General features: G+C 67.2%; 53 protein-coding genes and 1 other RNA gene (1 of these 54 running past the window's edge). 26 read left to right on the forward strand and 28 right to left on the reverse strand.

Going from position 1 to position 55,676, the window contains the following annotated elements; all coding sequences use genetic code 11:
* Positions 1–215: 215 nt before the first annotated feature.
* The 4 genes from BUB20358_RS14485 to BUB20358_RS14500 all read left to right on the forward strand — a co-directional run bounded on the left by BUB20358_RS14485 (position 216) and on the right by BUB20358_RS14500 (position 3,251).
* Positions 216–1,514 (forward strand): THUMP domain-containing class I SAM-dependent RNA methyltransferase, encoded by a 1,299-nt coding sequence (locus BUB20358_RS14485; protein WP_006765139.1) that lies wholly within the window; start codon positions 216–218, stop codon positions 1,512–1,514.
* Positions 1,515–1,812: 298 nt separating this feature from the next.
* Positions 1,813–2,217, forward strand: coding sequence for a VOC family protein (locus tag BUB20358_RS14490; RefSeq protein WP_006765140.1), 405 nt, complete (start codon positions 1,813–1,815; stop codon positions 2,215–2,217).
* Positions 2,218–2,290: 73 nt separating this feature from the next.
* On the forward strand, positions 2,291–3,016 hold the full coding sequence (locus tag BUB20358_RS14495) for a helix-turn-helix transcriptional regulator (RefSeq protein ID WP_006765141.1): 726 nt from the start codon (positions 2,291–2,293) through the stop codon (positions 3,014–3,016).
* Positions 3,017–3,089: 73 nt separating this feature from the next.
* Positions 3,090–3,251, forward strand: a complete 162-nt coding sequence (locus BUB20358_RS14500; RefSeq protein WP_158380484.1) for a hypothetical protein — start codon at positions 3,090–3,092, stop codon at positions 3,249–3,251.
* A 73-nt stretch (positions 3,252–3,324) separates the two neighbouring features.
* Here the strand turns inward: BUB20358_RS14500 and BUB20358_RS14505 are convergent, their stop codons facing one another.
* From BUB20358_RS14505 to BUB20358_RS14515, 3 genes are read right to left on the reverse strand one after another with little or no spacing between them, the layout of a single operon-like run.
* Entirely contained in the window at positions 3,325–4,779 is a 1,455-nt protein-coding gene (locus BUB20358_RS14505) for an NAD(P)(+) transhydrogenase (Re/Si-specific) subunit beta (protein WP_035973030.1), read from the reverse strand.
* Positions 4,776–5,102: an NAD(P) transhydrogenase subunit alpha part 2 gene (locus tag BUB20358_RS14510; protein ID WP_035973031.1), complete on the reverse strand. Its 327-nt coding sequence runs from the start codon at positions 5,100–5,102 to the stop codon at positions 4,776–4,778. The genes BUB20358_RS14505 and BUB20358_RS14510 overlap by 4 nt, the downstream gene beginning before the upstream one ends.
* Positions 5,103–5,114: 12 nt before the next feature.
* Positions 5,115–6,254 carry a Re/Si-specific NAD(P)(+) transhydrogenase subunit alpha gene (locus BUB20358_RS14515; protein WP_006765143.1) on the reverse strand — a complete coding sequence of 380 codons (1,140 nt, stop codon included), beginning with the start codon at positions 6,252–6,254 and terminating at the stop codon, positions 5,115–5,117.
* 285 nt (positions 6,255–6,539) lie between these two features.
* Between BUB20358_RS14515 and BUB20358_RS14520 the strand changes: the two genes are divergently transcribed.
* The 3 genes from BUB20358_RS14520 to BUB20358_RS14530 all read left to right on the forward strand — a co-directional run bounded on the left by BUB20358_RS14520 (position 6,540) and on the right by BUB20358_RS14530 (position 9,929).
* Positions 6,540–7,049, forward strand: a complete 510-nt coding sequence (locus BUB20358_RS14520) for an NUDIX hydrolase (RefSeq protein WP_035973034.1) — start codon at positions 6,540–6,542, stop codon at positions 7,047–7,049.
* A complete protein-coding gene (mnmA, locus tag BUB20358_RS14525) occupies positions 7,046–8,194 on the forward strand; it encodes a tRNA 2-thiouridine(34) synthase MnmA (RefSeq protein ID WP_006765145.1) in 1,149 nt (382 codons plus the stop codon). The genes BUB20358_RS14520 and mnmA overlap by 4 nt, the downstream gene beginning before the upstream one ends.
* 115 nt (positions 8,195–8,309) lie before the next feature.
* Positions 8,310–9,929 (forward strand): FMN-binding glutamate synthase family protein, encoded by a 1,620-nt coding sequence (locus BUB20358_RS14530; RefSeq protein WP_035973038.1) that lies wholly within the window; start codon positions 8,310–8,312, stop codon positions 9,927–9,929.
* Between the two features lie 100 nt (positions 9,930–10,029).
* On the opposite strand, the gene BUB20358_RS14535 is transcribed toward BUB20358_RS14530, so the two are convergent.
* Positions 10,030–10,641: a glutathione S-transferase family protein gene (locus BUB20358_RS14535; RefSeq protein WP_035973422.1), complete on the reverse strand. Its 612-nt coding sequence runs from the start codon at positions 10,639–10,641 to the stop codon at positions 10,030–10,032.
* A gap of 186 nt (positions 10,642–10,827) precedes the next feature.
* Between BUB20358_RS14535 and BUB20358_RS14540 the strand changes: the two genes are divergently transcribed.
* The 9 genes from BUB20358_RS14540 to BUB20358_RS14580 all read left to right on the forward strand — a co-directional run bounded on the left by BUB20358_RS14540 (position 10,828) and on the right by BUB20358_RS14580 (position 20,053).
* Positions 10,828–12,225 (forward strand): aminopeptidase P N-terminal domain-containing protein, encoded by a 1,398-nt coding sequence (locus tag BUB20358_RS14540; RefSeq protein WP_035973040.1) that lies wholly within the window; start codon positions 10,828–10,830, stop codon positions 12,223–12,225.
* Positions 12,226–12,272: 47 nt separating this feature from the next.
* Positions 12,273–13,460: a UbiH/UbiF/VisC/COQ6 family ubiquinone biosynthesis hydroxylase gene (locus BUB20358_RS14545; RefSeq protein ID WP_035973041.1), complete on the forward strand. Its 1,188-nt coding sequence runs from the start codon at positions 12,273–12,275 to the stop codon at positions 13,458–13,460.
* Between the two features lie 141 nt (positions 13,461–13,601).
* Complete coding sequence (dusB, locus tag BUB20358_RS14550; protein ID WP_006765150.1) at positions 13,602–14,669, forward strand: tRNA dihydrouridine synthase DusB; 1,068 nt, start codon at positions 13,602–13,604, stop codon at positions 14,667–14,669.
* Complete coding sequence (locus BUB20358_RS14555) at positions 14,666–14,899, forward strand: Fis family transcriptional regulator (protein WP_006401675.1); 234 nt, start codon at positions 14,666–14,668, stop codon at positions 14,897–14,899. The genes dusB and BUB20358_RS14555 overlap by 4 nt, the downstream gene beginning before the upstream one ends.
* A gap of 44 nt (positions 14,900–14,943) precedes the next feature.
* The gene (purH, locus tag BUB20358_RS14560) at positions 14,944–16,509 is read left to right on the forward strand and encodes a bifunctional phosphoribosylaminoimidazolecarboxamide formyltransferase/IMP cyclohydrolase (protein WP_006765151.1); all 1,566 of its coding nucleotides are present in this window, start codon (positions 14,944–14,946) and stop codon (positions 16,507–16,509) included.
* Between the two features lie 151 nt (positions 16,510–16,660).
* Positions 16,661–17,203 carry a crossover junction endodeoxyribonuclease RuvC gene (ruvC, locus tag BUB20358_RS14565; protein ID WP_006765152.1) on the forward strand — a complete coding sequence of 181 codons (543 nt, stop codon included), beginning with the start codon at positions 16,661–16,663 and terminating at the stop codon, positions 17,201–17,203.
* Positions 17,204–17,321: 118 nt separating this feature from the next.
* On the forward strand, positions 17,322–17,903 hold the full coding sequence (gene ruvA / locus BUB20358_RS14570; protein WP_035973042.1) for a Holliday junction branch migration protein RuvA: 582 nt from the start codon (positions 17,322–17,324) through the stop codon (positions 17,901–17,903).
* A gap of 107 nt (positions 17,904–18,010) precedes the next feature.
* Positions 18,011–19,078: a Holliday junction branch migration DNA helicase RuvB gene (ruvB, locus tag BUB20358_RS14575; RefSeq protein WP_006765154.1), complete on the forward strand. Its 1,068-nt coding sequence runs from the start codon at positions 18,011–18,013 to the stop codon at positions 19,076–19,078.
* Positions 19,079–19,102: 24 nt separating this feature from the next.
* Entirely contained in the window at positions 19,103–20,053 is a 951-nt protein-coding gene (locus BUB20358_RS14580; RefSeq protein WP_006765155.1) for an oxygenase MpaB family protein, read from the forward strand.
* Positions 20,054–20,254: 201 nt separating this feature from the next.
* Here the strand turns inward: BUB20358_RS14580 and BUB20358_RS14585 are convergent, their stop codons facing one another.
* From BUB20358_RS14585 to tyrS, 3 genes are read right to left on the reverse strand one after another with little or no spacing between them, the layout of a single operon-like run.
* A complete protein-coding gene (locus tag BUB20358_RS14585; protein ID WP_006765156.1) occupies positions 20,255–20,917 on the reverse strand; it encodes a histidine phosphatase family protein in 663 nt (220 codons plus the stop codon).
* A gap of 21 nt (positions 20,918–20,938) precedes the next feature.
* Positions 20,939–21,397, reverse strand: coding sequence for a D-aminoacyl-tRNA deacylase (dtd, locus tag BUB20358_RS14590; protein ID WP_006765157.1), 459 nt, complete (start codon positions 21,395–21,397; stop codon positions 20,939–20,941).
* A complete protein-coding gene (tyrS, locus tag BUB20358_RS14595; RefSeq protein ID WP_035973045.1) occupies positions 21,394–22,635 on the reverse strand; it encodes a tyrosine--tRNA ligase in 1,242 nt (413 codons plus the stop codon). Before tyrS ends, dtd begins: the two co-directional genes overlap by 4 nt.
* A 141-nt stretch (positions 22,636–22,776) precedes the next feature.
* On the opposite strand from tyrS, the gene BUB20358_RS14600 reads away from it, so the two are divergent.
* The gene (locus tag BUB20358_RS14600; RefSeq protein ID WP_006765159.1) at positions 22,777–23,925 is read left to right on the forward strand and encodes an anhydro-N-acetylmuramic acid kinase; all 1,149 of its coding nucleotides are present in this window, start codon (positions 22,777–22,779) and stop codon (positions 23,923–23,925) included.
* Between the two features lie 91 nt (positions 23,926–24,016).
* Here the strand turns inward: BUB20358_RS14600 and erpA are convergent, their stop codons facing one another.
* The 3 genes from erpA to rplM all read right to left on the reverse strand — a co-directional run bounded on the left by erpA (position 24,017) and on the right by rplM (position 25,423).
* Positions 24,017–24,388: an iron-sulfur cluster insertion protein ErpA gene (erpA, locus tag BUB20358_RS14605; protein ID WP_006765160.1), complete on the reverse strand. Its 372-nt coding sequence runs from the start codon at positions 24,386–24,388 to the stop codon at positions 24,017–24,019.
* Between the two features lie 202 nt (positions 24,389–24,590).
* On the reverse strand, positions 24,591–24,983 hold the full coding sequence (gene rpsI, locus BUB20358_RS14610) for a 30S ribosomal protein S9 (protein WP_006765161.1): 393 nt from the start codon (positions 24,981–24,983) through the stop codon (positions 24,591–24,593).
* An 11-nt stretch (positions 24,984–24,994) separates the two neighbouring features.
* Positions 24,995–25,423 (reverse strand): 50S ribosomal protein L13, encoded by a 429-nt coding sequence (gene rplM / locus BUB20358_RS14615; RefSeq protein WP_004522094.1) that lies wholly within the window; start codon positions 25,421–25,423, stop codon positions 24,995–24,997.
* Positions 25,424–25,731: 308 nt separating this feature from the next.
* Here rplM and BUB20358_RS14620 point away from each other — a divergent pair, with 308 nt between their 5' ends.
* Together BUB20358_RS14620 and BUB20358_RS14625 are read left to right on the forward strand one after the other, a co-directional pair.
* Positions 25,732–26,028: a DUF1090 family protein gene (locus tag BUB20358_RS14620; protein ID WP_035973047.1), complete on the forward strand. Its 297-nt coding sequence runs from the start codon at positions 25,732–25,734 to the stop codon at positions 26,026–26,028.
* A 419-nt stretch (positions 26,029–26,447) separates the two neighbouring features.
* Positions 26,448–26,912, forward strand: a complete 465-nt coding sequence (locus BUB20358_RS14625; protein WP_081293719.1) for an OsmC family protein — start codon at positions 26,448–26,450, stop codon at positions 26,910–26,912.
* A gap of 67 nt (positions 26,913–26,979) precedes the next feature.
* Here BUB20358_RS14625 and rnpB read toward each other — a convergent pair.
* The 3 genes from rnpB to pyrC all read right to left on the reverse strand — a co-directional run bounded on the left by rnpB (position 26,980) and on the right by pyrC (position 29,343).
* Positions 26,980–27,391: RNase P RNA component class A (gene rnpB, locus BUB20358_RS14630), an RNA gene on the reverse strand.
* A gap of 12 nt (positions 27,392–27,403) precedes the next feature.
* On the reverse strand, positions 27,404–28,282 hold the full coding sequence (locus tag BUB20358_RS14635) for a DUF3025 domain-containing protein (RefSeq protein WP_035973049.1): 879 nt from the start codon (positions 28,280–28,282) through the stop codon (positions 27,404–27,406).
* The gene (pyrC, locus tag BUB20358_RS14640) at positions 28,279–29,343 is read right to left on the reverse strand and encodes a dihydroorotase (RefSeq protein ID WP_006765164.1); all 1,065 of its coding nucleotides are present in this window, start codon (positions 29,341–29,343) and stop codon (positions 28,279–28,281) included. The genes BUB20358_RS14635 and pyrC overlap by 4 nt, the downstream gene beginning before the upstream one ends.
* Positions 29,344–29,545: 202 nt before the next feature.
* Between pyrC and BUB20358_RS14645 the strand changes: the two genes are divergently transcribed.
* A complete protein-coding gene (locus tag BUB20358_RS14645; RefSeq protein ID WP_006765165.1) occupies positions 29,546–30,466 on the forward strand; it encodes a class II glutamine amidotransferase in 921 nt (306 codons plus the stop codon).
* Between the two features lie 328 nt (positions 30,467–30,794).
* Here BUB20358_RS14645 and BUB20358_RS14650 read toward each other — a convergent pair whose 3' ends face one another.
* On the reverse strand, positions 30,795–31,121 hold the full coding sequence (locus BUB20358_RS14650; protein ID WP_123806798.1) for a hypothetical protein: 327 nt from the start codon (positions 31,119–31,121) through the stop codon (positions 30,795–30,797).
* On the opposite strand from BUB20358_RS14650, the gene BUB20358_RS14655 reads away from it, so the two are divergent.
* Positions 31,113–36,368, forward strand: a complete 5,256-nt coding sequence (locus tag BUB20358_RS14655; protein WP_035973050.1) for an autotransporter outer membrane beta-barrel domain-containing protein — start codon at positions 31,113–31,115, stop codon at positions 36,366–36,368. The two genes, BUB20358_RS14650 and BUB20358_RS14655, sit on opposite strands and share 9 nt — an antisense overlap.
* Before the next feature lie 159 nt (positions 36,369–36,527).
* Here BUB20358_RS14655 and BUB20358_RS14660 read toward each other — a convergent pair whose 3' ends face one another.
* The 6 genes from BUB20358_RS14660 to BUB20358_RS14685 all read right to left on the reverse strand — a co-directional run bounded on the left by BUB20358_RS14660 (position 36,528) and on the right by BUB20358_RS14685 (position 42,379).
* Positions 36,528–37,253, reverse strand: coding sequence for an amino acid ABC transporter ATP-binding protein (locus BUB20358_RS14660; protein ID WP_035973051.1), 726 nt, complete (start codon positions 37,251–37,253; stop codon positions 36,528–36,530).
* A complete protein-coding gene (gltK, locus tag BUB20358_RS14665; protein ID WP_035973053.1) occupies positions 37,250–37,927 on the reverse strand; it encodes a glutamate/aspartate ABC transporter permease GltK in 678 nt (225 codons plus the stop codon). The genes BUB20358_RS14660 and gltK overlap by 4 nt, the downstream gene beginning before the upstream one ends.
* Positions 37,927–38,667 carry an amino acid ABC transporter permease gene (locus BUB20358_RS14670; RefSeq protein ID WP_006765167.1) on the reverse strand — a complete coding sequence of 247 codons (741 nt, stop codon included), beginning with the start codon at positions 38,665–38,667 and terminating at the stop codon, positions 37,927–37,929. The genes gltK and BUB20358_RS14670 overlap by 1 nt, the downstream gene beginning before the upstream one ends.
* A gap of 85 nt (positions 38,668–38,752) precedes the next feature.
* Entirely contained in the window at positions 38,753–39,646 is an 894-nt protein-coding gene (locus BUB20358_RS14675) for a glutamate/aspartate ABC transporter substrate-binding protein (protein ID WP_035973424.1), read from the reverse strand.
* A gap of 231 nt (positions 39,647–39,877) precedes the next feature.
* Entirely contained in the window at positions 39,878–41,164 is a 1,287-nt protein-coding gene (locus BUB20358_RS14680; RefSeq protein ID WP_035973054.1) for a Glu/Leu/Phe/Val family dehydrogenase, read from the reverse strand.
* Between the two features lie 261 nt (positions 41,165–41,425).
* A complete protein-coding gene (locus tag BUB20358_RS14685; RefSeq protein WP_006765170.1) occupies positions 41,426–42,379 on the reverse strand; it encodes a LysR substrate-binding domain-containing protein in 954 nt (317 codons plus the stop codon).
* A gap of 212 nt (positions 42,380–42,591) precedes the next feature.
* Between BUB20358_RS14685 and purB the strand changes: the two genes are divergently transcribed.
* A complete protein-coding gene (gene purB / locus BUB20358_RS14690; RefSeq protein WP_006765171.1) occupies positions 42,592–43,980 on the forward strand; it encodes an adenylosuccinate lyase in 1,389 nt (462 codons plus the stop codon).
* A gap of 91 nt (positions 43,981–44,071) precedes the next feature.
* On the opposite strand, the gene BUB20358_RS14695 is transcribed toward purB, so the two are convergent.
* Positions 44,072–45,493: an NAD(P)/FAD-dependent oxidoreductase gene (locus tag BUB20358_RS14695; RefSeq protein ID WP_006765172.1), complete on the reverse strand. Its 1,422-nt coding sequence runs from the start codon at positions 45,491–45,493 to the stop codon at positions 44,072–44,074.
* A 266-nt stretch (positions 45,494–45,759) separates the two neighbouring features.
* Between BUB20358_RS14695 and BUB20358_RS14700 the strand changes: the two genes are divergently transcribed.
* Complete coding sequence (locus BUB20358_RS14700; protein ID WP_006765173.1) at positions 45,760–46,410, forward strand: TetR/AcrR family transcriptional regulator; 651 nt, start codon at positions 45,760–45,762, stop codon at positions 46,408–46,410.
* A gap of 76 nt (positions 46,411–46,486) precedes the next feature.
* Here the strand turns inward: BUB20358_RS14700 and BUB20358_RS14705 are convergent, their stop codons facing one another.
* Together BUB20358_RS14705 and BUB20358_RS14710 are read right to left on the reverse strand one after the other, a co-directional pair.
* Positions 46,487–46,990 (reverse strand): gluconokinase, encoded by a 504-nt coding sequence (locus BUB20358_RS14705; protein ID WP_006765174.1) that lies wholly within the window; start codon positions 46,988–46,990, stop codon positions 46,487–46,489.
* A gap of 13 nt (positions 46,991–47,003) precedes the next feature.
* Positions 47,004–48,368: a GntT/GntP/DsdX family permease gene (locus BUB20358_RS14710; protein WP_006765175.1), complete on the reverse strand. Its 1,365-nt coding sequence runs from the start codon at positions 48,366–48,368 to the stop codon at positions 47,004–47,006.
* A 385-nt stretch (positions 48,369–48,753) separates the two neighbouring features.
* Between BUB20358_RS14710 and BUB20358_RS14715 the strand changes: the two genes are divergently transcribed.
* Together BUB20358_RS14715 and BUB20358_RS14720 are read left to right on the forward strand one after the other, a co-directional pair.
* On the forward strand, positions 48,754–49,209 hold the full coding sequence (locus BUB20358_RS14715) for a DUF2778 domain-containing protein (protein WP_006765176.1): 456 nt from the start codon (positions 48,754–48,756) through the stop codon (positions 49,207–49,209).
* Positions 49,206–49,469, forward strand: coding sequence for a hypothetical protein (locus tag BUB20358_RS14720; protein WP_045552486.1), 264 nt, complete (start codon positions 49,206–49,208; stop codon positions 49,467–49,469). The genes BUB20358_RS14715 and BUB20358_RS14720 overlap by 4 nt, the downstream gene beginning before the upstream one ends.
* An 84-nt stretch (positions 49,470–49,553) precedes the next feature.
* Here BUB20358_RS14720 and eda read toward each other — a convergent pair whose 3' ends face one another.
* Positions 49,554–50,180, reverse strand: a complete 627-nt coding sequence (eda, locus tag BUB20358_RS14725; RefSeq protein ID WP_035973055.1) for a bifunctional 4-hydroxy-2-oxoglutarate aldolase/2-dehydro-3-deoxy-phosphogluconate aldolase — start codon at positions 50,178–50,180, stop codon at positions 49,554–49,556.
* 25 nt (positions 50,181–50,205) lie between these two features.
* Positions 50,206–52,062, reverse strand: a complete 1,857-nt coding sequence (gene edd, locus BUB20358_RS14730; protein WP_006765178.1) for a phosphogluconate dehydratase — start codon at positions 52,060–52,062, stop codon at positions 50,206–50,208.
* Positions 52,063–52,355: 293 nt separating this feature from the next.
* Between edd and BUB20358_RS14735 the strand changes: the two genes are divergently transcribed.
* The gene (locus tag BUB20358_RS14735; protein ID WP_006765179.1) at positions 52,356–53,201 is read left to right on the forward strand and encodes a MurR/RpiR family transcriptional regulator; all 846 of its coding nucleotides are present in this window, start codon (positions 52,356–52,358) and stop codon (positions 53,199–53,201) included.
* A 105-nt stretch (positions 53,202–53,306) separates the two neighbouring features.
* On the opposite strand, the gene BUB20358_RS14740 is transcribed toward BUB20358_RS14735, so the two are convergent.
* The 3 genes from BUB20358_RS14740 to holA form a co-directional block, all read right to left on the reverse strand.
* Positions 53,307–53,729: a CopD family protein gene (locus BUB20358_RS14740; protein WP_006765180.1), complete on the reverse strand. Its 423-nt coding sequence runs from the start codon at positions 53,727–53,729 to the stop codon at positions 53,307–53,309.
* Between the two features lie 17 nt (positions 53,730–53,746).
* Positions 53,747–55,018: a glutamate-5-semialdehyde dehydrogenase gene (locus BUB20358_RS14745; RefSeq protein ID WP_035973057.1), complete on the reverse strand. Its 1,272-nt coding sequence runs from the start codon at positions 55,016–55,018 to the stop codon at positions 53,747–53,749.
* A 139-nt stretch (positions 55,019–55,157) separates the two neighbouring features.
* Positions 55,158–55,676 carry the end of a DNA polymerase III subunit delta gene (gene holA, locus BUB20358_RS14750; RefSeq protein WP_006765182.1) on the reverse strand. 576 nt of this gene lie beyond the right edge of the window, so only the last 519 of its 1,095 coding nucleotides appear in the window; the start codon falls outside the window, past its right edge; it ends in the stop codon at positions 55,158–55,160.

Raw genomic sequence — 55,676 nt, forward strand, 5'->3', positions numbered from 1 at the left:
TTTTTTTAATGATACGGCGACCACCGAGATCTACACCTGCGCACACACTCTTTCCCTACACGACGCTCTTCCGATCTCGGCACACCATCCGCGGCGCCGGCCCGCCCGCAAGCGCTCCCTGCGCCGGCGCCGCGCCGCGCAAACGGCCGCATCGCCGGCCGAGGCCGGCCGCGCCGCGTACAATACTGGACTTTTGTACGCCCTCCCCCCGCCTTATGTCCTCGCCCACCCTGTACGACTTCTTCGCTCCCTGCCCGCGCGGCCTCGAAGCGGCGCTCGCCGCCGAACTGGCCGAGATCGCCAGCAGCCATCTGGACGGCGCGCCGTTCGCCGCGGGCGCGCAGGTGCCGGGCGGTGTCCATTTCCGCGGCGGCTGGGCCGCCGGCATGGCCGCGAACCTCCATTCGCGGATCGCGAGCCGGATTCTGCTGAAGATCGCGCACCGCCCGTATCGCAACGAGCAGGACGTCTACGCGCTCGCGCTCGAGCAGCCGTGGGAGCGCTGGTTCGCCGCGACGCAGACGCTGCGCGTCGACATCACCGCGATCAAGTCGCCGCTGAAGAGCCTCGAATTCGCGACATTGCGCGTGAAGGACGCGATCTGCGACCGGATGCGCGACAAGACCGGCGCGCGTCCGAGCATCGATACCGGCGCGCCCGACGTGCGCGTGTTCGCGTTCCTGACCGCCAACGAATGCACGCTGTACCTCGACACGTCCGGCGAGCCGCTGTTCAAGCGCGGCTGGCGTCTCGACAAGGGCGCGGCGCCGCTGCGCGAGAACCTCGCGGCCGGCATCCTGCGCCTGACCGGCTGGACGCCCGGCACGCCGCTGTACGACCCGATGTGCGGCAGCGGCACGTTCCTCGCGGAAGCCGCGCAGATCGCGCTCGGCGTCGCGCCGGGCGTCGAGCGCCGGTTCGGCTTCGAGAAGCTCAAGCAGTACGACATCACCGCATGGCAGGGTCTGAAGGTCGCCGCGCTGGATGCGAAGCGCGCGGCGCGCGGCAAGCGCGACGCGCTCGGCGTGTACGGCAGCGACATCTCCGGCGACATGCTCGAGAAGGCGCGCGCGAATCTCGAGCGCGCGGGCGTGCCGTCGATATGGCTGAAGCAGGTCGACGCGCGCGGAATGACGCCGCCGTGCGACGGCCCGGGCATTCTGCTCGCGAACCCGCCGTACGGCGAACGGATCGAGGTGCGAGGTCGCGGCCCGCGCGGCGACGTGCGCGAGACCGGTCGCAGCCGCGGCAACGACGACGCGTTCCGCCGCACGCATACCGACACGCCGGACAGCGAGTTCTTCAATGCGCTCGGCGATGCGCTGAAACAGCGCTTCGCCGGCTGGCAGGCGTTCCTGCTCACGTCGGACCGCTCGCTGCCCGGCCAGCTGCGACTGCGCGAGTCCGCGAAGACGCCGCTGTTCAACGGCGCGCTCGAATGCCGGCTGTTCCGCTTCGACCTGATCGCGGGTAGCGTGAAGGCGCGCCCCGCCGCACCCGAAGGCGACGCATAAACCGCGGGCCGCACGCACGGCGGCCCGCTGCTGTCGCCCGTCTCCTGCCACGCCCGGCGCGTGCCGGGTCTCTCCTCGATCGTTCAAGCTTCGCTGCGCCGACGCGACGCGGCGGCCCCCACCGCCCGCGCGCGCGTCCGAGCGCCGCGTCCGCCGCGGCCGCACGGCGGCTCCGCCCCTTTTGTCAGCACCGCGACGACTACTGACAGCACGCTGTCAGCAGACCCGCGCGACACTGCAATCCCGGCGCAATGCAAGGCTGGTTTCCAGATAAAACCGAACGAAAAAGGAGCTCGTCATGACGTCCGCAACTGCAACCGCAACCGTCGACCGTGCGATCGCGTGGTTCGACATTCCGTCCCTCGATTTCGACCGCGCGATCCGCTTCTACGAGACCGTGCTGCAGACCACGCTGCAGCGCGAAGTGATCGGCGGCGTGCCGATGGCCGTGTTCGATCACGAGGCGTCGAGCACCGGCGGCAGCATCGTGTTCGATCCGCAGCAGATGAAGCCGAGCGCGAACGGCGTGCTCGTGTACCTGAACGCCGGCGAGTCGGTCGTCGCGGCGCTCGAGCGCGCGAAGCGCGCGGGCGGGATCGTGCAGGGCTCGGTCATCGAGTTGCCGAACAACTACGGCTACATCGGCTACCTGATCGATACCGAAGGCAACCGCGTCGGCCTGCACGCGCCGAAATGCCACTGACCGCACCGTTCGCGCGGCCGCCGCGGCGCTATCATCGCGAAGTTCCCGTTGCCGTTGGAGTCGAGGTGCTGCCATGACGCGCCGTGCCGACCGTCTGTTCCAGATTGCCGAGCTGCTGCGCGGCCGGCGTCTGACGACCGCGCAGCAGCTCGCCGACTGGCTGTCGGTCTCGCCGCGCACCGTCTATCGCGACGTGCGCGACCTGCAGCTGTCGGGCGTGCCGATCGAAGGCGAAGCCGGGATCGGCTACCGGCTGAATCGCAACGCGAGCCTGCCGCCGCTCACGTTCACGGCCGAGGAACTCGCGGCGCTCGCCGCCGGCGCGCGGATGCTCGAAACGTGGGGCGGCGCGCGCTTCGCGGGCGGTGCGCGATCGGCGCTCGCGAAGATCGCGTCCGCGATGCCGGCCGACAAGCGCACCGCGCTCGATCGCCTGCCGGTGTTCGCGCCGTCGTTCCATATCGACGAAGCGTTTTTCGGGAAGGTCGATGCGATCCACCAGGCCGTCGACACGCGTCACATCGTCAGCTTCGCGTACCGCGACCGGCTCGGCGCGCACACGCAACGCCGCGTGTGGCCGCTCGGGCTCGTTTACTGGGGCGGACGCTGGACGATCGGCGCGTGGTGCGAGCTGCGCGGCGACTTCCGCACGTTCGACATCGCGCGGATGGGCGACATCACCGTGCACGAGCAGTTTCCGGACATGGAGGGCCGGCGCATCGCCGATTACATGCGGATCGCCGAGACGCCGATGCGGGATCCGTCGTGTCGGCGCGAGATGAAAACCGGCGCCGGGTAGGTCGGCGCCGTCGTTTTCGGATCCGTCCCATTTGATTCGGGGCATCGCATTCACGCTGATGACGAACGGACCGGTGGACGATGTCGTCCTGAATCACCTGCATGTCAGCGGCGACGGCGAACACGCGATGAACAACTTCTACTCGATGAAGATGGCGATCAAGTTCATCGCTGCCGCTGTCGTTTCGTACGCGATACTCGGCACGGCGAACGTGGTCTCGACGACAAAAAGATAATCTCGCAGCGCTCGAGAACACGCCGGGCGACGCACCCGCCGTGTTCCCCCTGCCCGGCCGCTGCGCCGCCGCGCTACTCGACCGCCTTCACCATATCCTCGATCACCTTCTTCGCGTCGCCGAACACCATCATCGTCTTGTCCATGTAGAAGAGATCGTTGTCGAGGCCCGCGTAACCGGCCGCCATCGACCGCTTGTTGACGATCACCGTGCGCGCCTTGTACGCCTCGATGATCGGCATCCCCGCGATCGGCGACTTCGGATCGTTCTTCGCGGCCGGATTCACGACGTCGTTCGCGCCGAGCACGAGCACTACATCGACCTGGCCGAACTCGCCGTTGATGTCCTCCATCTCGTGCACGATCTCGTACGGCACCTCCGCTTCCGCGAGCAGCACGTTCATGTGCCCGGGCATCCGCCCCGCGACCGGATGAATCGCATATTTCACGTCGATTCCCTTGTCGGTCAGCTTGTCGGTCAGCTCCTTCAGCGCGTGCTGCGCGCGGGCCACCGCGAGCCCGTAGCCCGGCACGATCACGACCGATTCCGCGTTGCCGAGCATGAACGCCGCGTCGTCGGCCGAACCGGACTTCACCGGCCGCTGCTCCTTCGCGCCCGCCGCACCGCCGGCCGCCGCGTCGCCGCCGAAGCCGCCGAGAATCACGTTGAAGAACGAGCGGTTCATCGCGTGGCACATGATGTACGACAGGATCGCGCCCGACGAGCCGACGAGCGAGCCGGCGATGATCAGCATCGCGTTGTTCAGCGAGAAGCCGATGCCAGCCGCCGCCCAGCCCGAGTACGAGTTCAGCATCGACACGACCACCGGCATGTCCGCGCCGCCGATCGGGATGATGATCAGCACGCCGAGCACGAACGCGATCGCCGTCATGATGATGAACGGCAGCCACGCCTGCGTGATGAAGAACAGGATCCCGAAGCCGAGCATCGCGATCGCGAGCATCAGGTTGATCAGGTGCTGCCCCGCATACACGACCGGCGCGCCCTGGAACAGCCGGAACTTGTACTTGCCCGACAGCTTGCCGAACGCGATCACCGACCCGGAGAACGTGATCGCGCCGACGAACGTGCCGATGAACAGCTCGACGCGATTGCCGTACGGGATGAAATTCGCCGACACCGCATCCTGCGGCACGAGCCCGAACGCCTCCGGCTCCGACACGACCGCATACGCGATGCACACGGCTGCGAGACCGATCAGCGAGTGCATCGCGGCGACGAGCTCCGGCATCTTGGTCATCTCGACGCGCGCGGCGACGAACGCGCCGACCGCGCCGCCGACGACGAGCGCGCCGAGCACGAGCGCGATGCCGAGCGGCAGGTTCGCGCCGAGCCACGCGGCCTGCTTGACGATCAGCGCGATCGTCGTGAGGATCGCGATGGCCATCCCGACCATCCCGAACAGGTTGCCGCGCCGCGCGCTCTTCGGGTTCGACAGCCCCTTCAGCGCCTGGATGAAGCACACCGATGCGACGAGGTACAGCAGCGTGACGACGTTCATGCTCATCGCGCGCCCTCCTTGCCGCCTTCGACGCGCTTCGGCTCCTTCTTGCGGAACATCTCGAGCATGCGTCTCGTCACGAGAAAGCCGCCGAACACGTTCACCGCCGCGAGCGCGACCGCGAGCGTGCCGAACAGCTTGCCGGTCGGGCCGACGGTCAGCGCGGCGGCCAGCATCGCGCCGACGATCACGATCGCCGAAATCGCGTTGGTCACGGCCATCAGCGGCGTATGCAGCGCGGGCGTGACGTTCCACACGACGTGGTAGCCGACGTACACCGCGAGCACGAAGATGATCACGTTGATCACCGTGTGATTGATGACTTCCATGGTCTCCTCCGTTTATTGGCGCGTGAGCTCGCCGTCGCGGCACAACAGCGTCGCGGCGACGATGTCGTCGGTCAGGTCGATGTTCAGCGCGCCTTCCTTCGTGACGATCAGCTTCATGAAGTCGAGCAGGTTGCGCGCATACAGCGCGGATGCATCCGACGCGACCATCGACGCGAGATTCGTGTGGCCGGCGATCGTCACGCCGTTGTGCACGATCACCTGATCGGCGACGGTCAGCGGGCAGTTGCCGCCTTTCCTGCCGTCGATCTCCGGGCCGCGGCCCGCCGCGAGATCGACGAGCACCGAGCCGGGCTTCATCGACTGCACGGTGTCGGCCGAAATCAGTGTCGGCGCGGGGCGCCCCGGAATCAGCGCGGTCGTGATCACGATGTCGGCCTGCTTCGCGCGCTCGTGCACGAGCGCGGCCTGCCGCGTGAGCCACGACGGCGGCATCGGCCGCGCATAGCCGCCGACGCCCTGCGCGGCTTCGCGCTCTTCGTCGGTTTCGAACGGGACGTCGAGGAATTTCGCGCCGAGCGATTCGATCTGCTCCTTCACCGCCGGCCGCACGTCGGACGCCTCGATCACCGCGCCGAGCCGCTTCGCGGTCGCGATCGCCTGCAGCCCGGCCACGCCCGCGCCGAGCACCAGCACGCGCGCGGCCTTCACGGTGCCCGCGGCGGTCATCAGCATCGGCAGGAAGCGCGGATACAGCGACGCGGCGACGAGCACCGCCTTGTAGCCGGCGATGTTCGCCTGCGACGACAGCACGTCGAGACTCTGCGCGCGCGTCGTGCGCGGCGCCGCTTCCAGCGCGAAACCGGTCACGCCGGCCGCCGCGAGCTTCGCCGCCTGCTCGGCGTTGAACGGCTCGAGCATCCCGATCAGCACCGCGCCGCGCTTGAGCTGCGGCAACTCGGCATCGGTGGGCGCCTGGACCTTCAGCACGATGTCGGCACCGAGAGCGGCCGACTGGTCGGTCAATTCGGCGCCGGCCGCCGCATACGCGTCGTCGGGATAGCTCGCCGCGGTGCCGGCGCCTGTCGCAACGCTGACGCGGTGGCCGGCGGCCGCGTATTTCTTCACGGTTTCCGGCGTCGCGGCCACGCGCGCCTCGTTCGCCCGCGTTTCAGCAGGCACTCCAATATGCATCGTCGGTTCCTCCGGTCATTGTCAGTATTTCTTTTCTTGCGGTTCTTACTGCACAACGAGCCGGACAGGCTGACGTACCGGCTCACGAGCAACGGCGTTCACGCTGCACTTTAACCGAAAGCGGTCGTCGCGCGAGCAATTCGCGTACGACCGTGCGGTCGCCGCCGCGACGCGCCGCCGGCCCGCGGAGCGGCGCGGCAGCCGACGTTCGAGGGTCGGATTCGTCCGACGAAGCGGCGGGCAACGGCCGGCAGCGTCCGGATGCAACCGGTAAAATGCCGATCCATGAAACCCGAACTCTGGACCCCGCATGTGACCGTCGCGGCGCTGATCGAGCGCGCCGGCCGCTTTCTCGTGATCGAGGAAGAAACGTCGACGGGCCTGCGCATCAACCAGCCTGCCGGCCATCTCGAAGCCGGCGAAACGCTCGCCGACGCCGTGATCCGCGAAACGCTCGAGGAAACCGCGCACCCGTTCGTGCCGAACGCGCTCGTCGGCGTCTATCTCGCGCACTACAAGCGTCCGGGCACCGCCGGCGCGACTTATCTGCGCTTCACGTTCTGCGGCACCGCGGGCGAGCCGCTCGCGGGCCACCGGCTCGACGACGGCATCGTGCGCACGCTGTGGATGAGCGCCGACGAACTGCGCGCGTGCACCGAGCGCCATCGTTCGCCGGCGGTGATGCGCTGCGTCGACGACTATCTCGCCGGGCGGCGCGTGCCGCTCGATTTCGTGCATACGCATTCGGTCGCGCCGCGTCCGGACGCATTCGACCGTCAGGCGGTGAACAAATGAGCAAGCGCCGTGTAGTGGTGGGCATGTCGGGCGGCGTCGATTCGTCGGTGACCGCATGGCTGCTGAAGGAACAGGGCTACGACGTGGTCGGCCTGTTCATGAAGAACTGGGAAGACGACGACGACGGCGAATACTGCTCGACGCGCCAGGACTGGATCGACGTCGTGTCGGTGGCCGATCTGATCGGCATCGACGTCGAAGCCGTGAACTTCGCGGCCGAATACAAGGACCGCGTGTTCGCGGAATTCCTGCGCGAATATTCGGCCGGCCGCACGCCGAACCCGGACGTGCTGTGCAATGCCGAGATCAAGTTCAAGGCGTTCCTCGATCATGCGATGTCGCTCGGCGCGGAAACGATCGCGACCGGTCACTACGCGCGCGTGCGCGAGCGCGACGGGCGCTTCGAGCTGCTGAAGGCGTTCGATCATACGAAAGACCAGTCGTACTTCCTGCACCGGCTGAACCAGGCGCAGCTGTCGAAGACGATGTTCCCGCTCGGCGAGATCCCGAAGACAAAGGTGCGCGAGATCGCCGCGCAGATCGGGCTGCCGAACGCGAAGAAGAAGGATTCGACCGGCATCTGCTTCATCGGCGAGCGGCCGTTCCGCGACTTCCTGAACCGTTATCTGCCGACGAAGCCCGGCCCGATGAAGACGCCGGACGGCAAGCTCGTCGGCGAGCACATCGGACTCGCGTTCTATACGTTCGGCCAGCGCAAGGGCATCGGCCTCGGCGGCAGCAAGGACGGCAGCGGCGAGCCGTGGTTCGTCGCCGCGAAGGACATCGCGTCGAACACGCTGTACGTCGTGCAGGGCCACGATCATCCGTGGCTGCTGTCGCGGCAGCTCGTCGCCGGCAACGTAAGCTGGGTCGCCGGCGAACCGCCGGCCGAAGGTCACGCATGCGGCGCGAAAACGCGCTACCGGCAGGCCGACGCCGCGTGCACGTTCGCGGGCGCCGGCGGCGAGCGCTTCTCGCTCGCGTTCGACGACGCGCAATGGGCGGTCACGCCCGGGCAGTCGGCGGTGCTGTACGACGGCGACGTCTGTCTCGGCGGCGGCATCATCGAATTCGCGGCAACCGGCCAGCCCGGCCACGCCGCGATCGCGCAGGGCCGCACGGCGGCGCTCGCCGAAGCACGCTGACATCGCTTCGGTTTAGACTTGCGGCACGCCGCGCCCGGCGGAACACGATTCCGCCGCGGCCGGCGCGCCGCCGCGCAGCGTACGCATGGCGGCACTTCATTCCTGTGGAGTCCCCATGCTTTCAAGACGCTATCTCGCGATGTGGTGCGCCGCGCTGCTGCTCGCCGCGACCGCCGCGCTCGCGGCGATCCACGTGCTGTCGTGGCCGTGGATCGTCGTCCCCGTCGCGCTCGTCGCACTCGGCCTGTACGATCTGAACCAGGATCGCCACGCGATCCTGCGCAACTATCCGCTGTGGGGGCACTTCCGCTTCCTGTTCGAATTCATCCGCCCCGAGATCCGTCAGTACTTCGTCGAGGACGATACCGAAGAGAAGCCGTTCTCGCGCGCGCAACGCAGCCTCGTCTACCAGCGCGCGAAGAACGTCGCCGACAATCGGCCGTACGGCACCGAGCTCAACGTGAAGGCCGTCGCGCACGAATGGATCAGCCATTCGCTCGCGCCGACGCGGCTGCCGAACCACGATTTCCGGATCCGCGTCGGCGCGAATCGCGCGCAGCCGTACGACATCTCGATCTTCAACATCTCGGCGATGAGCTTCGGCTCGCTGTCCGCGAATGCGATCCGCGCGCTGAACCTCGGCGCGAAGAAAGGCGGCTTCGCGCACGACACCGGCGAAGGCTCGCTGTCGAAGTATCACCGCGAGCACGGCGGCGACATCATCTGGGAAATCGCGTCCGGCTACTTCGGCTGCCGCAACGACGACGGCACGTTCAGCGCCGACAAGTTCGCGAAGCAGGCCGCCGAGCCGCAGGTGAAGATGATCGAGATCAAGCTGTCGCAGGGCGCGAAGCCCGGCCACGGCGGCGTGCTGCCGGCCGCGAAGATCACGCCCGAGATCGCCGAGACGCGCGGCGTGCCGATGGGCAAGGATTGCGTGTCGCCGGCCACGCACTCGGAATTCTCGACGCCGCGCGGGCTGCTCGAATTCGTCGAGCGGCTGCGCACGCTGTCGGGCGGCAAGCCGACCGGCTTCAAGCTGTGCGTCGGCCATCCGTGGGAATTCTTCGGGATCGCGAAGGCGATGGTCGAGACGGGTATCCTGCCGGACTTCATCGTCGTCGACGGCGCGGAAGGCGGCACCGGCGCGGCGCCGCTCGAATTCACCGATCACGTCGGCGTGCCGCTGCAGGAAGGGCTGCTGCTCGTGCACAACACGCTCGTCGGCATCGGCGTGCGCGACCGCGTGAAGATCGGCGCGAGCGGCAAGATCATCAGCGCGTTCGACGTCGCGCGCACGCTCGCGATCGGCGCGGACTGGGTGAACTCCGCGCGCGGCTTCATGTTCGCGGTCGGCTGCATCCAGGCGCAGACCTGCCATACCGGACGCTGCCCGACCGGCGTCGCGACGCAGGATCCGGTGCGTCAGCGCGCGCTCGTCGTGCCCGACAAGGCCGAGCGCGTGTACAACTTCCACCGCAATACGCTGCGCGCGCTGCAGGAGCTCGTGCAGGCGGCCGGACTGTCGCATCCGTCGGAGCTGCGCGCACATCACATCGTGCAGCGCGTGTCGCCGCACGAAGTGCGGTTGATGTCGCAACTGCTGAAATACCTGAAGCCCGGCGCGCTGCTCGACGGCAGTCATTGCGGCTATACGCTGTACGACAACTGGTGGCCGATCGCGCGCAGCGACTCGTTCACGCTCGGCGAGACCGTGTACGCGTCGGTCGACTGACGGCCGCCGCGGCCGCCGCCGCGCGGACGGTGCCGGAAAAAGAAAAGCGCCTGTCGAGGCGCTTTTCTTTCGTCTGCTCGATGCGCGAGCCGCGTGCGGCTCAGCCTTGCGGCAGCGTGTCGGCGAACGTCTGACGCTGCGATAGCTTCACGAAATGCTTGTCGAGATTCGGGTGACGGTCGCGCCAGTTCAGTTCGGGCATCCGGAAGTCGAGATAGCCGAGCGCGCAGCCGAGTGCGATGTCGGCGAGCGTGTAATGATTACCGACACACCACGTCTTGCCGCCGAGCCCCTGCGACATCGCGACGAGCGCGTCGTCGATCTTGCGCTGCTGGCGCGCGATCCAGCTCGCGCTGCGCTGCGCTTCGTCGCGCAGCGTGTGTTCGAGGCGAATCGCGACCGATGCATCGAGCACGCCGTCGCAGAGCGCCTCCCAGCAGCGCACCTCGAGCCGCTCGCGGCCCGACGGCGGAATCAGCTTGCCGACCGGCGACAGCGTATCGACGTACTCGCAGATCACGCGCGAGTCGAACACCGCGGCGCCGTCCTCCATCACGAGACACGGGACCTTGCCGAGCGGATTCGACGCATGAATATCCGTCTCGGGCGCCCATACGTTCTCGATCTCCAGCTTGTAGTCGATCTTCTTTTCAGCAAGCACGATCCGCGCCTTTCGGACGTACGGGCTGCTGAGCGAACCGATTAATTTCATCATCTGCCTTTTCGAGGGAACCGCCGGGAGTATAGGTTGTCGCCGATCATAACCGGCCGGCGGCGCCCGGTAGAAAATCGCCCGTCCGGCCTGTGGATGGTTTGCAACAGCCGCCGCGCGGGGCGAGCCGGCGCCCGCTGCGGCCCCGCTTTCACGTACGCCGGCCGGCGGCGCTACAATCGCACGATGAATGCGCCCCTCGATACCGCCATCGCCGTCGACGTCTACCGCCAGCGCCGCGAACGCGTGCTTGCCGCACTGCGCGCCGCGGGCGGCGGCGTCGCCATCGTTCCCACCGCGCCCGAAGTGATGCGCAACCGCGATACGGCCTACCCGTACCGGCACGACAGCTACTTCTACTACCTGACCGGCTTCACCGAGCCCGACGCCGTGCTCGTGCTGAATGCGGCTGCGCCGCACGGCGCGCCGGAATCGATCCTGTTCTGCCGCGCGAAGAACGTCGACCGTGAGATCTGGGAAGGCTTCCACTACGGGCCCGACGCCGCGCGCGACGCGTTCGGTTTCGACGCGGCCCACGCCGTCGACGTGATCGACACCGAAATCCCGCGCCTGCTCGCGGACGCGGGCACCGTGCACTATCGGTTCGGCGCATCGGCCGAGTTCGACGGCCGGCTCGCGCGCTGGCTCGATGCGGTGCGCACGCAGGCGCGCGCCGGCGTCGCTGCGCCGCACGCGATGCTCGACCTCACGCCGCTGCTCGACGACATGCGGCTCGTGAAGGACGACCACGAGCTCGCGATCATGACGCGCGCCGCGCACATCTCCGCGCTCGCGCATCGGCGCGCGATGCACGCGTGCCGGCCCGGCATCCGCGAATACGAACTCGAAGCCGAGCTGCTGTATACGTTTCGGCAGCACGGCGCACAGGCGCCCGCGTACGGGTCGATCGTCGCGGCCGGCGCGAACGCCTGCGTGCTGCACTACCCGGCCGGCAACGCGATCGCGCAGGACGGCGACCTGATCCTGATCGACGCCGCCTGCGAGCTCGACGGCTATGCGTCCGACATCACGCGCACGTTCCCGGCGAACGGGCGCTTCTCGGCGCCGCAGCGCACGCTGTACGACATCGTGCTCGCCGCGCAGCAGGCCGCGATCGACGCGACGCGCGCGGGCGTGCCGTTCGAGGCGCCGCACGATGCGGCCGTGCGCGTGCTGGCACAGGGGCTGCTCGATACCGGCATCATTCCGAAAACGCGCTTCTCGAACGTCGACGACGTGATCGCCGAGCGCGCGTACGCGCGCTTTTACATGCACCGCACCGGCCACTGGCTCGGGATGGACGTGCACGACTGCGGCGACTACCGCGCGCGGCTCGGCGCGCGCGACGCGAACGGCGCGCTGCCGTGGCGCACGTTGAAGGCCGGCATGACGCTGACCGTCGAGCCCGGCCTGTACGTGCGCGCCGCCGACGACGTGCCGCACGAATACTGGAACATCGGCATCCGCATCGAGGACGACGCGATCGTGCGCGAGCACGGCTGCGAACTGATCACGCGCGACGTGCCGGTCGCGGCGGCCGAGATCGAGGCGCTGATGCGCGCAGGCGCCGCGCCGGAAGCGTAAGCGGCCATGCGTTGCGCTCGCCCGTTACCACCGTTTGACGAACCCAGATGACGACCGCTTCCTCCCCGGCCACGCCGGACTACGACCTCGCCATCGTCGGCGCCGGCCCCGTCGGGCTCGCGCTCGCCGGCTGGCTCGCACGGCGCAGCGCCACGCGGCACGCGTCGATCGCGCTGATCGACGCGCGCGAACCGGCCGCGAGCGCGAGCGATCCGCGCGCGATCGCGGTGTCGCACGGCAGCCGCGTGCTGCTCGACTCGCTCGCCTGGCCGGCCGACGCGACGCCGATCGAGCACATTCACGTATCGCAGCGCGGCCATTTCGGGCGCACGCTGATCGATCGCGACGAGCACGATCTGAGCGCGCTGGGCTACGTCGTGCGCTACGGCTCGATCGTGCAGGCGCTGGCGGGCGCGGTGCGCGGCACGCGCGTCGACTGGCTCACGTCGACCGCCGCGCGCGCGCCGCAGCAGGATGCCGACGGCGTCACGCTGACGCTCGACGGCCCGCAAGGCGAGCGCCCGCTGCGCGCGCGCATCGTCGTCAGTGCCGAAGGCGGCTTGTTCCACGAACAGCGCGCGGACGCCGGCAAGCATCGCCGCGACTACGGGCAGACGGCGATCGTCGGCACGGTGACGGTGTCGTCGCCGCGCCCGAACGTCGCGTGGGAACGCTTCACGCACGAAGGGCCGCTCGCGCTGCTGCCGCTCGGCGGCCCGCGTCAGGCCGACTACGCGCTCGTCTGGTGCTGCGCGCCCGACGAGGCGGCCCGCCGCGCCGCGCTGTCCGACGACGCGTTCCTCGCCGAGCTCGGCGTCGCGTTCGGCGAACGCATGGGCCGCTTCGTCGCGATCGCCGGCCGCGCATCGTTCCCGCTCGGGCTCAGCGCCGCGCAGACGCTCGTGAACGGCCGCATCGCGATCGTCGGCAACGCTGCGCAGACGCTGCACCCGGTCGCGGGCCAGGGCCTGAACCTCGGCTTGCGCGACGCGCACACGCTCGTCGACGCGCTGTCCGCGCAAGGTTTCGACGCGACCGCGCTCGCGACCTTCAACGCGCGCCGCGCGCTCGACCGGCGCCTGACGATCGGCGCGACCGACACGCTCGCGCGACTGTTCACGATCGCGTCCGGCCCGCTGCCGCTGCTGCGCGGCGCGGCGCTGACCGCGCTCGAATTCGTGCCGCCGCTGAAAACGGCGATCGCGCGCCAGATGATGTTCGGCCAGCGCCGCTGACGCTGCGCGACACGCCGCGCCGCGCGACGCGGCACACAAAGCGGGCCAAATCGGCGGCCGATGGGAATACGGTAAAATGCGCGTTTTCCCTCCGCCCTTTTTGGCCCGCGACGCCCGGCGCTCGCGGGCGGTGCCATTGCGATGCCCGTTATCGGCTCTCACGTATTGCGTAGCAACCTGTTCGTCGCGCCGATGGCGGGCGTGACGGACCGTCCGTTCCGCCAGCTGTGCAAGCGGCTGGGCGCCGGTTACGCGGTGTCCGAGATGGTCGCGTCCAACGCGCAGCTGTGGAAAAGCGCGAAGACGATGCGGCGCGCGAACCACGAAGGCGAAGTCGAGCCGATCGCGGTGCAGATCGCCGGCGCCGATCCGGCGATGATGGCCGAAGCCGCGCGCTACAACGTCGACAACGGCGCGCAGATCATCGACATCAACATGGGCTGCCCGGCGAAGAAGGTATGCAACGTCGCGGCCGGCTCCGCACTGCTGCAGAACGAGCCGCTCGTGCAGCGGATCGTCGAGGCCGTCGTCGCGGCGGTCGGCACCGGGCCCGACGCGGTGCCCGTCACGCTGAAGATCCGCACCGGCTGGGATCGCGAGCACAAGAACGCGATCACGGTCGCGCGGCTCGCCGAAGCCGCCGGCATCTCGATGCTCACCGTGCACGGCCGCACGCGCGCCGATCTGTATCGCGGCGAAGCCGAATACGAAACCATCGCGGCCGTGAAGGCGGCCGTGCGCATTCCGGTCGTCGCGAACGGCGACATCACGTCGCCGGCGAAGGCGAAGGCCGTGCTCGACGCGACCGGCGCCGACGCGCTGATGATCGGTCGCGCCGCGCAAGGCCGGCCGTGGCTGTTCCGCGAAATCGACCATTTCCTGCAAACGGGCGAACTGCTGCCGCCGCCGCGGATCGACGAGATCCAGCTCGTGATGAACGAGCACCTGGAAGACCACTACGCGTTCTACGGCGAATTCACCGGCGTGCGTACTGCGCGCAAGCACATCGGCTGGTACACTCGCGGCCTTTCCGGTGCCAACGCGTTCCGGCACAGGATGAACACGCTCGATTCCACCCGCGAGCAGCTCGCCGCCGTCAATGCGTTCTTCGACGCGCAAAAGGCGCTGTCGGACCGTCTCGTCTACGTCGACGAAGAAGCGGAGAACGGCCAGGGCGAGCCGGACGACCATAACCAGTTAGCAGCATGAGCAAGCACAACATCGAACAATGTGTCCGCGAGAGCCTGGACGTGTATTTCCGGGATCTAGACGGCTCCAATCCGCACGACGTCTATGAAATGGTGATGTCCTGCGTCGAAAAGCCGATGCTCGAGGTCGTGCTCGAACAGGCGGGCGGCAACCAGTCGCTCGCCGCGGAGTACCTCGGCATCAACCGCAACACGCTGCGCAAGAAGCTGCAGCAGCACGGCCTGCTGTAGCCGGCCGCCCCGTCCCCGTTTCCCTGGCTATTGGTGGTTCCATCATGATCAAGCAAGCGCTCATTTCCGTTTCCGACAAGACCGGCATCGTCGACTTCGCGAAGTCGCTGTCCGACCTCGGCGTCAAGCTGCTGTCGACCGGCGGCACCGCGAAACTGCTCGCCGATGCGGGCCTGCCCGTCACCGAAGTGGCCGACTACACGGGCTTTCCGGAAATGCTCGATGGGCGCGTGAAGACGCTGCATCCGAAAGTGCACGGCGGGATCCTCGCGCGGCGCGATCTGCCCGAGCACATGCAGGCGCTCGAGACGCACGGCATCCCGACGATCGACCTGCTCGTCGTGAACCTGTATCCGTTCGTCGCGACGATCGCGAAGGACGACTGCACGCTCGCCGACGCGATCGAGAACATCGACATCGGCGGCCCGACGATGCTGCGCTCGGCCGCGAAGAACCACCGCGACGTGACGGTCGTCGTCGACCCGGCCGATTACGCGGTCGTGCTCGACGAAATGAAGGCGAACGGCAACACCGTCGGCTACGCGACCAACTTCCGCCTCGCGACGAAGGTGTTCGCGCACACCGCGCAATACGACGGCGCGATCACGAACTACCTGACGAGCCTGACCGACGAACTGCAGCACGCGTCGCGCAGCGCATACCCGGCAACGCTGAATCTCGCGTTCGACAAGGTGCAGGATCTGCGCTACGGCGAGAACCCGCACCAGAGCGCGGCGTTCTATCGCGACATCGTGCCGCCGGCCGGCGCGCTCGCGAACTACCGCCAGCTGCAGGGCAAGGAGCTGTCGTACAACAACATCGCCGATTCGGACGCCGCGTGGGAATGCGTGAAGACGTTCGACGCGCCGGCGTGCGTGATCATCAAGCATGCGAACCCGTGCGGCGTCGCGATCGGCAACGACCCGGCCGACGCGTATGCGAAGGCGTTCCAGACGGACCCGACGTCGGCGTTCGGCGGCATCATCGCGTTCAATCGCGAAGTCGACGAAGCCGCTGCGCAAGCGGTTGCGAAACAGTTCGTCGAAGTGCTGATCGCGCCGTCGTTCACGGACGCCGCGAAGCAGGTGTTCGCATCGAAGCAGAACGTGCGTCTGCTCGAAATCGCGCTCGGTGAAGGCCACAACGCGTTCGACCTGAAGCGCGTGGGCGGCGGCCTGCTTGTGCAGTCGCTCGACGCGAAGAACGTGCAGCCGCACGAACTGCGCGTCGTCACGAAGCGCCACCCGACGCCGAAGGAAATGGACGATCTGCTGTTCGCATGGCGCGTCGCGAAGTACGTGAAGTCGAACGCGATCGTGTTCTGCGGCAACGGCATGACGCTCGGCGTCGGCGCCGGCCAGATGAGCCGCGTCGATTCGGCGCGCATCGCGAGCATCAAGGCGCAGAACGCGGGCCTGACGCTCGCCGGCTCGGCGGTCGCGTCGGATGCGTTCTTCCCGTTCCGCGACGGCCTCGACGTCGTCGTGGCAGCCGGCGCGACGTGCGTGATCCAGCCGGGCGGCTCGGTACGCGACGACGAAGTGATCGCGGCCGCCGACGAGCACAACATCGCGATGATCCTGACGGGCGTGCGTCACTTCCGTCACTGACCGGATGCGGCCTGCGCGGCCGCGGTACGAAGGCCCGGCGGCGTCGCACCCGCCGGGTTTTTTATTGGGCGGCGCCACCGCGCGCGACACGGCGGCCGGTTTGCCGCACCGTTCGTTGTAGTATCGCTGCATCACGCTTCTCTCCCGACTCATGCGAATTCTTGGCATCGACCCCGGCCTGCGCGTCACCGGCTTCGGCGTCATCGACGTCAGCGGCCATCGGCTCGCCTATGTGACGAGCGGTGTGATCCGCACGCCGACGGCCGACCTGGCGACGCGGCTCGGCACGATCTTCCACGGCGTGTCGACGCTCGTGCGCGAACACGCGCCCGATCAGGCCGCGATCGAAAAAGTGTTCGTCAACGTGAACCCGCAGTCCACGCTGCTGCTCGGCCAGGCGCGCGGCGCCGCAATCTGCGGCCTCGTCGCGGGCGGCCTGCCGGTTGCCGAATACACGGCGCTGCAGCTCAAGCAGGCGGTCGTCGGCTACGGCCGCGCGACCAAGACGCAGATGCAGGAAATGGTCACGCGACTGCTCAACCTGTCGGGACAGCCGGGCACCGACGCGGCCGACGCGCTCGGCATGGCGATCTGCCACGCGCACGGCGGCAATACGCTCAGCACGCTCGGCGGGCTCGCGCCGGCACTCGCGCAGAAGGGGCTGCGCGTGCGGCGCGGGCGGCTCGTCGGCTAGACGTCCGGCCGTTTCGATGCGCCGCGCGGACCCGCGTCCGGCGCTCACGGCCGCGCCCTTTCGGCTTTCCGCACCGCGTGCGCTACACTCGCGCTTTCTTCCTCGCATCCCGCCATCCATGATCGGTCGCATCGCCGGCATCCTGCTCGAAAAGAACCCGCCTCACCTGCTCGTCGACTGCAACGGCGTCGGCTACGAAATCGACGTGCCGATGAGCACCTTCTACAACCTGCCGCAGACGGGCGAGCGCGTCGTGCTGCTCACGCAGCAGATCGTCCGCGAGGACGCGCACCTGCTGTACGGCTTCCTGACGCCGCAGGAACGTACGACCTTCCGCGAACTGCTGAAGATCACCGGCATCGGCGCGCGCATGGCGCTCGCCGTGCTGTCCGGCATGAGCGTGCAGGAGCTCGCGCAAGCCGTGACGATGCAGGACGCCGCTCGCCTCACGCGCCTGCCCGGCATCGGCAAGAAGACCGCCGAGCGCCTGCTGCTCGAACTGAAGGGCAAGCTCGGTGCCGATCTCGGTGCGCTCGCCGGCGCCGCGTCGCCGTCCGATCATGCCGCCGACATCCTCAACGCGCTGCTCGCGCTCGGCTACTCCGAAAAGGAAGCGCTCGCCGCAATCAAGAACGTGCCGGCCGGCACCGGCGTGTCCGAAGGCATCAAGCTCGCGCTCAAGGCATTGTCCAAGGCGTGACGCACGCGTGAGCGGCCGACGGATCCAGTGTCGCCCCGCCGCGCGGCGCCTGCCAGTCGGCCGTTCGGCCAGGTAGGCGCGGCCGCCGTGCGCGGTACAATGGCCGCATGATTGAAACCGACAAACTCGCCGCCGAGCGGATCATCGCCGCCACCCCCACGTCGTCGCACGAGGAGGTGTTCGAGCGCGCGTTGCGGCCGCGCCAGCTCGACGACTACGTCGGGCAGGAAAAGGTCCGCGGCCAGCTCGAGATCTTCATCGAGGCCGCGAAGCGCCGCTCCGAGCCGCTCGACCACGTGCTGCTGTTCGGCCCGCCGGGCCTCGGCAAGACGACGCTCGCACACATCATCGCGCGCGAAATGGGCGTGAACCTGCGGCAGACGTCGGGGCCGGTACTCGAACGCGCGGGCGATCTCGCCGCGCTGCTGACGAACCTCGAGCCGAACGACGTGCTGTTCATCGACGAAATCCACCGGCTGTCGCCGGTCGTCGAGGAAATCCTGTACCCGGCGCTCGAGGATTACCAGATCGACATCATGATCGGCGAAGGGCCGGCCGCGCGCAGCGTGAAGCTCGATCTGCAGCCGTTCACGCTGGTCGGCGCGACCACGCGCGCGGGGATGCTCACCAATCCGCTGCGCGACCGTTTCGGGATCGTCGCACGCCTCGAGTTCTACGACGCCGAACAGCTGTCGCGGATCGTGAAGCGCTCGGCGTCGCTGCTGAACGCGCAGATCGATCCGAACGGTGCGCTCGAGATCGCGAAGCGCTCGCGCGGCACGCCGCGGATCGCGAACCGGCTGCTGCGCCGCGTGCGCGACTTCGCGGAAGTAAAGGCGGACGGCCAGATCACGGCAGCCGTCGCCGACGCCGCGCTCGCGATGCTCGACGTCGATCCGGTCGGCTTCGACCTGATGGACCGCAAGCTGCTCGAGGCGATCCTGCACAAGTTCGATGGCGGCCCGGTCGGCATCGACAACCTCGCGGCCGCGATCGGCGAAGAGCGCGACACGATCGAGGACGTACTGGAACCGTATCTGATTCAGCAGGGCTTCCTGCAACGCACGCCGCGCGGGCGTGTCGCGACGCTGCTCACGTACCGCCACTTCGGGCTTGCTGCGCCGGACGCCGGCGGCCCCGTGCCCGATCTCTGGGATACGCCAGACGGAAAGTAACCGAGCGTCCGCGCCACACGAGCCATGACGACGCCGCCTCGCCCTCGGTCCGCCGCTCCCGCTCCGGCCCCGCGCTGGGCCGAGCCGATCCGCCGACGGCTCGTGGCCGGCATCACGCACCTGACGACCGGCAGCGGCCCGTCGCTCGATTATTCGTCGCCGCCCGGCGATCCGGGCTTGTTCGGCCCCGATGCCGTCTGCTGGCGCGTGCACGCCGACTTCACGTCGATGATGACGGGCGGTGTCGCCGCGCTGCTGCTGCAGGCGCTCCACCCGCTCGCGCTCGCCGGCGTCTGGGATCATTCGTCGTTCCGCACCGACATCCTCGGCCGGTTGCGGCGCACCGCGACGTTCATTTCCGGCACGACGTTCGGCAGCCGCGCCGACGCGCTCGCCCTGATCGAGCGCGTGAAAGCGATCCATGCGCGCGTGTCCGGCGCTGCGCCGGACGGCCGCGCGTACCGCGCCGACGATCCGGTGCTGCTCACGTGGGTACACGTCGCCGAAGTGTCGAGCTTTCTGGCGTCGCATCTGCGTTACGTAGATCCGGCGCTGCCCGGGGAACTGCAGGACCGCTACTACGCAGAAACCGCACAGATCGCCGAGCGGCTCGGCGCACAAGCGGTGCCCCGCTCGCGTGCGGAGGTGAGTGCCTATCTGGCAGATATGCGGCCCGAGCTCGAAGCCGGTCCGCGTACGCTCGAAGTGATGCGCATCCTGCTGAACGCGCCTGTCGCGACGCCCATGCTGCGGCCGGCCGCGACGCTCGTCATGCACGCCGGGATCGACCTGCTGCCGCCGTGGGCGCAACGGATGCTCGGCTTGTCGACGTTCGCGCCGCTGCGACGTGCGGTGGTCCGGCCGGGCGTGCGCGCAGTCGCGCCCGTGCTGCGGTGGGCGCTGGTCAACGGCGTATCGAAACGTGCGCGCCGCCGTGCGAGCGCACGGCCGTCCGACGGCGATCCACGCGACTGACCTTGCCGCCGGTCACTTCGGTTCGGTTCGCGCCCATCGGTCGCAGCACGCGTCGGTATCGGCGACCGTCATGACACGTCCTTCCGAACCGAATGCTGCCGGCACCCGACTGCAATAACCGCCGCAACGGGCCGCCCGAAGCGCTCCCGACACCGACGATCAGCGGTTCATCGTCATACAGCCGGCCGGGCCGGCACACGTTCAAACGACCTTCCGGTAGCCGTCGTCGTCGCTCGCCGCATCCAGGTGCGACACGTCGGCCCACTGCACGACATGCGCGCGACCGTCCATGTAATCGACGACGTTGATGCTCGTGTTGAGCAGCGGATAGCTGCGCGGCGCCGACAGATCGAGCGCGTTCGCGAATCGGTACACGCAATCGAGCACGCCGCCGTGCGCGACACACGCGATTCGCCCGCCCGGATGCGCTGCGACGATCGGTTCGATCGCGTGCAGCACGCGGTGATAGAACTCGCGCTGCGACTCGCCGCCGTCCGGCGCAAACCCCGGATCGCGCGTTTGCCACGCCGCGTACGCGTCCGGGAACAGCGTCTCGATCTCCGCGCTGTCATGCCCCTGGAACACGCCGTATGCACGTTCGCGCAGCCCTTCGCGCAGCAGCAGCGGCAGCCCGAGCGCGTCGGCGAACGGCTGCGCGGTCTGCTGTGCGCGCATCAGGTCGCTCGAATAGACCGCGTCGATGCTTCGGCCGTCGCGCGCGTCCCGCACGAGCCGGGCAGCGAGCCGCTGCGCCTGCGCGAGCCCAGTGTCGGCGAGCGGAATGTCGATGTGGCCCTGGATGCGCTTGATGCGGTTCCAGGCCGTCTCGCCATGGCGAATGAAAAGAATCTGCGTGGTCGCCATCGCGCGGCGCCTCCGAAAGGATCAGGGCCGCACTTGCAGCCAGAACGTCACGGGACCGTCGTTCACGAGCGACACCTGCATGTCGGCGCCGAACTCGCCGGTCTCGACGACCGGGTGGCGCGCACGCGCGGCCGCGACGAAATAGTCGAACAGGCGCGCGCCTTCGTCGGGCGGTGCGGCCGGTGTGAAGCTCGGGCGCAGCCCGCTATTGGTGTCGGCGGCCAGCGTGAACTGCGACACGAGCAGCAGGCCGCCCGCGCGCCCGGCGCCGTCGATGTTGGACACCGGCAGATTCATCTTGCCGGCCGCATCGCTGAACACGCGGTAGCCGAGCACCTTCGCGAGCAGCTTGTCGGCTGCGGCTTCGGTGTCGCCGCGCTCCGCGCAGACGAGCGCGAGCAGGCCCGCACCGATCTCGCCGGTCGTGCGGTCGCCGACGCGCACGTCGGCGCGCTTCACGCGCTGGATCAGCGCGATCATGCGCTCAGCGTGACGCGTGCGAAGCGGCGCTTGCCGACCTGCACGACATATTCGCCGGCGTCGACCTTCAGGCCCTTGTCGGATACGGTCGCGCCGTCGATCTTCACGCCGCCCTGCTCGATGTTGCGCAGCGCCTCGCTGGTGGACGGCACGAGGCCCGCCTGCTTCAGCAATTGGCCGATCGCGAGCGGCGCACCCGCGAGCGTCACCGACGGAATGTCGTCCGGCACGCCGCCCTTCGCGCGATGGTTGAAATCCTCGAGCGCGCGCTCGGCGTCGGCCTGCGAATGGAACCGCGCGACGATTTCCTGCGCGAGCAGCACCTTGAAGTCGCGCGGGTTGCGCCCGCTCTCCGCCTCGCGCTTGAAGCCGGCGATCTCGTCCATGCTGCGGAACGACAGCAGCTCGAAGTAACGCCACATCAGCGTGTCGGAGATGCTCATCAGCTTGCCGAACATGTCGTTCGGCTTCTCGCTGATGCCGACGTAGTTGCCCTTCGACTTCGACATCTTCTCGACGCCGTCGAGGCCTTCGAGCAGCGGCATCGTCAAGATGCACTGCTGTTCCTGACCGTACTGCTTCTGCAGCTCGCGGCCAACGAGCAGGTTGAACTTCTGGTCGGTGCCGCCGAGCTCGAGATCGGCATTCAGCGCGACCGAATCGTAGCCCTGCATCAGCGGGTACAGGAATTCGTGGATCGAGATCGGCACGCCGCTCTGGAAGCGCTTCGTGAAGTCTTCCCGCTCGAGAATCCGCGCGACCGTATAGCGCGACGCGAGCTTGATCATTCCGTCCGCGCCGAGCGGCATCGACCATTCGCTGTTGTAGCGAATCTCGGTCTTTTCGCGGTCGAGCACGAGCGCGGCCTGCTCGAAGTAGGTCTTCGCGTTCGCCTCGATCTGCTCGCGTGTGAGCGGCGGGCGCGTCGCGTTGCGGCCCGACGGATCGCCGATCAGCGACGTGAAGTCGCCGATCAGGAAGATCACCGTGTGGCCCAGGTCCTGCAGCTGGCGCATCTTGTTCAGCACGACCGTGTGGCCGATGTGAATGTCGGGCGCGGTCGGATCGAGGCCGAGCTTGATGCGAAGCGGCGTGCCGGTGGCCGCGCTGCGCGCGAGCTTCTGCGCGAACTCTTCCTCGATCAGCAGTTCGTCGACGCCGCGCTTCGTGACGGCGAGCGCATGCCGGACTTCGTCGGTGATCGGGAAAACGGGCTTGGAACTGGGTTCGGTGCTCATCGGTGCCAGGAAGAATGTCGCAAAAACAGGGATTTTCCCATAACTTGCGCGCGCGTCGCTTAACGACGCGCCGCGTTGCGCGGATAATCGGCGCAACGTGCGCGGCACCGGCCTGCGCCGCATGCTTCAGGAGAACCCAACGTGCCGCAACGACATCCGCAAACCGCTCATCCGGCCGACGGCATCTACTTCGGACTGATGTCGGGAACCAGCATGGACGGCGTCGACGGCGTCGCCGTGCGTTTCGAGACCGGCAAGCCGCCGGTCGTGCTCGCGGAAGCGTTCGTCGGTTTCGCGCAGCCGCTGCGCGACGCGCTGTTTGCGCTGCAGCAGCCGGGCGACGACGAGATCGACCGCGAATCGCTCGCGGCGAATGCGCTCGTCGCACGCTACGCGGTGTGCTGTCACGAGCTGCAGCGCACGGCCGGACTGTCGCGCGACGAGGTTCGTGCGATCGGCGTGCACGGCCAGACGGTGCGGCACCGTCCGGAGCGCGGCTACACGCGTCAGCTGAACAACCCCGCGCTGCTGGCCGAACTCACGCACATCGACGTGATCGCGGACTTCCGCAGCCGCGACGTCGCGGCCGGCGGCCACGGCGCGCCGCTCGCACCGGCATTCCATGCGACGGTGTTCGGCGCACCCGGCGACACGCGCGTCGTCTGCAACCTTGGCGGAATCAGCAACATCACGATCCTGCCCGGCGACGGCGGCGACGTGCGCGGCTTCGACTGCGGCCCCGCGAACGCGTTGATCGACGCGTGGGCGAGCCGCCATCTCGGCAAGCCGTACGACGACGGCGGCAAGTTTGCCGCGCGCGGCACCGTGCACGCGTCGCTGCTCGACGCGCTGCTCGACGAACCGTATTTCGCCGCGCCGCCGCCGAAAAGCACGGGGCGCGATCTGTTCAATCCTGCGTGGCTGGACGCGAAGCTCGCGGCGTTCACCGGCGTCGCACCGGAAGATGTACAGGCCACGCTGACGGCGCTCACCGCGGTGTCGGTCGCGCGCGAGATCGCGCTGCATGCGGCGGGTTGCAAGGCGGTGTTCGTCTGCGGCGGCGGCGCGCGCAATCCGGTGCTGCTCGATGCGCTCAGGCAAGCGCTGCACGACGCACGCGTACCGGCCACCGTCGACACGACGGCCGCACTGGGCGTGCCGCCGCAGCAGGTCGAGGCGCTCGCGTTCGCGTGGCTCGCGTACCGCTTCGCCGCCCGCCTGCCGGGCAATCTCGCGACGGTCACCGGCGCTGCCGGCGAGCGCGTGCTGGGCGCGCTTTATCCGCGCTGACCTTCACGCGACAAACCGTGCGTGCACATAAGAAAACGGGGCATGAAGCCCCGTTTTTAATCCGGCGAAGCGGAACGGATCCGTCGCTCGATCAGACCGAGAACGACGAACCGCAGCCGCAGGTCGTCGTCGCGTTCGGGTTCTTGATCACGAACTGGGCGCCGTTGAGGTCGTCCTTGTAGTCGATCTCGGCGCCGACCAGGTACTGGTAGCTCATCGAGTCGATCAGGAGCTGGACGCCGTTCTTGTTCATCACGGTGTCGTCCTCGTTGACTTCCTCGTCGAACGTGAAGCCGTACTGGAAGCCTGAGCAGCCGCCGCCCTGCACGAATACGCGCAGCTTCAGGTCGGGATTGCCCTCTTCGTCGATCAGTTGCTTGACCTTGTCGGCCGCGGCGTCGGTGAAGACGAACGGTGCCGGCATTTCGGCCGTCGTTGCTGCGGATTCGGTAACAGCGTTCATGCGAACTCTCCAAAAAGCTTTAGCCGCTATTGTAGGGCTGATCCGAAGATCGTGCCGAAGTCCATGAAATCAACAGGTTCTTGTCGATTTCGCGATCCGGGCCCGCGCAGCGGCCGCCGTGCGGACATAAAAAAACCGCCAGCACGAAAGCTGGCGGTTTTTTCGGCGAGCGCCGCCGAAGCGGCGCGGCCATGAAGCGAAATTAACGCTTCGAGAACTGCTTCGCGCGGCGTGCCTTGCGCAGACCGACCTTCTTACGCTCGACTTCACGTGCGTCGCGCGTGACGAAGCCTGCGTTCGACAGCGCCGGCTTTAGCGTCGCGTCGTAGTCGATCAGCGCGCGGGTGATGCCGTGGCGCACTGCGCCGGCCTGACCCGTTTCGCCGCCGCCCGTCACGTTCACCTTGATGTCGAACGTCTGGCCGTGGTTCGTGAGTTCCAGCGGCTGACGCACGATCATCAGCGACGTTTCGCGCGAGAAGTAATCAGCGATGGGCTTGCCGTTGACGAGGATGTCGCCCTTGCCAGCCTTGATGAAGACACGAGCGACTGCGCTCTTGCGGCGGCCCGTACCGTAGTTCCAGTTACCGATCATGTGGGCTCCCCTTAGATCTCGAGCGCCTTCGGCTGTTGAGCCGAGTGCGGATGCGTGGCTTCAGCGTAGACCTTCAGCTTCTTGATCATCGCGTAGCCGAGCGGGCCCTTCGGCAGCATGCCCTTGACCGCCTTCTCGAGCGCGCGGCCCGGGAAGCGTTCCTGCATCTTGCCGAACGTCGTTTCATAGATACCGCCCGGGTAGCCCGAGTGACGGTAGTACTTCTTGTCCAGAGTCTTGTTGCCCGTGACCTTCAACTTGCTCGCGTTGATGACGATGATGAAATCACCGGTGTCGACGTGCGGGGTGAACTCAGGCTTGTGCTTGCCGCGCAGACGGCGTGCCACTTCGCTGGCGACACGGCCGAGAACCTTATCCGTCGCGTCAATCACGTACCATTCGCGCGTCACCTCATGGGCTTTTGCGGAAAACGTCTTCATGATCGATCCAAAAAATATGCTTTGCCCGATGTGTTCTTCCTGCTTGTCTGTGTGCGCTTCGAGGCGCGGTGCAGGCTCTCCCTGTTCTTTTTCCGTGGGCATGAATGCGGAAAAGCCCTGAATTATAAAGGAAATGCCGGGCGGCGGTCAAAGGGAATCCGCACCCGGTGGGCGGCGCGCCGAAAATCGGCCAAAATCGCACTCATGCCCCGCTGAACCCGGCGAACCGAGCGCCGGGCGGAGCACTCGTCGATGCGCGGCACCGGACCTCGCCGCGCGCGACCGGACACCGAAAACAACAAGCAAGCGTGATGAAACAGCGACTTACCCTTTCTTTTGCGGCCACGCTGCTGGCCGCCGCAACGCCGGCAAGCGCACATGCCGGCTGCGACGCGAAGCTCGATGCGCTCGACGCACGCATCGCCGAGGCACGCGCCGCCCACGCCGAGGATCGCATCGCACGCCTGCGCGCGGTACGCGAACGCGTGCGCCATTTCTGCGCGCGTGGCCACGGCGAGGCGTCGGCCGATCCGGCACCGGCGGCGCGCGCGTCCGGCACCACGCAGGATGCGGCGTCAAAGCCCGCCGCACAAGAACCTGCATGAGCGTGTCGGCGCGCGCAAGCCGTGCGTTGAAGTTTGCACAGACGAAAAAAAGCCCGAACGGCTGGTTCGGGCTTAATCCACCATAGGAGGAGGTGGAGGAGACATTCGGAGGTTGCCGCAGCGCGACAACCAATGGAACTCATTATACGAATGCGCGGCCGACTGCACAAGAAAATTTGCATTACGAAATTGACGACCACAATGTGGAATTTTGCGCATTCCGAGTCGAACGGCGCGTTTTGTCTTTCAGATCAATCAATTAGGCACGCGGCCCAATATCGAAAGCCCTTCGCGTCTAGAGTGAAACCCCTAACGCGCGCCGGGAAACGGCCGTGCGCCGCAGCGCCGAACGGCGCCAGCCGGCGATCGGCATTTCGCGTCGTGCACCGCATCAGCCGACCGTTGCGCCGCGGGCTACAATGCCGGATCGAATCCGAATCAGGCAACGCTGGAGTGCAAGCATGGAATGCAAAGTAAGCTGGATGGGTCAGGACGGGATGGCGTTTTCCGCGCAGACCGGCAGCGGCCACCTCGTCGCGATGGACGGCGCGCCGGAAGGCGGCGGCCACAACCTCGCGCCGCGTCCGATGGAAATGGTGCTGGTCGGCACCGGCGGCTGCACGGCGTACGACGTCGTGCTGATCCTGAAGAAGAGCCGGCAGGAAGTCACCGGCTGTTCGGTCACGCTGAAAGCCGAGCGTGCGAGCGAGGATCCGAAGGTCTTCACGAAGGTCCACTTCCACTTCACCGTCACCGGTCGCAACCTGAATCCGGCAACGGTCGAGCGCGCGATCAACCTGTCGCACGACAAGTACTGCTCCGCGTCGATCATGATCGCGAAGACCGCCGAGCTCACGCATTCGTTCGACATCGTCGCGGCCTGAGCGGCGCGAACGCGCAAGAAAAAAGGGCCGGCGCTCCTTCGGGAGCGCCGGCCCTTTCGCATTCGAACGGCAAAGCAGGCCGATAAGCCGGATTCTGTGCGCGCCGCGCGCCGAAGCGCACAACGCGTGGCAGCCATTCCTCTAGGCGCGCCATTGCTGACGCGCTCAAGCTTCCTACCCGCAGGCGAGACGGGGGCCCCGTCCTGCATCCGAAGATGCGCGCCTGCCTACTTGGAATTGCTCCGGGTGGAGGTTACCGTGCCGGCGGACGTCGCCGTCGCCGCGGTGCGCTCTTACCGCACCGTTTCACCCTTACCTGATCCCGGCTTGCGCCGGGCCATCGGCGGTTTGCTTTCTGTTGCCCTGTTCCGCGTGTCGCCACGGATGGCCGTTAGCCATCACCCTGCCCTGTGGAGTCCGGACTTTCCTCGCCCCCGCCTGCCCGAAGGCGGCGAGGCCGCGACTGCCTGGCCTGCTTTGCGACGCGCATTCTAGCACTGCACGTCGCCACCGGCAGCGCGCGAACGGCGGCCGCTGCGGAACACGGCCGGATCGTCGTAGAACGCCGGATCGACGTTCGCGTCGCACCAGCCCGGCACGCCGAGCACCGGCAGCGGCGAGAAATCGCGGCTCGTCAGCTCGCGCACCGCCAGTTCCGCGGCGAGCCGTGCGTCGACGTGCGCGGCGCGCTGCGCATCCGGCCACGAGAAGTAGTCGGCGTCCACTTCGACGATCCACGCGTGCGCGGTGCACGACTTGTAAGGCGCGACGAGCTTCTCGAGCAATGCGTGGCCGACGAGCCGCGCCTCGCAATGCACGCCCCACCCGCCACGCGCGGCAATCAGCAAGCGCTGCCAGTCGAAGCCGCGCAGCGCGTCCGCGAGCGCCGGGTCGGCCGTCACGAACAACGCGCCGTTCTCGTCGAACAGCGTCAGCGCGTCGCGCAGCGTGCCGCGCACGGGACCGACTCCGCCGGTCGCGTCGATCGCCGCCGCCTGGCGCGCGTTCAGCGCCGCCTTGATCCGCGGATACGCGAACCAGACGAGCGCATTGAAGAAGTCGTGAAGATTGTGCCGGGTCGGCACGCCGCCGGTGTCGGCGATATGGGTTTCGTACGCGCGGCCGGCCGGCAATTCGGCTTGCGGCACGAACCGCAGCGGCTTGCCGCGGCCGGTTGTGCGCGCACCATCGCGCAGCGCGCCGTTCAGCGCGTCGAGCAAAGCGGCATCGCCCGCCATTGCGGCCGCCTGCAGCGCACGGCCCGGCTCGCCGTACGGCGCGAGCCACGGCGCACGCCAGTCGATCCGCGCGAATGCCGCCGCGTCGCTGTCGGCCGTACGGCCCGCGCCGCGCGGCGGCGTGCCGGTCATGCGAGTTTCCAGGCGATCATCTCGCCGGCGCGCAGCGGCACCACCGGCGTGTCGCCCGCGAAGATCTCGCGCGGCAGCTCCCACGTCTCGCGACGCAGCGTGACGGTCTCGGCGCTGCGCGGCAGACCGTAGAAATCGGCGCCGAAGAAGCTCGCGAAACCCTCGAGCTTGTCGAGCGCGCCGGCCTGGTCGAATGCTTCCGCGTACAGCTCGAGCGCGTGCAGCGCCGTATAGCAGCCCGCGCAGCCGCATGCGGTTTCCTTCGCGCCGCGCGCATGCGGCGCGCTGTCGGTGCCGAGGAAGAAGCGCGGGTTGCCCGACGTCGCGGCTTCGACGAGCGCCACACGGTGCGTCTCGCGCTTGAGCACCGGCAAACAGTAGTAGTGCGGCCGGATCCCGCCGACGAAGATCGCATTGCGGTTGTACAGCAGGTGATGCGCGGTGATCGTCGCGCCCAGCATGCCGGGTGCCGCATCGGCGTCGCGCACGTAGTCGGCGGCATCCTTCGTCGTGATGTGCTCGAACACGACCTTCAGGCCCGGAAAGTCGCGGCGCAGCGGCGTCATCACGCGGTCGATGAACACCTTCTCGCGGTCGAACAGGTCGATCGACGAATCGGTCACCTCGCCGTGCACGAGCAGCGGCATGCCGGTTTCCTGCATCGCTTCGAGCGTCTTCGCGCATTTCGCGAGATCGGTCACGCCGTGATCGGAATTCGTCGTCGCACCGGCCGGATACAGCTTCACGCCGTGCACGAAGCCGCTTTCGCGCGCGCGGCGGATTTCGTCCGGCGGCGTGTTGTCGGTCAGGTACAGCGTCATCAGCGGCTCGAACGTCATGCCGGCCGGCAGCGCGGCGAGGATGCGCTCGCGATAGGCCTGCGCCTGTGCGGTGGTCGTCACCGGCGGTTTCAGGTTCGGCATGACGATCGCACGGCCGAACTGGCGCGCGGTGTGCGGCAGCACGGCGGCCAGCATGTCGCCGTCTCGCAGGTGCAGGTGCCAGTCGTCGGGGCGGGCGAGCGAAAGCGTCGCCGGGGAGGAAGCGTTCGAGGCAGTCATAGGAGGCGTCGTGAGGGAACGCCGACCCTCGGCGGGGCCGGAATGCGCGTGCGCGGGCCGGTTGACGGCAAACCGCAACACGGGGCCTTCGGCCGGCGGAATCCGCTTTTTACCGCTCGAGGCTCGGTGATATGCTAGAAGCCGCATTGTACCGGGGTTCACCCGGTTCGTTACCCCGCTTCAGCCTGCCGCCCCAAGTAAAATGTGCCAACTCCTAGGAATGAACTGCGCCGCACCGACGGACGTCACATTCTCTTTCACGGGTTTTGCGGCCCGCGGCGGGCTCACGGACCACCATGCCGACGGCTGGGGCATCGCATTCTTCGAAGACAAGGCGTGCCGGCTGTTCATCGACCAGCAGGCATCGGCAACGTCGCCGATCGCCGAAATGGTGAAGCGCTATCCGATCAAGTCGAAGAACACGATCGCGCACATCCGCAAGGCCACGCAAGGCCACATTCAGCTCGAAAACAGCCATCCGTTCATGCGCGAGCTGTGGGGACGGCACTGGATCTTCGCGCATAACGGCGACCTGCAGGATTACGAGCCGAACCTCGACGGCAGCGTCTATCACCCGGTCGGCACGACCGACAGCGAAAAGGCGTTCTGCGTGCTGATGCAGGGGCTGCGCGAAGCGTTCCCCGGTGCGCAGCCGCCGCTGCCCGAGCTGTTCGAGCGCGTCGGCGAGCTCACGCGCGACATCACCGATCACGGCGTGTTCAATTTCCTGATGTCGAACGGCCAGGCGCTGTTCGCTCACTGCTCGACGCGGCTGCACTACCTTGTGCGGCGCTGGCCGTTCTCGACCGCGCATCTGGTCGACGAAGACCTGTCGATCGATTTCGCGAAGTACACGACGCCGGAAGATCGCGTCGCGGTGATCGCGACGCAGCCGCTCACCGACAACGAGGTATGGACCGCGTTCGAACCGGGCGAGCTGATCATGTTCCAGTGCGGCGACGTCGCCGCGCGGATGCAGATTCCGGTGCCCGAGCGCGTGCTCGAAAAACTGCGCAATCCGGCGCTCGACGCATCCGCATCGTCGCCCTGCGCGGGCGCGGCGCGGCGCGAGGCGCTCGCGACCGCCGCGGACGGCGATTCCGACGACGCGATCGACTTCTGAACGGCGCGCCGTTCGCGCGCCGGTTTCCCGCTGCCATGCAATCGACGCCGCGATTCTTGCGCGGCCTGTCGTCGCGCGCGCGTTTGGACGCCGTGCGTCGATTTGAGCCGTTCATCGTCGCAAATGCACACCCGGCTCCATTTCGTTCCGTTTCATTCGAACCACAATTCGACGCATTCGATATATCGACGATACAACATTCGCTTGATTTTATTTTTCCAAAAGCGAAAATCATTGAAATGCGCCAAAAACGGAATCAATAAAATACCCGCATATAATGCGGAAGCCTCATTTTAGCGAAATACCCCAGCGCAAACAGTGCGCCACCTCACCGATCCCGGCGATCGCCAGCCCATCGCGATAAATCCGCCGAACCCTTACCCATCAAGGCACTCAGTTCGATTCTCCACACAAGACAAAAATACCGGATAAAAGCAGCATTACCACCACAATCTTTAATTTTTTGATAATCGACGCCCCTGTCGATCAGTAGACTCCGTCCGTCCTCGGTGAAACGAATCGCGATTGGCACGAGAAACGTGCCGCAGCGGCCGCACGTCCATTCCGGCCATTTCGGCACCGTGGAATACGACCTCACTGCAGTTGCGGTGGATGCCACTTCCAAAAAAGAAAGAGGGGTTTTGTCGTGAATCATTCATTTCGATCGATATGGAGCGAGGCCGCCGGGTGCTGGATCGCGGTGGCAGAAACGGCGCGGTCACGCGGCAAGCGCTCGGGCATCCGGTCCGGCGCGACCTGCAGCGCCGGCCGTACGGCGGGCCGCCGGATGCCGCTTCGCGCGGCGGCGATCGGCGCGGCGGCGCTCGCCGCGTTGTCGGCCGGCACCGCGTATGCATCGACGTGCGGCGACGGCGGCGCCGTCGCGAGCGGCGGCAGTTGCGCGCTCGGCAGCTTCAGTCCGACCGTCAACGACAATCTGGTCGGCGCGACGACCGTGTCCGGCGGCGACACCGTCGGCGTGACGGGCGCATGGACCGGCGTCGGCGGCGACCCCGGCTATACGCTTTCGCCGATCGGCAGTACGACCGTCGTATCGGGCGATCCGAACCAGCCGCTCGTCTCGCTGGGCGGCAAGACGCAAAGCGTCAGCACGCCCGACTCGATCACCGGCGCGCACACGACGGTCGCGACCTACGACTCGTCCGCGTTCGCCGCGTCGACGGCCGGTTCGACCAACGTGCCGGTCTATCACGACGTGAACGGCAACCAGTACGTGAACACGAGAATCGGCACCGTCGACAGTACCGGCGGCACGCTGAACGTGTCGATCGGCAACCCGGCGAGCGCGCCGGACGCGGCCGGCAACGCGATCTCGATCGCGCCGAAGCAGACCGACCTGACGTTCGCGGACGGCACGGGCGCGGCAAAAAGCGTCGTCAACTGGAACTCGCGCAACCAGATCTGGCTCGGCACCGGCGACTATCTCGCGAGCGGCGGGCCCGTCGGCAGCATCCAGCTCGACGTGCCGAGCTATGCGGGCACGTTCACCGCGTTCGACGGCAGCACGTGGACGGTCACCGACGCCGCGTCGCTCGCCGCGTACAACGACTTCCTCGTGCGTTCGGTCAAAAGCGGCGCGCTGGGCTCGCAGGCCGCGTACGACACCGCGTTCGGGCAGGCCGTCACGTTCTCGCAGCAGACGTTCCAGTACGCGAACAACGTATCGGCCGGTGACGAGAACACGCTGCCGATCGATCATCTTTCGGTGATGCACGGCACCGGCGCGAACGCGACGCTGCACATCGGCAAGGACGGCCAGATCGACTTCCGCGGCACCAACACGGTCGAATCGAGCTCGGCCGTGCTCGCGGAAAACGGCGCGCACTTCGTCAACGACGGCCGGCTGTCGGGCGACTTCACGCTCGTTCGATTGCTGAGCGGCGCGAGCGGCGTGAACAACGGCGCGATTTCGTCCGGCTACGCGGCGGGCGACAACTTCGACACGAGCGGCAGCGCGCAGCCCGACAACTTCGGCTTCCACGCGTACACCGAAGGCAACGGCGTGTACGCGAACGGCGCAGGCACCACGTTCGTCAACAACGGCGTGATGAACGTCGGCGCGTGGAATCTGACCGGTAACGCGCCCGGCCTGCAGAACTATGCGGTCGCGACGAAGGACGGCGCGACGGCGTCGAACGCCGGCACGATCAACGTCGGCGTGAACGCGACGACGCTCGACAGCCAGGTGATCGGCGGATTCGCGGCCGGCGGCAGCTTCACGAACGAGGCCGGCGGCACGATCTATCTCGGCCGCGCCGCACAATACGACACCGCGTCGGCCGCGACGAACGACGTCGCGCTGTCCGCGCATGCGTACGGCATCCTGCTCGGCGCGTCGGGCACCGCGACCAACCTCGGCACGATCGTCATCGGTTCGCAGACGCAGAACGGCGCCGCCATGGCGAGCATCGGCTCGTCGTCGGGCACGCTGAGCAACGCGGGAACGATCGTCGTCAACGGCGCGGCGTCGGGCACGCCGCTCGCGAACGTCGGGATGCTCGCGGCCGACACCGCGGCGAGCGTCACGAATACGGGCACCATCACGCTGAACGGCGTGAACGGCATCGGCATCATGGTGATCGGCACCGGCGCGAACGCGACGACCGCAACGTCGACCGGCACGATCAACGTGGCCGGCGGCCTCGATCCGGCGTCGGACACGCGCAACTACGGCGTGTGGGCCGAAGGTCCGAACGCGCGAGCCGAACTCGACGGCGCGCTCAACCTGACCGGCACCGGCGCGATCGGCGTACACGCACGCTCGGGCGCGACGATCGACGTGGGCGCGAACGCAGTGCCGGCGTTCGTGTCGGGCACGAACCAGATCGGCTTCTACGCATACGGCGCCGGGTCGCAGATCAACGTCGCCGCGCAGCAACTGAGCGTCGACACCGACGGCTCGACGCTGTTTCGTGTCGCCGGCGGCGCCGCCTATACGGGGGCGTCGCAGGCCGGCGCGCTGACGACCGACGTGAACGGCGACCACGCGCGCGGCGTCGTCGCGACGGACGCCGGCACGACGCTCGCGACCGGCGCGGCCGTGTACGACGTCAACGGCGCGAACGGCGTCGCGATCACGGTCGAGGGCGGCGCGACCGGCACGATCGACGCGGCCGCGACGATCAACCTGAATGCGGGCGGCGCGATCGCGGGCATCGTCGACGGCCAGGCGCACGACCTTGCCGGCGCAGCCGCCGGCGCGCCGGTCGCGACGACGCTGACTAACCGTGCGGCGGTCACGTCGTCGACGGCCGGCGTCACGGGCTTCGTCGCGCAGAACCTCGGCACGCTCGAGAACCACGGCACGGTACTGCTGACGGGCGCCGGCTCGACCGGCGTCGTAGTGGGCGCGCTCGGCACCGTGAACAACGCGTCGACGATCCGCGTGTCGGACGGCACGGGCGCGCTCGTGCAGGGTGCGTCGGCGACGCTGACCAACGCGGGATCGATCGAAGCCGACGACGGCGTCGCCGGCGTACGGCTGACCGGTGCCGGCGCATCGGTCGCGCTGTCCGGCGCGGGCACCGTCGTCGCGAACGGCAGCGCGGACGGCGTGCTGATCGACTCGACGGTATCGGGCGGCGGAATCGCGGCCGGCGCGACGTCGATCGCGGTCGGCGGATCGGGCAGCGGGATCCGCAACCTCGGGACCAACGCGACGATCGCGTTGTCTGGCACGCAGATCGGCACGACCGGCGCCGGCGCCGACGGCGTGCAGTCGACCGGCGCGGGCGCGCGCATCTCGACCGATGCAGCGAGCGCCGTGCGCACCGCCGGCGACCGCGCGCGCGGCCTGTTCGTGTCCGGCGCGGATTCGACGTTGACGGTCGATCGCACGACCGTCGCGACGACCGGCGCCGGCGCGCATGCGCTCGTGATGGACGGCGGCGCGACCGCGCTGCTGGCGGGCGCAACGCTCACCGCGAGCGGCGCCGCGGCCGACGGCATCGTCGCGCAGCATGGCGCGCGCGTCGCCGATACGGGCTCGTCGATCGCGAGCGCGGCCGGCAACGGCGCGACCGCGGACGGCGGCGGCGTGCTCGCGCTGACCGGCACGACGCTGAAAGGGGCAACGGCCGGCGTGCTGACGTCGGACACGCTCGCGACCGGCGCCACCAACTCGGTGCGGATCGACGGCGGCAGCGTGACCGCAAGCGCCGGACCGGCGTTCGCGGCACGCAGCGGCACGGCCGACATCGCGGTGCGCAACGGCACGCTCGTGACGGCCGGCAACGGCGTGCTGCTGGACCTCGCGAACGGCAGCAGCGTGACGTTCGACGCATCGGCCGTGAAGCTCGCCGGCGACATCGTCTCGGACGCGTCGAGCACCGGCAACGTGTTCCTGACGAACGGCACGACGCTGACCGGCAAGATCGACCCGGTCGCGCTGACGGTCGACGGCACGAGCGCATGGCACATGACGGCCAGCTCGGTGTTGAGCAGCCTGAACAACGCCGGCCTCGTCGCGTTCGCGGCGCCGGCCGGCCCGGCGACCGCCGCAGGCAGCTACAAGACGCTGACCACCGGCAGCTACGTCGGCAACGGCGGCACGATCGCGCTGAACACGTATCTCGGCGCAGACGCGTCGCCGACCGACCGGCTGATCGTCGACGGCGGCGCGGCGAGCGGCACGACCGGCCTGAAGATCGCGAACACGGCCGGCAGCGGCGCGCAGACGAAGGGCGACGGGATTCCGGTCGTCGTCACGGCGAACGGCGGCACGACGACCGCGTCCGCATTCCATCTCGCGGGGCCCGTGCAGGCCGGCGCATACGAATACCGGCTCTATCGCGGCGGCCAAAGCGACGCGAACGGCTGGTACCTGCGCTCGCAACTCGACCCGACGGCGCCCGGCGACCCGGTCGATCCATCGACGACGAACGGCGGCACCGGCAACGGCGGCGGCGCACTCGCGTACCGTCCGGGCGTCGCCGGCTATGCGATGACGCCGCTGCTGAACGTCGACTACGGCTTCTCGACGCTCGGCAAGCTGCACGAGCGCGTCGGCGACGTGTACACCCTCGGCAAGCAGCAGCCCGGCAATCGCGACGGCGTGTGGGCGCGCATCGGCGGCCAGAGCCTCGATGCGGACGCGGGCCGCTTCGCGGCCGACGAGCGCACGTTCTTCGCGCAGTTCGGCAAGGACTGGACGCTGGCCGACGCGCCCGACGGCAGCCGCACGCATGCGGGCGTGACCGCGACGATCGGCGTGTCGAATGCGAGCTTCAGCGACATGGCGCGCGCCGGCTCGCCGGATCTGTCGACGTCGACCGGCTCGGTCGAGATGCACGCGCAGAGCGTCGGCGGCTACTGGACGCGCTATCTGTCCGACGGCACGTACTTCGACAGCGTCGCGCAGGTCACGCACTACGGCAACCGCTACCGCGACAGCTACGGCAACGAAGCGTCGCAGAACGGTTTCGGCGTCGCGCTGTCGCAGGAGGTCGGCAAGCCGTTCGGCATCGCGGGCACGCCGATCGCGGTCGAGCCGCAGGCGCAGCTGATGTACCAGTACCTGAAGCTGAACGGGTTCAACGACAACGTGTCGCCGGTGTCGGGCACGACGAGCAACGCGCTGCGCGGCCGCGTCGGCGTGCGCATCTTCCGGCCGAACCTCGAAGCAGGCGCCCGCGGCAGCGCCGCGACGCCGTACTTCACGGCGGACGTGCTGCACGACTTCCTGTCGCCGGGGCAGACCGTGGTCGGCGGCACGCCGTTCGCGACGCACCTGAGCCGCACGTGGTACGAGCTGGGCGTCGGCGTGACCGCGGGCTTCGGCAAGTCGGGCGAGCTGTACGCGAATGCGAAGTACGCGCGCAGCATCGGCGGCGCGTACCGGCGCGGGATCGTCGGGCAGGTCGGGTATCGGTACAGCTGGTAGTACGCGCGCGGTATGCACGAAGCTGCGGCGCGGACGCGGGCCGATGCCGCGCCCGCGCCGGAGCCCGCCGAAGCCGGCCCACGACCCGCGAACGACGAACGGCCGACAAAAAAACGCCCGGCGCTCGGCCGGGCGTTTCGTGCATCTGCGCGCGTGCGCTCAGTGCAGGATCTTCGCGAGGAAGTCCTTCGCGCGATCGGACTTCGGGTTCGCGAAGAACTCGTCCTTGCGGTCGTCTTCGACGATCGCACCCTTGTCCATGAAGATCACGCGATGGGCGACCTTCTTCGCGAAGCCCATCTCGTGCGTGACGACCATCATCGTCATCCCTTCCTGCGCGAGCTCGACCATCACGTCGAGCACTTCGTTGATCATCTCGGGATCGAGCGCGGACGTCGGTTCGTCGAACAGCATCGCGATCGGATCCATCGACAGCGCGCGCGCGATCGCGACACGCTGCTGCTGACCGCCCGACAGCTGGCCCGGGAACTTGTGCGCATGCGCCTTCAGGCCGACGCGATCGAGCAGCTTCAGGCCCTTCTCGGTCGCTTCGTCCTTGCCGCGGCCGAGCACCGTGATCTGCGCGAGCGTCAGGTTCTCGGTGATCGACAGGTGCGGGAACAGCTCGAAGTGCTGGAACACCATCCCGACCTTCGCGCGCAGCTTCGACAGGTTCGTCTTCTTGTCGCCGACCGACTGGCCGTTCACGAGGATCTCGCCCTGCTGGAACGGCTCGAGACCGTTCACGGTCTTGATCAGCGTCGACTTGCCGGAGCCCGACGGACCGCACACGACGACCACTTCGCCCTTCTTCACCTCGGTCGTGCAGTCGGTGAGGACCTGAAACTGGCCGTACCACTTCGAAACGTTCTTGATGGAAATCATCTTGTGACCTTTTTCTGGAGACCTTTGACGACGGCAGACGCCACCGAGCAAATCACGAAATAGCATGCGCCCGCGAACAGCACCATCTCGACGGTCGTGCCGTCGCGATCGCCGATGTTGGCCGCCGTGCGGAAGAAGTCGGCGAGACTGATCACGTACACGAGCGACGTGTCCTGGAACAGGACGATCGCCTGCGTGAGCAGCAGCGGGACCATCGCACGAAACGCCTGCGGCAGGATCACGAGGCGCATCGCCTGCGCGTAGTTCATCCCGAGCGCGAACGCGGCGTTCACCTGCCCGCGCGGCACCGACTGAATGCCGGCGCGGATGATCTCGGAATAATACGCGGCTTCGAACAGCGAGAACGCGACCATTGCCGACGCGAGACGGATGTCGATCGTCGGCGACAGCCCGAGCACGCCCTGCAGCACCTGCGGCACGATCAGGAAGAACCACAGCAGCACCATCACGAGCGGGATCGAGCGGAACACCGTCACGTAGCCCTTCGCGAACCATGCGAGCGGCTTCACGCCGGACAGACGCATCAGTGCCAGCAGCGTGCCCCAGACGATCCCGACGACGATCGCGATCAGCGTGATCTTGAACGTGACGATCGCGCCGGTCCACAGCGTCGGCAGCGCGCCGGGAATACTACTCCAGTCGAACTGATGCATCACTTGCCTCCGATGTAGCCGGGCAGCCGCGTGCGGGCCTCGATCCAGCGCATGAACGCCATCACGACGAGGTTGATCAGCACGTACGCGAGCGTGACCGCGATGAACGACTCGTACGTCTGCGCGGTGTAGTCGACGAGCTGGCGCGCCTGCGCGGACAGGTCGAGCAGGCCGATCGTCGACGCGACGGCCGAGTTCTTGAAGATGTTCAGGAACTCCGACGTGAGCGGCGGCACGATGATCCGGTATGCGACCGGCAGCAGCACGTAGCGATACGTCTGCCATTGCGTGAAGCCCATCGCGAGGCCGGCCGCGCGCTGGCCCTTCGGCAGCGCGTTGATCCCGGAGCGCACCTGCTCGCACACGCGCGCGCCGGTGAACAGGCCGAGACACACGATCGACGCGGTAAAGAACTGCGTGCCGGGCGGCAGCTGCTTGATCCAGGTGCCGACCGACGCCGGCAGCAGCTCGGGCACGACGAGGTACCAGATGAAGAACTGCACGATCAGCGGAACGTTCCGGAAGATCGACACGTACACGGTGCCGATCGCCGCGAGCCATTTGTTCGGCACGGTGCGCAGCACGCCGAACAGCGAACCGACGATCAGCGCGATGACCCAGGCGACGAGCGACACTTCGATCGTCACCCAGAAGCCGGACATCAGCCAGCCGAAATACGTGGTCGGCTCGCCGGTCGACACGGGGCTCAGGAAGATGCCCCAGTTCCAGTGGTAAGACATGGGCAAGACTCCAGCAAAAAGAAACGGAAGAAGCGTGGCCTCTTCCGTTTCGTCAGCGTCAACTCTGCATCAACGGATGCACGGGTCAGTCGAGCGCCTTGTCGTTCGGGTTCGCGTACAGCTTCTTCATCGAATCGGACAGCGGGAAGTTCAGGTTCAGCCCCTTCGGCGGAATCGGATTCTCGAACCACTTCGCGTAGATCTTCGCGGCTTCGCCGGACTTCTCGACCTGCGCGATCGCGTCGTCGACGACCTTCTTGAACTCCGTATCGCCCTTGCGCATCATGCAGCCGTACGCCTCTTCCGACTGCGGCGTGCCGACGATCACCCACTCGCCCGGCTGCTTCGCCTTCGCGCGCTCGCCCGCGAGCAGCGCGTCGTCCATCATGAACGCGACCGCGCGGCCCGACTCCAGCGTATTGAACGAATCGCCGTGATCCTTCGCGCTGATGATGTTCATGCCCATCTGCTTGTCGTTGTTCATCTTGCGCAGCAGACGCTCCGACGTCGTGCCGGCGGTGGTCACGACCGTCTTGCCCTTCAGATCGGCGAAGTCCTTGATGCCCGAATCCTTCTTCGTCATCAGGCGCGTGCCGATCACGAAGATCGTGTTCGAGAACGCGGCCTGCTGCTGACGCTCGAGGTTGTTGGTCGTCGATCCGCACTCGATGTCGACGGTGCCGTTCTGCACGAGCGGAATGCGGTTCTGCGACGTGACCGGAATGTTCTTCACCTGCAGGTTCGGCAGGTTCAGCTTCTTCTTCACCGCGTCGACGACCTTCATCTGGAAGTCGCGCGAATAGCCGACCACCTGCTGGTTCTGGTCGTAGTAGGAGAACGGGATCGACGATTCGCGGTGTCCCAGCGCGATCACGCCCGTGTCCTTGATCTTCTTCAGCGTGCCGGTCTCCTGTGCTTGCGCGCCGCTTGCGAACGCGCACAGCGCCGCGGCCATCAGGACTGCCTTGTGGTATTTCATTTTGTTCATCTCCTTGGCTAAAACCCGCGCCAGTGTATCAAAGTAATATTTTTGAAAGTACTGGTTGTTTACCGCACTACGAATCGCCCTGTGCGAAGCCGTCCTCCCGGCTTCGGGCGTCCGAATGCGTGCGCGGGCGATGCCGGATTCGGCACCGCCCGCGAGGCTTCATTTACGCAATCGGATCGATTGCGTCACGAATCGATCGGGTCCGCGGTCGCGGACCGCCGATCACGGATACAGGCCGCGCATTTCGCGCGCCATCAGGATGCGCTTGCACGCGACGATGAACGCCGCCGTGCGCACCGACACCTTGTGCTCTTCCGCGACCGCCCACACGCCGGCGAACGCTTCGCGCATCACGCGCTCGAGACGGTGGTTGATTTCGTCTTCGGTCCAGAAGAAGCTCGAGAAGTCCTGCACCCACTCGAAGTACGACACGGTCACGCCGCCCGCGTTGGCGATCACGTCCGGAATCACGAGCACGCCGTTCGCGCTCAGGATGTCGTCGGCCGCGGTCGTCGTCGGGCCGTTCGCGCCTTCGACGATGATCTTCGTGCGGATCTTCGATGCGTTCTTCTCGGTGATCTGGTTTTCGAGCGCGGCCGGGATCAGGATGTCGGTTTCGACCGTCCAGAACTCGTCGTTCACCATCGGCTCCGCGCCTTCGAAGCCGGCGACGCCGCCGGTGCGCGCGACGTGGTCGAGCAGCTTGTTCGCGTCGAGGCCGGCCGGCTGGTAGATCGTGCCCGTGTGATCCTGCACCGCGATCACCTTCGAACCCGCTTCCTGGAACAGCTTCGCGGCGATCCCGCCGACGTTGCCGAAGCCTTGCACCGCGATGCGCGCGCCTTCGATTTCGAGGCCCTTCTTCTTCGCCGCTTCGCAGCCGACGACGAACACGCCGCGGCCCGTCGCTTCCTTGCGGCCGAGCGAGCCGCCGAGCGAGATCGGCTTGCCGGTCACGACGCCGGTCGACGTCTGGCCCTGGTTCATCGAGAACGTATCCATCATCCACGCCATCACCTGTTCGTTGGTGTTGACGTCCGGTGCCGGAATGTCGGTGTTCGGGCCGATGATGATGCCGATTTCGCTGGTGTAGCGACGCGTGACGCGCTCGAGCTCGCCGCGCGACAGCTTGCGCGGGTCGACGCGGATGCCGCCCTTCGCACCGCCGTACGGCACGTTCACGGCCGCGTTCTTCACCGACATCCATGCGGACAGCGCCATCACTTCCGACAGCGTCACGTCCTGGTGATAGCGCACGCCGCCCTTGCCGGGGCCGCGGGACACGTTGTGCTGCACGCGATAGCCTTCGAAGTGCGCGACGGTACCGTTGTCGAGCTCGATCGGCACATCGACGACCAGGATGCGCTTCGGACGCTTCAGCGTTTCGAGCCAGCGCGACAGCGAACCGAGGTACGGCGCGACGCGATCGACCTGCTGAAGGTAGTTGCCCCACGGGCCGAGATCGTCGGCGTGCAGGTAGGACGGGATGGACTGCTGTTGCGAAGACATGGATGCTCCAACGTTCAACGGATTGCGCACATTGTCGAAAAACCCGTTTTTTTTATCCAATGCCGTTTGCTTATTCGATTATGCGTTTCTTGCATGATCGCGATTTTTCGCAAATTCGCGGTGGATTTGCGCAAGAACGCGCGATATCGCGCGTGCATCGCGGGCGCGGAGAACGCGGGGAATCGTCGCAGCCGCTCGCCCGCGCCGGCCGCACGACGGGCTGCGCGGCACGCGTGGCAAGCGCGTCGTCAGCCGGCGCGGTCAGTCGGCCGTTTCGCGCAGCTCGTCGCGCACGACGTCCCACAGCGCGCGCACGAGCTTCTGCCGCGGATCGTCGCCCTGCAGCGCGAGCTTGTCGCAATACAGCCGGATCTCCATCGTCAGCGTGAACGGATGCGTGCCGCCGCGCGCGACGCGATCGAGCCGGATCAGGCGGCCGGCCGCGACCGCGTCGTCGACCGCGCTGTGCGGCAGGAACGCGACGCCGTGCCCGGCGAGCGCCATCGCCTTCAGCCCTTCGGCCATGTCGGTTTCGTACACGCGATCGAGAAACAGCGGCGTCGGCGCGTTCGCGACGATCACCTCGGTCATCCGGCCGAGATACGCGTTCGGCGTATACGACAGGTACGGCACGCGCGCGTCCGCGGTGCCGGGCAGCGTGTAGCGCGGCCGCCCCGCGCGGCCGGGCGCCGAAAACGCGCTGATCGGCTCGCTGCCGAGCACCAGCATGTCGTAGCGGGCCGGGTCGAGCGCGACCGGATGGCTCGGGTGGTGATAGCCCATCACGAGATCGCAGCCGCCCTCGACGAGCGACAGCACCGCATCGTGCACGTTCAGCGCGCGCAGCCGCGTGTGGATCGGCCCCATCTTCGCTTCGATCCGCTGCAGCCAACGCGGGAAATACGTGAGCGACAGCGTGTGCGGCACCGCGAACTCGATCGTCGGCACCGACGCGCCGACGTGGCCGCGCAGCAGCGTTCTCGCTTCGTGCGCCTGCGACAGCATCGTCAGCGCCTGCTCGTAGAAGATCTGGCCGGCCTGCGTGAGCCGCGTCGGATAGACCGACCGGTCGATCAGTTCGGTCGCGAGCCACGCCTCGAGCGCCTGGATGCGTCGCGAAAACGCCGGCTGCGACACGTGCCGCAGTTCGGCGGAGCGGCTAAAGCTGCGCGTTTCGGCGAGCGACACGAAGTCTTCGAGCCATTTCAGTTCCATGCAGGCGGCGCGCCGGCGGCGGCGATCGGGAAGAAGCCTGCATTCTACCGGCGCGCGCGCCGGCGATCGCCGACTACGTACGCCGCGGCTGCGCTCGCGCGCACGTCCCGACGCGCGACGAGCCGGCGGCGGGCGGAGCCGTCCCGCGCCGATGGTAAAATGCCGGATTCTTCTCCCCCTCGTTCGCCCCGGCCGCCAAGGCCCGCCCGATCATGTCCGACACTCGTCCCGATACGCTTTTCGCCCTCACCGCGCTCTCGCCGCTCGACGGCCGCTACGCCAGCAAGACCGAAGCGCTGCGCGACTGGCTCTCCGAAGCCGCGTTCATGCGCCACCGCGTCACCGTCGAGGTGCACTGGCTGATCGCGCTGTCGCGCGCCGGCTTCGCGGAAGTCCCGCGCTTCTCCGACGCGGCCGAACAGTTCCTGCTGCAGCTCGTCGAGCGCTTCACCGCGCACGACGCGGCGCGCATCAAGGAAATCGAGCGCGTGACGAACCACGACGTGAAGGCCGTCGAATACTGGCTGAAGGAATCGGTGAAGGGCCAGGCCGAGCTCGAGAAGGCGAGCGAATTCATTCACTTCGCGTGTACGTCCGAGGACATCAACAACACGTCGCACGGGATGATGCTCGCCGGCGCGCGCGAGCACGTGATCGTGCCGGCGCTGCGCACGGTCCATCAGCGCCTCGTCGCGCTCGCGCATGCGCTCGCCGACCAGCCGATGCTGTCGCGCACGCACGGCCAGCCGGCCAGCCCGACGACGCTCGGCAAGGAGCTCGCGAACGTCGCCGCGCGTCTCTCGCGCGCGATCGTGCGCATCGAGAAGGTCGAGATCCTCGGCAAGATGAACGGCGCGGTCGGCAACTTCAACGCGCATCTGTCCGCGTATCCGGAATTCGACTGGGAAGCGTTCTCGCGCGACGTGATCGAGAACCGCCTGAAGCTCACGTTCAACCCGTACACGATCCAGATCGAGCCGCACGACTACATGGCCGAGCTGTTCGACGCGGTCGCGCGCGCGAACACGATCCTGCTCGACCTCGACCGCGACGTGTGGGGCTACATCTCGCTCGGCTACTTCAAGCAGAAGACGAAGGCCGGCGAAATCGGCTCGTCGACGATGCCGCACAAGGTCAATCCGATCGACTTCGAGAACTCGGAAGGCAACCTCGGCCTCGCGAACGCGACGCTGCGCCACCTCGCCGACAAGCTGCCGGTGTCGCGCTGGCAGCGCGATCTGACCGATTCGACCGTCCTGCGCAACATCGGCGTCGCGTTCGGCTATTCGCTGCTCGCGTACGACGCGCTGATCCGCGGCCTCGACAAGCTCGAAGTGAATCCGCAGCGGCTCAAGGACGACCTCGACAATTGCTGGGAAGTGCTCGCCGAGCCGGTGCAGACGGTGATGCGCCGCTATGGCATCGAGAATCCGTACGAGCAGTTGAAGGAGCTGACGCGCGGCAAGGGCATCACGCGCGAAGCGCTGCAGCAGTTCATCGGCACGCTCGCGATTCCGCAGGACGCGAAGGACCGGCTGCTCGCGATGACGCCCGCTTCGTACATCGGCAAGGCCGTCGAACTCGCGAAGCGGATCGCGTAAGCGAAGCCGCCGCGCGGAAAAGCAAAGCCCGATGCGACTGCGGTCGCATCGGGCTTTTTCGTTTGTACGGCACGCTGACGGGCCGAGCGCGTCAGAACGAGATCATTCGTCCCGGATTGAGCGTACTGAGCACGCTCATCGCGGCCTTCGCGGCCGGAATCGCGACCGGCGACAACTGGCGGCCGAGCGGAATCTCGCGATGATCGATGTCGGTGAGCATCGAGAAGTCGTCGTTGCGCCCGACGAAGTCGTCGCAGATCGCCTTGCCGATCCGCACCGTCTGCGCGACGCCGTGACCGCTCCAGCCCTGCACCATGTACATCGGCACGCGGCCGTCGGTCTTGCGGCTGTCGGTCGCGCCGTTCAGCGTGAAATCGCTGACGCCGCTCCAGCAATAGTCGAGCGCGAAGCGTCCGTCGAGCTGCGGAAACACGGTGTTCAGCCGCGTCAGCAGATACGCGTTGACGTCCGGCTGCGCCCAGCAGGTGCCGGTGCCCTGACCGCCGAACAGCAGGCGGTTGCCGCGCACCGGCCGGTAGTAGTCGATCTGGAACTGCGTGTCGTACACCGGCATGCCGGCCGGCATCAGCGTCGCGACGTCGACGTCGAGCGGCGCCGTCACGCTTACGTACGTGAAGAACGGCACGGTCGTCGACGCGCCGTCGTCGAGCAGCCGGAACGTCGTGTTGTGCAGCGCGAGCACGATGCCGCGGCGCGCCGTGATCGTGCCGCCCGGCGTCGTCGCGACGACGCCCGCGGGCGTTTCGTCGAGTTCGAGCACTTCCGTCCCCTCGTACAGCGCGCCGCCGTTCAGCCGGAAGCCGTGCACGAGGCCGCGCACCAGCGCGAGCGGATGAATCTGTCCGCCGATCGCGTCGATCGCCGCACCGTGATACAGCGCCGAGCGCACGTATTCGTCATGCAGCTGATGGCGGCCGACGAGCGTCACGCCCGCGTCGCCGAGATGGCGTCGCGCATCCGCGCCGTCGAGCAGCGCGCTCATGTGGCCGGGATGAACGGCCGCCGTCACGTGCCCGAGCTTGCGGTCGAGGTCGAGCGCGTAGCGTGCGCCGATCGCATCGATCAGGTCCATCGATTCGGTCGACGCAAAGCGCCACAGCCGTTTCGCGTCGTCGTGCGACAGGCGTTCGATCATGTCCGCCGCCTCCCAGCGCGCAAGGCCCGGCGTGAGCTGGCCGCCGTTGCGGCCGGACGCGGCCGAGCCGACGTGATGCTTGTCGACGAGGATCGTGTCGACGCCCGCTTCCGCGAGATGCAGCGCGGCCGACGCGCCGAGCAGGCCGGCGCCGATCACGAGCACGTCGCAGACCGCATCGTGCGCGAGCGCCGGGCTGTTCTCGTGATGCGACAGCGACGCTTCGTACCAGTTGGCCGGCCGATCGCCGTCATAGCGGGCCGGATCGCACCAGTTCCAGTTGTCTTTTTCGATGTTCAGTTGCGTTTGCATGAAACGCGAGTCGCCCTGGATCACGGGCTTGTGATTGAAAGTCATGATTGCACTTGCATGGTCTTGGGCCGCCTGTCGAAGAGCCGTTCGGGCTTCGCGGGTGGGGCAGCCGGTTCCACTTGGGTGTCAACGAGAAAAGGGGCGCAACGGCCCGTGTTGACGGCGAGCACGACCGTGTCGCCTGGAGCCCGCGCGCTCGCCGTTCGGCAACGCGTCGGGATACCCAATTTCTACACCGCAGAAATAATTCTACAGTGTAGAATCAGCTTTCGTCAAGCTTACGGGGCACACGCGCTGCCCCTGCACCGCCGATGAATGACAAACCTGCCCAAGGTCCGCGCGGCCTCGACAAGGACGCGATCGTCGCCGCGGCGCTCGCGCTGCTCGAAGAGGTCGGCGAAGCCGCCTTCAGCGTGCGCAAGCTCGCGCAGTCGATCGGCTGCGACCCGATGAGCGTGCTGTATCACTTCAAGTCGAAGGACGGCCTGTATCGCGCGATCGCGAACGCATTGTCGCGCTCGCTGGTGCCTGTCGACGACGCGCTGCCCTGGCACGAGCGATTGCGCGATCTTGCGCGCCAGTACCGCGCGCTCGCGCTGCGCCATCCGGTCGCATTCGCGCTTCTGCAACGTCACATGAGCACGGGGCCTGCCGATCTCGCGCACATCGAGAGCGTGCATCGCGCGCTACGCGACGCCGGCATCGCGCGCGCGGCGCTGCCGTCGGTATGCGTCGGCTGGTATGCGAGCGTGATCGGGCTCGCCGCTGCCGAAGCCGGCGGCCTCACGCGGCCCGCGAACGACGAGGAACTCGCCGAAATGAACGCGCTGTCCGATGCCGAATACCCGCTCGTCAGAGCGGCCGCGCCGCTCTATGCGCGGCTCGATCCCGCGGCCGTGCACGACACGATGCTCGACGTGCTGATCGACGGCATCGCCAAACGCGCTGCGCCGGCCACCTGACCGGCGGCTGCCGCCCCAAATGAACAAAGGCGCCCCGAAGGGCGCCTTTGCGTCATACGATTGCCGCGAACCGCGCTTAGTGCTGCTGCGCGAGACCGACCTTCAGCATCACCTGATCGACGATCTGTTCCGGCGTCAACTCGATGCTCACTTCGATCGCTTCGTCCGGGCCCGGCTCCTCGAGCGTGTCGAGCTGGCTCTGCAGCAGCGACGGATCGAAGAAGTGGCCGGTACGCGTCTTCAGCCGCTCGCGCAGCACGTCGAACGAACCCTTCAGATACACGAAGCGCACGTCCGTATCGTTGCCGCGCAGCACGTCGCGATACGACCGCTTCAGCGACGAGCACGTGAAGACCGCGGTCTCGCCGGCGCGCTGCTTTTCCTCGATCGCCGCGCGGATCGCGCGCAGCCACGGCCAGCGGTCGTCGTCGGTGAGCGGAATGCCGTGGTGCATCTTTTCCTTGTTGGCCGCGCTGTGAAACGCGTCGCCGTCGGTATAGCTGCACGACAGGCGTTCCGCTAGCATTTCGCCGATCCGCGACTTGCCCGCGCCCGACACGCCCATTGCGATCAGAATCATTGACTACCCCTGGTTACAGAACCATGCTCAGCACCAGCGTGAAGCCGAGGCCGAGCACCGAGATGATCGTTTCGAGCAGCGTCCAGGTCTTGAACGTCTGGCCGACCGTCATCCCGAAATACTCCTTGATCAGCCAGAAACCGCCGTCGTTCACGTGCGAGAAGATCAGCGAGCCCGAGCCCGTCGCGAGCACCAGCAGTTCCGGACGAACCGCCGTGCCGGTCGCGGCAGCCGCGATCGGCGCGACGATGCCGCAAGCCGTCGTCATCGCGACCGTCGCGGAGCCCGTCGCGAGACGGATCAGCGCGGCGACGAACCAGCCGAGCAGCAGCGGCGACAGGTGCGCCTGCGTGGCGGTCGCGACGATCTGCTGCGAGATCCCGCTATCGCGCAGGATACCGCCAAAGCCGCCGCCCGCGCCGACGATCAGCGTAATCCCTGCGATCGGCGCCAGACACTCGCCGCAGAATTTCTGGATCTGGTCGCGGTTGAAGCCCTGCAGCTTGCCGAACGTGAAGAAGCTCACGAGCACGGCGATCAGCAGCGCGACGTCCGAATTGCCGGCAAAGCGCAGCAGGTTGTTCGGCAGCGATTTCGGCGCGAACAGCAGGTCGGCCCAGCTGCCGACGAGCATCAGCACGACGGGCAGCAGGATCGTGAACAGCGTGATGCCGAAACCCGGCAGTTCGCGCGTGCGGCCATCGGCGCGCGAGTCGACGAACTGCGACGCGAGCGGATTGTTTTCCGGCAGCTTCACGAACTTCGAAATCATCAGCGCGAACAGCGGCCCCGCGATGACCGCCGTCGGCACGCCGACGACGAGGCCGAACGCGATCGTCTTGCCGATGTCGGCACCGTATTGCTGAACGGCGAGCAGCGCGGCCGGGTGCGGCGGGATCAGCCCGTGCACGACCGACAGGCCGGCCACCATCGGCAGCCCGACGACGAGCAGCGACTTGCCGGTGCGCTTCGCGACGTTGAACGCGATCGGGATCAGCAGCACGAAGCCGACTTCGAAGAACACCGGCAGGCCGACGATGATCGCGACGAACATCATCGCCCAGTGAATGTTCTTTTCACCGAACCAGTCGATCAGCGTGGTCGCGATCCGCTCGGCGCCGCCCGATTCGGCCATCATCTTGCCGAGCATCGTCCCGAGGCCGACGACGATCGCGATGTGGCCGAGCGTGCCGCCCGTGCCGGTTTCGAACGACTTGACGATCTTGTCCATCGGCATGCCGACGGCGAGACCGAGGCCCAGCGAAACGATGATCAGCACCAGGAACGGGTAGATCTTCAGGCGCGCGATCATCAGGATCAGCGCGGCGATCGCGATCAGCGTGAATACGAGCAGCATGCTGCCTTGGACAGCCCCCATGTGGCACTCCTCCTTGGGATTGTTCGAACCGGGCGAGTGGTTGCGAGTATGCCCGGCTATGCAGGTCTCCGAAACACGGGGGTACTCCACCCGCTGTCAGGACGCTGAATTTTACTTATGTTTACGGTTGACGGATAGAACCGGTTCCATCCGTAAAGACCCTTGTACGACGGCTGCCGAGCGAACCTTCGGACTCGAAATCGAGCGTGACACTCGCCGTCGATGGATGGGCGAGCCGGCGGAACCGGACATTTGCGACATGAGATACGCGACGGCGACTCGGCCCAGGCCACCATCGAGCCCTTGCCGTCTTCGGGGCCTGATTGATCGTTGAAATCCTCTCTGCTAGCGTCGAGCGCTCTTTCACCGCGGAATATCGATCCCGATGCAAATCTCTTTCGAATTGAACAGTCAGCCGCTAAGCAAACTAATTCATGGATCTCAACGATTTCCGGCGTTCTCCGGACAAGGCCAATATCGGAATAAACCGCAGTATCAATGCATCGTCAAAAACGGGCCTATTCCACGCGGAACGTACTATATAGTCGACCGCGGAAGCACTCTGTTTGATATCCCGCATTTGCTTCGAGGCGTCAACAAATTCGAATGGTTCGCACTATATGCGAAGGATCGAAAGATCGATGACGAACTGTTCTGCTCGCAAGTGAAGCGCGGGCAATTCAGGCTCCACCCTAAGGGCCCGCTGGGTATCAGCGAAGGCTGCATTACGGTTGAAAAGCGTTCCGACTTCATTGCGCTGCGCAGAGCGATATTGAACGCTCCAAAATTCAGGATCGCCGCCAACGCATATGACGCTTACGGTACCGTAGTGGTCTCATGAAGCGCGCCCGCCAAATACTGATCGGACTGTTTTTTGTCTATCTGATCGCCAATCTGTTGACGCTCGTCTGGATCACGCACTACGAGCTCTTTCCGCGCTTTCCCGAAACGTGGGCGAACCGTCTGGTCGACTGGTATGGTGTACGCAATGCCGACGAGGTCGCCGAACTGGAAGGACTGGTCGGACTGGTTCTGTTCACGCCCCCCGCCGTTGTCATTTATTTACTTTTTTTCCGCGCGTACAAAAAAAGACGCCAGTGATGTGGGGCGCGTGCCCGTCGCCGCCGCACCGCGGACAATCGCGAAGTCGTGCGACGGGCGACGACGAGGCTACGCGTCAGCGTTTCAACGCGAAAGCCGGCTCGCAGCCTCCGCGAGCCGCGTGACCTCCGCCCAGTCCTGCGCGGCGAGCGCGGCCTTCGGCGTGAGCCACGACCCGCCGACGCACACGACGTTCGGCTGCTTCAGGAAATTCGGCGCGGTGTCCGCCGTGATCCCGCCGGTCGGGCAGAACTTCAGCGTCGGGAACGGACCGTGGAACGCCTGCAGCATCGGCACGCCGCCCGCCTGCTGCGCAGGGAAGAACTTCACGATCTCGTAGCCGAATTCGAGCGCCTGGATGATGTCGCTCGGCGTCATCACGCCCGGCAGCAGCGGCAGGCCCGCATCGAGCGACGCGAGATGCAGATCCTTCGTCAGCCCCGGCGACACGCCGAACTTCGCGCCCGCACGCTTCGCCTGTGCGCAGTGCTCGGGCTTCGTGATCGTGCCGACGCCGACAACGATGTCCTCCGCGAGCTGGCTCGCGCGCTGGATCGCTTCGATGCCTGCCGGCGTACGCAGCGTGATCTCCAGCACCTTCACGCCGCCCGCGTGCAACGCGCGCGACACCTGTTCGCCCTGCTCGACCGAGTCGAACGCGAGCACCGGAATCACCGGGCCCAGCTTCACGATTTCGCCAATCGTCTTCATCGATGACACTCCTTGATCTTGAAATTCACGCGGTGACGCGGGCGGCCGCTTCGCCGACCAGCGTCCCGAAAACCGATGCGCCCTGCTCGGCCGGCGCGGCAGCCGCGCGGAACACGCCGAACAGTTCGCGCCCGAAACCCGTTTCATTGTCGGCCTGATGCAGCGGCTGCGCGACCGGGCGCGCATGCCATTCGGCGTCGTCGACGTCGATGTCGAGCACGCCGGCCTCCGCATCGATCACCAGCATGTCGCCCGTCTTCACCTTGCCGATCGGCCCGCCGAGCAGCGCTTCGGGCGACAGGTGGATCACGGCCGGCACCTTGCCGGACGCGCCGGACATCCGGCCGTCGGTGACGAGCGCGACGTGGAAGCCCTGATCCTGCAGCACGCCGAGGAGCGGCGTCAAACGGTGCAGCTCGGGCATCCCGTTCGCGCGCGCGCCCTGGAACCGCACGACGGCGACGAAGTCGCGCTTCAGCTCGCCGCGATCGAACGCCTCCTGCACGGCTTCCTGCGAGTCGAACACAATCGCCGGCGCCTTCACCTTGCGGTGTTCGGGCGCGACCGCCGAAATCTTGATCACGCCGCGGCCGAGCCGGCCTTGCATCAGCCGCAGGCCGCCGTCCGGCTGGAACGGGTCGCGAATGCCGCGCAGCACCTTCGTGTCGTGGCTTTCGGCGACGCCGTCGACCCACGTCAGCTTGCCGTCGACGAGCTTCGGCTCCTTCGTGTAGTGCACGAGGCCGCGGCCGGCGACCGTCGCCACGTCCTCGTGCAGCAGTCCGCCTTCGAGCAGGTTGCGCACCAGGAACGCGACGCCGCCCGCCGCATGGAAGTGATTCACGTCGGCCTTGCCGTTCGGGTAGATCTTCGCGAGCAGCGGCACGACGGCCGACAGCTCGTCGAAATCGTTCCAGTCGATCAGGATGCCGGCCGCGCGCGCGATCGCGACGAGGTGCAGCGTATGGTTCGTCGAGCCGCCGGTCGCGAGCAGCGCGACGATCCCGTTGACGATCGCCTTCTCGTCGATCACGTGGCCGATCGGCGTGTAGTGGCCGCGCTCGACGGTCAGATCGAGCACGCGGCGCGCGGCCTCGGCCGTCAGCGCGTCGCGCAGCGGCGTATGCGGATGCACGAACGCGGCGCCCGGCAGATGCAGCCCCATCACTTCCATCAGCATCTGGTTGCTGTTGGCGGTGCCGTAGAACGTGCAGGTGCCGTGACCGTGATACGCGGCCGACTCCGCTTCGAGCAGCGCGTCGCGGCCGACCTGGCCGGTCGCGAACTGCTGGCGGATCTTCGCCTTGTCGTCGTTCGACAGGCCGCTCGTCATCGGACCGGCCGGCACGAAGATCGTCGGCAGGTGGCCGAACTGCAGCGCGCCGATCAGCAGGCCCGGCACGATCTTGTCGCAGATGCCGAGGCACAGCGCCGCGTCGAACATGTTGTGCGTGAGCGCGATCGCCGTGCCCATCGCGATCGCCTCGCGCGAGAACAGCGACAGCTCCATCCCCGGATTGCCCTGCGTGATGCCGTCGCACATCGCCGGCACGCCGCCCGCGAACTGCGCGACGCCGCCGTTTTCGCGCGCGGCGGCCTTGATGATGTCGGGGAAGTCCTTGTACGGCGCGTGCGCGGACAGCATTTCGTTGTAGGACGACACAATGCCGATGTTCGGCTGCCGGATCGCCTTGATCGCGAACTTGTCGTTGCCCTCGAGGCCCGCGAAGCCGTGCGCGAGGTTCGCGCACGACAGCGCGCCGCGGGCCGGGAATTTGCCCTGCGCGCCGTCGATGCGCTGCAGATAGGCGGATCGGGTCGATTGGCTGCGGGCGATCACGCGTTCGGTGACCTTCGCCAGGGTGGGATGCAGCGACGTCATGCTGGGCGCTCCTGTATGCCGGCCGACACCGGCGGTTGGAATCGTGGGGACGGTCGAACGAGCCGACTGAACGGACGCAGTCTAGTAGAAAAACTACAAGCACGCAACGGCGACCGACAGGCACGCAACGTCTATTCCTGCCGATAGCACGCCAAATACTAGTAAAAACCCTGATTACCGTTACACGACACCCAGCCAGAAATCCACAATATCGCTAGCATTTTCATGTAGATTTTCTACAATTCGTCTGCGATACACTCCCGCATCCGAACCCGATTTCCGCCCGCCATCCCATGCTGCCTCGCATCGAAGCGATCCGCGCCGACCTGCGCCCGTCCGAACGCAAGCTTGCCGACTACATCCTCGCCGCGCCTCGCGAGGTACTCGACCTCGCGATGACCGAGCTGTCGACGCGCGCCGGCGTCAGCCAGCCGACGATCGCGCGTTTCTGCCAGGCGCTCGGCTGCAGCGGCTTCCGCGAATTCAAGATCCGGCTCGCGCAGAGCATCGCGCCGGGCGTGTCGTCCGTGTATCGCGACGTCGAGCCGGACGAGCCGGCACCCGGCATCATCGGCAAGGTGTTCGACCGCACGATCGGTGCGCTGATCGAGGTGCGCAACAGTCTGTCCGCCGGCAGCGTCGCCGACGCGATCGCGCTGCTGTCGAACGCGTCGCGGATCGAGTTCTACGGCGCCGGCGGCTCGGGCATCGCCGCACAGGACATCCAGCACAAGTTCTTTCGGCTCGGCGTGCCGAGCGTCGCGTATTCGGACCCGCACACGTTCTCGATGTCGGCCGCGCTGCTCGGGCCGCAGGACGTCGTCGTCGCGATCTCGAACACCGGTCGCACGCGCGACATCGTCGACGCCGCGCGTGCCGCGCTCGCGTGCGGCGCGAAAGTCGTCGCGATCACGCACAGCCACTCGCCGCTCGCGAAGCTCGCGACCGTGAGCCTTGCATCGAATATCGCCGAGGAGACCGACGTGTTCTCGCCGATGACGTCGCGGATGTCGCATCTGGCGATCGGCGACATCCTTGCGGTCGGCGTCGCGCTGTCGCGCGGCCCGGCGTTGATGGAACGGGTCGGCCGCGCGAAGGAGGCGATCACGCGGCGGCGGATCGACGACGCGAAGGACTGACGACGCGCGCCGCAAAGCGAGACGGCGCCCCGCGGGGCGCCGTCGCTGAAACGATCGTCGAGAAAACGAGCGCAGCGGCCACGAAGACGGCGGCCGGCGCGCCGGTCAGAACGGCTTGATCACGACCAGCGCGACCGCGGCGAGCATGCCGAGCACCGGCAGTTCGTTGAACACGCGATACCACTTGTCGCTGCGGCGGTTCTCGCCGCGCTCGAACACGCGCAGCAGATACCCGCAATACGCGTGATAGACGACGAGCAGCAGCACGACCGTCACCTTCGCATGAATCCAGCCCTGTCCCTGCCCGATGCCGATCGCGAGCCACAGCCACAGCCCGCACGCGAGCGCGGGCACCGCGATGAACGTCATGAAGCGGAACAGCTTGCGCGCCATCAGCAGCAGACGGCGCACGGCGGCCGGATCGGTCTCCATCGCGAGGTTCACGTAGATGCGCGGCAGATAGAACAGCCCCGCGAACCACGCGGCGATCAGAACGATGTGGAACGTCTTGATCCAGAGCATTGCCATCGGTCGTGCACCTCGCGTTACTGCCGGCCTTCGCCGTGACCGAGCACGACGTACTTCAGCGACGTCAGCCCTTCGAGGCCGACCGGGCCGCGCGCGTGCAGCTTGTCGTTCGAGATGCCGATTTCGGCACCGAGGCCGAATTCGAAACCGTCCGCAAAACGCGTCGATGCGTTGACCATCACGCTCGCCGAATCGACCTCGCGCAGGAAGCGCATCGCGCGGTCGTGATCCTCGGTGACGATCGCGTCGGTGTGGTGCGAGCCGTAATGGTTGATGTGCTCGATCGCGGCGTCGAGCCCGTCGACGATCTTGATCGCGAGCACCGGCGCCAGATATTCGGTATGCCAGTCTTCTTCGGTCGCGTCGACGAGCGGGCCGACGCCCGCGTCGGCCAGAACCGCACGCGCGGCCGCGTCCACGCGCAGCTCGACCTGCTTGTCGCGATACAGCTTGCCGAGCGGCGGCAGCACCTTCGCGGCGATGCCGCTCGCGACGAGCAGCGTCTCCATCGTGTTGCAGGTGCCGTAGCGGTGCGTCTTCGCGTTGTCGCAGACGGTCAGCGCCTTGTCGAGATCCGCGCGATCGTCGACGTACACGTGGCAGATGCCGTCGAGGTGCTTGATCATCGGCACGCGCGCCTCGTTGATCAGACGCTCGATCAGGCTCTTGCCGCCGCGCGGCACGATCACGTCCACGTATTCGGTCATCGTGATCAGCTTGCCGACCGCCGCGCGATCGGCGGTAGCGACCACCTGCACCGCGTCCTGCGGCAGGCCGGCCGCGGCGAGCCCTTCGCCGATCAGCTTCGCGAGCGCCGCATTCGATTCGAGCGCCTCGGAGCCGCCGCGCAGGATCGTCGCGTTGCCCGACTTCAGGCACAGTGCGGCCGCGTCGATCGTCACGTTCGGCCGCGACTCGTAGATGATGCCGATCACGCCGAGCGGCACGCGCATCTGACCGACCTGGATCCCGCTCGGACGGTACTTGAGATTGCCGATCTCGCCGATCGGATCGGCGAGCGATGCGACCTGGCGCAGCCCTTCGACCATCGTCTTCAGCGCCTTGTCCGACAGCGTCAGACGATCGACGAACGCCGCATCGAGCCCCTTTTCGCGAGCACGGGCAACGTCGCGCGCGTTCGCGTCCTTCAGCGCGTGCGCGTCGCGTTCGATCGCGTGCGCGACCGCTTCGAGCGCCGCGTTCTTCGCCGCCGTACTGGCGCGCGCCATCGCGCGGGAAGCGTGCCGGGCACGGCGGCCCAGGTCCGTCATGTACTGGTCGATATCCATCGTGTGACTCGTGAAGCGGGCCGCGTCGCGCGGCATGAATTCGTGAGGAGAAACGCGCGGCGCGGCGGCGGGACAGCCGCGCCGGCATCGAAGCATTGTAAGCGGGTTGCGGTACGTACGCTGAAGGCCCGGACGAGACTCAACGCCGCACGCGACCCGCGGTCGGCGGTCGCTCGCCGCGTGCGCCCGCGACCGTCATCGCGAGCTGGAACAGGCCGTCCCACGGGTCGGGCGGCGGCTCGTCGTGCACGCGGCGGCCCGGCGCGACGGCCGTCAGCCCCTTGACCTGCCGATCGAGCTTCGCGGCAAACGCGAGCGCCTTCTCGAGCACGGCTTCCGACACGCGATTCAGCGCCGGGGCGATCAGCCGCTCGCGCGGCCCCCAGACGCGGTTCTCGCGCAGCAGCGTCGCGAGCGGCTTGCCGGCCGCGGCGCCGCGCTTGATCCGCAACAGCGTGCGCAGTTCCTCGACGACGGCCCACATCACGAGCACGATCGCCTCGCCTTCGCCCTTCAGTCCGTCGATCATGCGCGCGAGCCGCGCGGCGTCGCCGGCGAGCATCGCTTCGTTCAGCTTGAACACGTCGTAGCGCGCAACGTTCAGCACCGCGTCATGCACCTGCTCGAACGACAGCGCACCTTGCGGATACAGCAGCCC

Origin of the sequence: Burkholderia dolosa, from assembly GCF_902499135.1 — a bacterium.
GTDB lineage: Bacteria > Pseudomonadota > Gammaproteobacteria > Burkholderiales > Burkholderiaceae > Burkholderia > Burkholderia dolosa.

Excerpts from the sequence above, each read along its gene's own strand:
- BUB20358_RS14485 (WP_006765139.1), top strand. The coding sequence starts at position 216 with ATGTCCTCGCCCACCCTGTACGACTTCTTCGCTCCCTGCCCGCGCGGC.
- BUB20358_RS14490 (WP_006765140.1), top strand. The coding sequence starts at position 1,813 with ATGACGTCCGCAACTGCAACCGCAACCGTCGACCGTGCGATCGCGTGG.
- BUB20358_RS14495 (WP_006765141.1), top strand. The coding sequence starts at position 2,291 with ATGACGCGCCGTGCCGACCGTCTGTTCCAGATTGCCGAGCTGCTGCGC.
- BUB20358_RS14505 (WP_035973030.1), bottom strand. The coding sequence starts at position 4,779 with ATGAGCATGAACGTCGTCACGCTGCTGTACCTCGTCGCATCGGTGTGC.
- BUB20358_RS14510 (WP_035973031.1), bottom strand. The coding sequence starts at position 5,102 with ATGGAAGTCATCAATCACACGGTGATCAACGTGATCATCTTCGTGCTC.
- BUB20358_RS14515 (WP_006765143.1), bottom strand. The coding sequence starts at position 6,254 with ATGCATATTGGAGTGCCTGCTGAAACGCGGGCGAACGAGGCGCGCGTG.
- BUB20358_RS14520 (WP_035973034.1), top strand. The coding sequence starts at position 6,540 with ATGAAACCCGAACTCTGGACCCCGCATGTGACCGTCGCGGCGCTGATC.
- mnmA (WP_006765145.1), top strand. The coding sequence starts at position 7,046 with ATGAGCAAGCGCCGTGTAGTGGTGGGCATGTCGGGCGGCGTCGATTCG.
- BUB20358_RS14530 (WP_035973038.1), top strand. The coding sequence starts at position 8,310 with ATGCTTTCAAGACGCTATCTCGCGATGTGGTGCGCCGCGCTGCTGCTC.
- BUB20358_RS14535 (WP_035973422.1), bottom strand. The coding sequence starts at position 10,641 with ATGAAATTAATCGGTTCGCTCAGCAGCCCGTACGTCCGAAAGGCGCGG.
- BUB20358_RS14540 (WP_035973040.1), top strand. The coding sequence starts at position 10,828 with ATGAATGCGCCCCTCGATACCGCCATCGCCGTCGACGTCTACCGCCAG.
- BUB20358_RS14545 (WP_035973041.1), top strand. The coding sequence starts at position 12,273 with ATGACGACCGCTTCCTCCCCGGCCACGCCGGACTACGACCTCGCCATC.
- dusB (WP_006765150.1), top strand. The coding sequence starts at position 13,602 with ATGCCCGTTATCGGCTCTCACGTATTGCGTAGCAACCTGTTCGTCGCG.
- BUB20358_RS14555 (WP_006401675.1), top strand. The coding sequence starts at position 14,666 with ATGAGCAAGCACAACATCGAACAATGTGTCCGCGAGAGCCTGGACGTG.
- purH (WP_006765151.1), top strand. The coding sequence starts at position 14,944 with ATGATCAAGCAAGCGCTCATTTCCGTTTCCGACAAGACCGGCATCGTC.
- ruvC (WP_006765152.1), top strand. The coding sequence starts at position 16,661 with ATGCGAATTCTTGGCATCGACCCCGGCCTGCGCGTCACCGGCTTCGGC.
- ruvA (WP_035973042.1), top strand. The coding sequence starts at position 17,322 with ATGATCGGTCGCATCGCCGGCATCCTGCTCGAAAAGAACCCGCCTCAC.
- ruvB (WP_006765154.1), top strand. The coding sequence starts at position 18,011 with ATGATTGAAACCGACAAACTCGCCGCCGAGCGGATCATCGCCGCCACC.
- BUB20358_RS14580 (WP_006765155.1), top strand. The coding sequence starts at position 19,103 with ATGACGACGCCGCCTCGCCCTCGGTCCGCCGCTCCCGCTCCGGCCCCG.
- BUB20358_RS14585 (WP_006765156.1), bottom strand. The coding sequence starts at position 20,917 with ATGGCGACCACGCAGATTCTTTTCATTCGCCATGGCGAGACGGCCTGG.
- dtd (WP_006765157.1), bottom strand. The coding sequence starts at position 21,397 with ATGATCGCGCTGATCCAGCGCGTGAAGCGCGCCGACGTGCGCGTCGGC.
- tyrS (WP_035973045.1), bottom strand. The coding sequence starts at position 22,635 with ATGAGCACCGAACCCAGTTCCAAGCCCGTTTTCCCGATCACCGACGAA.
- erpA (WP_006765160.1), bottom strand. The coding sequence starts at position 24,388 with ATGAACGCTGTTACCGAATCCGCAGCAACGACGGCCGAAATGCCGGCA.
- rpsI (WP_006765161.1), bottom strand. The coding sequence starts at position 24,983 with ATGATCGGTAACTGGAACTACGGTACGGGCCGCCGCAAGAGCGCAGTC.
- rplM (WP_004522094.1), bottom strand. The coding sequence starts at position 25,423 with ATGAAGACGTTTTCCGCAAAAGCCCATGAGGTGACGCGCGAATGGTAC.
- BUB20358_RS14625 (WP_081293719.1), top strand. The coding sequence starts at position 26,448 with ATGCCGGATCGAATCCGAATCAGGCAACGCTGGAGTGCAAGCATGGAA.
- BUB20358_RS14635 (WP_035973049.1), bottom strand. The coding sequence starts at position 28,282 with ATGACCGGCACGCCGCCGCGCGGCGCGGGCCGTACGGCCGACAGCGAC.
- pyrC (WP_006765164.1), bottom strand. The coding sequence starts at position 29,343 with ATGACTGCCTCGAACGCTTCCTCCCCGGCGACGCTTTCGCTCGCCCGC.
- BUB20358_RS14645 (WP_006765165.1), top strand. The coding sequence starts at position 29,546 with ATGTGCCAACTCCTAGGAATGAACTGCGCCGCACCGACGGACGTCACA.
- BUB20358_RS14650 (WP_123806798.1), bottom strand. The coding sequence starts at position 31,121 with ATGATTCACGACAAAACCCCTCTTTCTTTTTTGGAAGTGGCATCCACC.
- BUB20358_RS14660 (WP_035973051.1), bottom strand. The coding sequence starts at position 37,253 with ATGATTTCCATCAAGAACGTTTCGAAGTGGTACGGCCAGTTTCAGGTC.
- gltK (WP_035973053.1), bottom strand. The coding sequence starts at position 37,927 with ATGCATCAGTTCGACTGGAGTAGTATTCCCGGCGCGCTGCCGACGCTG.
- BUB20358_RS14670 (WP_006765167.1), bottom strand. The coding sequence starts at position 38,667 with ATGTCTTACCACTGGAACTGGGGCATCTTCCTGAGCCCCGTGTCGACC.
- BUB20358_RS14675 (WP_035973424.1), bottom strand. The coding sequence starts at position 39,646 with ATGAAATACCACAAGGCAGTCCTGATGGCCGCGGCGCTGTGCGCGTTC.
- BUB20358_RS14680 (WP_035973054.1), bottom strand. The coding sequence starts at position 41,164 with ATGTCTTCGCAACAGCAGTCCATCCCGTCCTACCTGCACGCCGACGAT.
- BUB20358_RS14685 (WP_006765170.1), bottom strand. The coding sequence starts at position 42,379 with ATGGAACTGAAATGGCTCGAAGACTTCGTGTCGCTCGCCGAAACGCGC.
- purB (WP_006765171.1), top strand. The coding sequence starts at position 42,592 with ATGTCCGACACTCGTCCCGATACGCTTTTCGCCCTCACCGCGCTCTCG.
- BUB20358_RS14695 (WP_006765172.1), bottom strand. The coding sequence starts at position 45,493 with ATGACTTTCAATCACAAGCCCGTGATCCAGGGCGACTCGCGTTTCATG.
- BUB20358_RS14700 (WP_006765173.1), top strand. The coding sequence starts at position 45,760 with ATGAATGACAAACCTGCCCAAGGTCCGCGCGGCCTCGACAAGGACGCG.
- BUB20358_RS14705 (WP_006765174.1), bottom strand. The coding sequence starts at position 46,990 with ATGATTCTGATCGCAATGGGCGTGTCGGGCGCGGGCAAGTCGCGGATC.
- BUB20358_RS14710 (WP_006765175.1), bottom strand. The coding sequence starts at position 48,368 with ATGGGGGCTGTCCAAGGCAGCATGCTGCTCGTATTCACGCTGATCGCG.
- BUB20358_RS14715 (WP_006765176.1), top strand. The coding sequence starts at position 48,754 with ATGCAAATCTCTTTCGAATTGAACAGTCAGCCGCTAAGCAAACTAATT.
- BUB20358_RS14720 (WP_045552486.1), top strand. The coding sequence starts at position 49,206 with ATGAAGCGCGCCCGCCAAATACTGATCGGACTGTTTTTTGTCTATCTG.
- eda (WP_035973055.1), bottom strand. The coding sequence starts at position 50,180 with ATGAAGACGATTGGCGAAATCGTGAAGCTGGGCCCGGTGATTCCGGTG.
- edd (WP_006765178.1), bottom strand. The coding sequence starts at position 52,062 with ATGACGTCGCTGCATCCCACCCTGGCGAAGGTCACCGAACGCGTGATC.
- BUB20358_RS14735 (WP_006765179.1), top strand. The coding sequence starts at position 52,356 with ATGCTGCCTCGCATCGAAGCGATCCGCGCCGACCTGCGCCCGTCCGAA.
- BUB20358_RS14740 (WP_006765180.1), bottom strand. The coding sequence starts at position 53,729 with ATGGCAATGCTCTGGATCAAGACGTTCCACATCGTTCTGATCGCCGCG.
- BUB20358_RS14745 (WP_035973057.1), bottom strand. The coding sequence starts at position 55,018 with ATGGATATCGACCAGTACATGACGGACCTGGGCCGCCGTGCCCGGCAC.